This is a genomic window from Vibrio sp. 1557 (assembly GCF_033340175.1).
Taxonomy (GTDB): domain Bacteria; phylum Pseudomonadota; class Gammaproteobacteria; order Enterobacterales; family Vibrionaceae; genus Vibrio; species Vibrio alginolyticus.
The window spans coordinates 56,052-113,175 of record NZ_JAWOVZ010000003.1 but is presented as its reverse complement, the minus strand read 5'-3'; the positions used below and the strand labels follow the sequence as shown (position 1 = coordinate 113,175).

The window sequence follows — 57,124 nt, the reverse complement described above, 5'->3', positions numbered from 1 at the left end:
ACGCCGCTATTCTCAATTTTCCCGATACGATCTCGTTTGCCATGACTTGCTCATTGATCTGCTCAGCGCCTTCGAGCAGTTGCTTTACCTGCTGATAAAACCGCAAACCATCGTAGGTCAAATTAAACTGGCGCGTAGTTCGCTGAATAAGCTGCACCGACAATATGTCTTCAAGCTGTTTAAGTTGCCGACTTACATGCGCATTCGAACAATTCAGGCGCTTTGCTGCGCCAGCAATACTTCGTTCCTCACACAAAGCGACGTAAAGTGGTACGTAGCTGAGCCATTTTATTTCCATACAGTAATTCTGAATCTCTAAAATCAAACTACTGGAAATAATAGAAAGCCTCTAAACTCTGTACAACCTAAATTTGAAAGGATGAGTTATGAGTGTTTTCGACACGTGGTTAAAAGGTCAAGTCATTAAAGATCACATCACTAATCCCAATATCATCGTTGGCGATTACAGCTATTACTCGGGCTTCTATCATCAAAAAAGCTTCGAAGAGCAAGCGGTACGCTACTTGTTGGGTGACCCCGTCACACTTCAAGAATGGCAAAGTAGAGAACCCGATAGCATCGACAAATTAATCATTGGCAAGTTTTGTTCCATCGCTTCTGGAGCCACCTTTATGATGGCAGGAAACCAAGGTCATCGCATTGACTGGATTTCGGCCTTCCCCTTCTCTCCTGAAGAATTTGGAGAAGGCGTGCAAGACGGTTTCGAGCGTGCCGGAGACACGGTGGTGGGGAACGATGTTTGGATTGGCAGCGAGGCGATGATCATGCCCGGAGTAAACATCGGCGATGGAACCGTCATCGGAGCACGCGCAGTAGTGACGAAAGACGTCCAACCTTATTCGGTGGTGGTTGGAAACAACCAAGTCGTACGTCAACGATTCAGCGATAAAGAGATTGAAACTCTACTCAATATCCAGTGGTGGAACTGGCCAATAGAACACATTAAACAAGCAATGAAAGTAATGTGTAGCAGCCAAGTCGGTGCGCTTGCGGACTACTATCAAGAGCACATTGTCGATTTGTAGATAAACAAAAGCCCACACATCTTGTTGCGACGTGTGGGCTCAGTGAGTAAGAAAGCTTAAACCGCAGCGACGTCCTCTTCTTCCAAGTTCGCCGAGACTTTAATTTCGTATTGATTGAAACGGAACGAACAACCGCCATGAGTACGCTTTGTCGTTACTTGCTCGTCTCCAAACTGCACCGTCACGCGAGTGAAGACACGCTCTTTGGCTTCGACAATATTTTCTTCTAACGCGACTTCAAAGTCATGTTCCGTTTGTTCTAGCTTTTGCTTTATCGCTTCAAGCTGCTCGTTGTTTTGTGTTTTCATCACATCAATCTGAGCTTGTTCTTCGTCGGTACGTTCGGCTTTAGGACGTTTCTTAAATTCGAGCTCTTTACGAATCACATCCATCGTGCCTTCTTGAGCGCGTTTGTATTGATCTTTGAGCTCTGCTAATCGCTCCTTAAATGCAGAATAGCGCGCGAACGCTTCTACCTTAGTGGCGGTGTCGCCTTCTACGCCCAATTGTAAGCACACCACTTTGCCACCGACTTTTGCATCTCCGCCGCTGAGCGTGCCGTTCCTACCGTTCGCATCCAGCACCGTCAGATTGCGCCGACAAACAATATCGTTATTCATGCTGTGCACCGCCAATTCAATATCTTCTCCGGCTTGCAAATCACAATATTGGGCGTAGCTTGCGCGAATCGAACCTTTGGCTTTGACGTGACAACTCTTTGGCTGGCCATCACTCACGGTGTGGCCAATGATCCCTTTACCAACTTGAATGTCGTCTTGCGCTTGTACGTCAGCCGATTCAATGAAGCCTCCTACAGTAATAGAGCCCGTCGCTTTAACAATCATTCCGGATTCAATGTTGCCACCGATAATCACATTCCCTTTAAATTTCACGTGACCTGTATTCACGCCAACGCTATTGAGGCAAAGTGCGTTATCAACTTCGATGGTTTTGTCTTTAATCAGAGGCGTACCGGATACCGATGCGATCAATAGGTTTGGGTCGTGCTTGCATATCTCGGTGCCCTTGCCAGGCTTCATTGGGCTGTCTTTTCCGGCTTGTGGAGGAATCACTCGCCCTTGAACAGTAAAACCAGGCGTGCCTTTGGTCGCAGGCGTGCGGCGCATCACCTCATCGCCTACGCCAACCGCGATAGTTTCACCGAGATTACGTAAATCAATTTTGTCGCTAGCAGATTGGCCGTCTTTGGGTTTGAGGATGCGTTTGGTGATGTCTTTAACAAGAGGAGTAAAAAGAGCGTCTTTGCCTTTGATAGGTTGCTTACCAACCGCTACAGGTTGAGAAAAAGTGTCGCCAGGTTCGAGCTGAGTGCTGACAACCAACACTTTCTTCAAAGCCAGTTTGTTGATGCCTTTCGAAACTCGCGCTTGAGCAAGAGCTTGAACAATCTCGGGGCCACGTAAACCTCGGCCTCCGTACGCACCGACAACGTTCATACTGGCGAGCATGTCATTATTCGACAATTCGACCTCAACTTGTGCGTTGCGTTTTTCCGCAATGACGATGCCTTCGTAAGCTTCGGCTTTACGTTCTTTGGCGCAGTTAATGAATCTCACGACTTCCCCCTCAACAACAAACATCCTTTCAGCGCTCATTGCGACGAGCTGCTCGTTTAATTCATTTTGATTTAGCTCACCACCGAGGTCCACTTCTCCCGGAAGACGGGCTATCACCTTGGTCTTATCTTCAGATAACTCAAGACACAGCTTCCACATACCCTTACCACTTTGCTTCCCATCAACACTTTCAGTCTAACCAAATCCGTTTTCTGAACAAACCTCGCATTTCTTATTATAGGGCTCACGTCACTAAAGAACGTAATCCATCAATAACGGTTAAACAGCATATTAAGAGAAAACTCGATTTAACCTAAAGCTCAATCAAAATACACGCTGAAACAAAAAGGAGCTGGATTTACAGTGTAAAATCAGCTCCCAATAATTTCATTTACAGTGTAAATTTCCCTTTATTGTTTACAGTGTAAATCGCTCCAAATGTGTCTTACTTCGTCCCTTAACTGCTGCTCAACTTGCCTTCTTCCAGGTAAACCAAATTGCTGAGCACATTCAGTCCAACTAAGGTTAAGAAAAAGCTTACTAATCATCAAGTCGGAAGCAGAGTTCAAACCTAAATTAAGTAACCACTGTTGAAGCCACACAGACACAGACTCATAACTGTTACCACCATCAGCATAACATTCAATTAGTAATAACTTAGCGGGATGAAGTGGACTCATTCCCAAAGGTTGCGGCAATAGAGCTCGAAAAATAGGGGCTTCTAATTTTGGATAGACGTCAGCCACATTGTTAGACAACATTTCTTCAAATAGCGCCTGAGATTGGTCGACCCAAGCCGTCTGCTGGGAATCACAAGGTTTGACCATCAAGACTGAATAACAACCGCTAGCAGCATCGCGCATTGACCCTAAGCGAATTGTACGGAAGTTCGATTGTCGCCAGAAATAGAGCAACTCTTCCGTCGCACCAAAACTCGTGGATAAGTAGGCAATGTGTTTAGCAGCCATTTGCTCAAGTTGCTGCAGAATTTTTTGACCAATGCCTTTGCCTTGCAATGCTGGATGAACCGCAATTCTCATGACTCGCAGCGTCGATAGATTCGCGACATTCGGGAATCCTAGGTGGTTTGCAATCGTAATGGGGGCTAAGTGTCCTTTAGGACGACGCTTACCAAGCTGGATTTCTTCAATCAATTCATCGTCAAGGCCCCCCTCTTCGACCGCTAATATCACCCCCACAACCGCATTATCTTGCTTAGCAAAATAGAGCTGACTGTTGTCGTCTTGCAAAAGGTGAATCAAATCATTCGGCGAGGTCTGATAATGAGCATTCACCAAAAGAGCGAAGCACTCACGCAGCAAACTAGGCTGCGATATCAAATTGTTCTTATCGGCTTTAGAAAGGGAAATTGAGTCGACCTGTTTAAGTTGATGGTGCGTTAACTCCGCATCCAACAAAAACGCGTCATAGAGCCATGATTCAAGCGCATCATTCATGCTCCAGCGGATGGGCTGTGTCATGTGCCATGTTTTCATTCCCGAACGCTGTTTCTGAAGCCAATCAACAAATTTAATCGTAAAGCCCCGGCCACAACCTTCATAACCATGAACAGTCGTAGAAAAAACGAGTCGATGATAATGTTCGGTAATGCTTTTGAGCATAGGAACTGGAATTGCAGCCGCTTCATCGACAAGTAACAAATCACATTCAGGTCTGCTCGATAGAAGTTCGTCAGGAGCAATGAATTGAATGGCTCCCTGCCCTGATTCTAATCTGTCCTTCCTAATACGCTTCGCATTAGGAAGTAGCCGCAAAGCATGTTGGTAAACAGGCTCAACGGCTTTTATAGATGGTGCCGTAATTAAGATTCTAAGCGGCTTCTGCTGTAATAAGTTCGCACACGCAATGCCGAGGGCACTTGTTTTTCCACGTCCACGATCAGCGGTCAAAATTAATGGTCGCTTTCGATGTCCTGTCACCACCTTTTCAATTAGAGAAATGGCATGCTCTTGTTCCGTGTAGTGGCTTTCTTTTTCTGCTTGCTTGATGTCTGGAGCCGTTGGCAATGGTTTGTCTTGCTCAATAACAACGAGCTTCTCCCATTGTTTGTGCATCCATTGCTGAGCAAAATTCGCATTTTGTCGCAGCTCAGTAATGACAATAAGAAAACCGCCGCCAACCAATGAGCCAAGCGCGGCGGTAAAACTATTGGCGTCAAAGCCATTTCGAGCATCAAACAATAGAACGTCACACTCTCTGCCTAGCAACATGTGCCCTTGTTTAGACGAAACACTGGATACGTTTTTCAAACCAAAATCACCAACAGAAAACCAACGTTGATGGCGCTGCGTTTTATGGAACTCTGACATCAACGCATTTTGCCAAGAAGCCTCGCCTTGAATGACAACACCAATCCTTTGGAAAGATTGGTGAGCTTGATGTTGAAGTGATGAAAGGAAATCAGATTGTGTCTGCATTTTGTCTATCCAACGTTGAACTGACGTAATGGTATCACATCTTTAATTTGACGCTTCTCAGATATAAAAAAACCGCCCGGAGGCGGTTGATTCAATCATCATTTGTTATTGCAGTTTGGTTTGTACAAACGCAAGAATCTCTTCCATTAAGCTGTCGTCAACTTTCTTCAAGTTCAACGCCAGGCTGCTACCTTTTCGGCTATAGCTTGCTCGACCTTTTACTAAGTCGACTTTTTCCGTCTTCTTACCAGGTTTTGCTGGTGCAAGTTCAGTAATCCAATTTTCGATGCTTTCCGTGACTTCTTTTGTCAGACGAGCAACGCCTTGAGCTGTGCTTCGCTGCCATAAAAACCCTTCGCTAGAGCGACATTTATCTAACAGCTCTTGCTGTTGCTCTGGCGTTAGCGTTGAAAACTGTTTGTGCAGTTTCACGATTGTTGGACGACCGAGATCGCCAACATTCGGATACGCTTGAAGCAGTTCTAACGGTAATGCTGCGGCTTTTAAAGCGCCACTTACCAACGCTTCACTGCACTGGAACATTTTTGCCAATGCTTTCTGATCCTCAGCTTCACCACTATCAAGCTTAGCTTGCATCTCTTTACCTTTTTCGTATAAAGAGAGCGGCTTGTGAGCATTTGCCACATCAGACAAAAACTTAGCATGGTCAGTATTGATGTTGTCAGCAACATAAACCAAAAAATCTTGTTCAGCGAGGATACAAGACATGCGACGACGGCTACCATCTAAAACTTCGATCTTGCCATCTTCAGTTCTACGACCCACAGCTGGATATTGTTGGCCACGCTCTTTGAGTGTGACCAAAACATCAGATAAAGCATGTTCGTTTAAGAACGATTGCTCACGAGCGTTATCAACAAATACTGTTGTTTCTGTCGCAACTTTATTTGCGGGAATACGCACAAGTTCAAACTGAACAATATTTTCACCTGCAACTGCTAGTTCAATCGTTTGAGCTTTCTCTTTTGCCGCAGTTTGCGCCTCTTGCGGAGTCACAACACGACGCTTATTCGTTTTGCCAAATAATTTCGCGTTTAATTCAGACGTTTTCAAAGCCATTTACTTATTACCCCTGATTCAATGACGGCCAATTAGAGTGCAGCACACGCTCTAATTCCAGTGCGCTTTTATGAACAGCGTCTTGCGCGGTGGCTAGTGTCTTCTTACCGCCTTCAAAATCGCTTACTGTCAGATCAAATACTGTGCTGTAGGTATCGGCACAGGTTTCAAACGCACGGCTACGAGGAATAGTAGCCATCATAACTTGGTCACCTAGAAGATAGTTCATTTCAGTTAAAACAGAAACTTGCTTCTTATTGTCGTCCTCAAACATGGTTGGCATCAAGCGAACAAACTCAAGACCATTCCAGTCCTCCGGGAACATTTCATATACCGTAGGCAAATGCTGGAAGAAGTTTACTGTTGAAGCCCAGTCCAGACGCTTAGCCGCACAAGGAATTAGCAAGGCATTTGATGCATACATAGCATTCCATACTAATGGGTCAACGTGTGGACCGGTATCAATCATAATGATATCGAAGTCATCAGCAATTTTATCAATCAGTTGCTCTTTCAGCAGACGGACGATATCGAGTGATGGGTCTTCAGATAGCGTTTGCCATGCTTCCGCATTAAACATCGCGTCTTCTGGAAACGCTGAAATCGACTTTAAGTTCGGATATTGCGTTGGCAGCAATACGTTTTTACGTAAAAATTCACTGTCAATTTCCACACCATCAGGCACGTTACCCAACATAATGTCTACCGCAGAATAGATATTATCATGCTCTGCCATGCTGATTTGCGGGTTGAGGAATAAACGTAGCGAGCCTTGTGGGTCTAAGTCGATTAAACAAATACGGTATCGTTTATCCAAATTTAGCGCTAAACATGCCGCTAAATGAACCGCGGTCATTGATTTACCTGTACCGCCCTTTTGGTTCTGCACATTAATAATCCAAGGTTTGTTACCTGAATTCTTTTTACGCTCATGAAATTTAGGCACTTCAGCCGCATCCATGAGCATGTGTGCTTCTTCTAACGTAATTGAATAATGATTCGCGTTGTTTTTAGTAAATTGATGCCCAGCGGCTTCCATTTTACCAATCGCGTCGTCGAGCTTACGGCGAGTTAGACCAGAACGGGTTTCCATCATCGCTTTCGACATTGGTGGGAAGTAGTTATCGCTTCGCTCTTCTAAAACAATTTCAATACGGTCAGCTTGAACCTGCTGAGTCAGCTCCGCTAACTCAAGAAGGTTTTCAATCGTTTTTTCTCTTTTCATGCCAAATTCCGTTGGAAGGATTTATAATTGCAATTGTACAGCAGTAAAGACCAAAAACAACAAAAAGGTGCACGAACATTTTGAATTACCATCACATAAAAAAACACCCAAATCGACGCTTTTATGATTTATGGTCAAAAAGATAACTATTTTTAATCAAATAATCTTCTCATAATGGACACCTAAACTTAAAAATAAAAAAGTGTTACAGCGTCACTCATTTACAATGTAAATCAATTTTCTACCGGAACGATTATAATCTTAAGCTAAATTACGGATTATGTTAGACCAACCTAATTTAAACGAAAAATAGTAAGTAATATCGGAACAATAAAGACCTGAACACCTTGATCATGTCTCCGAACAAAATAGGGCAGTTCCAGCGAAACATCTATGGAAGTATGATCAAGGTATACTTATGATCATGCTTCCGTGTTAATAAACAAATCCGAAAGCATGATCATGGCAAAATTGAGCAGAGTACGGTGTAAACACGCAAATAAAATAAGATCCATTAATCGGAAATATGATCAAGCCTTAGAATCTCTCGGAAGCATGAGTTTTCTTCTCTGATTTACGGTTGAGTGCAGACAGAATGGGGGATTGAGCAGAAATTGACGTTATAGAAGCCGGAACAATGAAATTGCTCAAGTTGCTATGATAAATCACGCTCTTATGATCATGCTTCCTGTAAATAAGCAGAGACTAGGATTTACTTCTAAATATGAGCGACTTGAATATATTTTAATCAGATGAGTGATATCTCATCAATATGGGCGCCAGAACGATAGATATATTGGCTCTTGATCATCGATCCGAGTATAAATAACATCACCAATGCACAATATAATCATCGTGAAGATCATTATTAAATACTGCATCTGTGGATAACCTGTAAAAACATCATGATCATCGTTTCAAGACTCTTTTGATCATCTTTTCATAACCTTAATGATCATGCTTACGAATAAATATGATCATGCTTTCAGGTTATTGTTGATCATACTTTCAGACTTCTTATGATCATAGTTCCGAAATACATGGAAATAATAGTCTTATAGAACAAAAGCTTAGCGAGAAATTCCAAGCCAGATCATTAGATCATATAATCAATTAAGATCAGATTAATCAAAAAGATCAGTTATTTAAAAAACAATCTTTTTTCTTTATTTATGATCTGTTTTTCTTTATTCTTCGGAACCATAGCACAACTACGGCTAGTGTGATCTGGATCTAAAATGACGGCTGATGAAAAAATTCTGATTAAAGCACCGAGAAGCCACAAAGATGGCCATCTTTTTGAGGTACATGAATCCTCTGCGGATTGGGTAGAGCAGTACCAACATTTCAAAGGGGTGACCAAAAGCATCTTAGAGTTGCTTAATCTGATCTCATTACGAGGCTTCAGCAGCAAGGATGGTTTGGTTTCAACCACAGAGATTGTGGAAGCAACAGATGGGCAACTCACACGCGCAGCCCTGCAACAACGTTTGCGCGCGGCAGTAAATATTGGTTTATTTACTCAAACTCCAGTGCGTTTTGAAGAGGGACTTGCTGGTAAAACGATGCTACATAAATTTGTGAATCCCAATCAGCTTATATCTGTGTTGGGAGCAACAAGTCTTGTTACCGACAAAGTTCGCCAGAACGAGAAACAAAAACGTTCGAAAGCATTGGCTCAGACTCAAGTAAACAAACGTTTGTTGAATGAGCACGGGTTAAACACACCTCCCACGATGAAAGATGAAGCCGATCAATTTGTTGTATCTCCAACAAATTGGGCTGGGATCATTGACCAAGCACTTGCGCCACCAAGAACTCGAAAAAGTTATCAGAAATCCATGGTGTCGATCTCTGGCACAAAAGCCGTTATCGAGACGCGATCATCCAAAAATATCATGACTGTGGATGATCTCATGACCCTGTTCGCTCTCTTCACGTTAACGGTTCAGTATCATGATCATCACAAAGATCAGTATCAGCTTGATGCGGCTCACGTACCAAACAAAACGCCGCTATACATCACTGATATTTTGTCGCTCAGAGGCAAAAAAGACAGTGGTCCAGCTCGTGATTCCATTCGCGATAGCATTGATCGCATTGAATTCACTGATTTTCAGCTCCATGAACTTACTGGACGTTGGCTAAGTGAAAACATGCCAGAGGGCTTCAAAAGTGATCGTTTTCGTTTTCTTGCTCGAACCATCACGGCCTCTGAAGAGGCACCTGTGGAGGGAAGCGATGGTGAAATTCGTATCAAGCCAAACTTATATATTTTAGTTTGGGAACCTTCGTTTTATGAAGAGCTGTTAACGCGCGATTATTTCTTCTTGTTTCCGCCAGAGATCTTGAAACAACATACTTTAGTGTTTCAACTTTACTCTTTCTTCCGTAGTCGCATGGTTCGTCGTCACACGGATTGCATGCTACTGAGTGAGTTAAACCAGAAACTTGCACGTAACATTGAATGGCGACGTTTCTCCATGGATCTGATCCGAGAACTAAAGCGTTTGTCTGATGGAAAAGGGAATGATGATCTATTCGTCGTTAATTTGTGGGGTTATCACCTGACGATCGAAACCATGATCGAAAATGACAAAGTGATGGACTACCAGATCGACATCAAATGTGATGTCGAAGAGGTCTTACGTTATTCACGAGCGCGAACGACCAACGCAGGAAAGCGTAACATGGCGCCTACGCTGCCAAACCCACTTCGTAATGAGATGGTAACCCGACAACAGCTTGAGGAGCTCTCAGGCATCATAGACGGCGAATTTGAGCCCATTCAACGCAAAGCACCGTCTCCAAGAGGAAATTTAGGGCGACGCGTGAAGCAAAGAAAACATTTGGTAGAGATCAATGCTGATGAGATCACCATTACTCTATCTAAATATACCTCACCAGAGGCTCTAGAACGCAGTATAACGGCTTTGTCTGCGATGACAGGGCACTCGTATGCCTCAATCAAAGAAGAGTGCTCAGATTACATAGAGAAGCTCGATTGGCTAAGGGTAGGGGATGAGCCGATTCCTTATGAGACATTAAGTAAAACCGTCGAGCTGTTTAACACCCAGAACGATGTTAAGCATCTTACCATCGAGCGCTTGATTGCGGGGTTAGCGGTGCGTCGGAAAGTTTGTCGTCAAATCTTCGATGGTCACATGGATGAAATGGTATTTCGTGCCTTGGATGAAATGGCGATTTAAAAGTGTCGCTTGATGTGTATCAAGCTATAGGTGTGATGTATCGGTTTGAAATGTAACAATGTCTTTCGATGATAAAAAACAGACTTAACTCTTACAAACCACTGACATTAGAAGCCAAGCCTAATACTACTATTTATCCCGAATAGACAACCTTTTGTCCTTTCTGATGATTAATAGATTGGCTCATATTGTTACATTCATTCTGAATAGACTTCGCGAGTTTCTCCTCAGGAAACTCGCTTTTTTTTGCCTAAAATTCCGCTAATTAAGCCTTGATCATTTTTCCGGACTAATGAGGTAAACCTTGATCATGCTTCTTGAGTTCATTCCAATGTAATGAACGCATCAACGCAACATGTGATTCGATTAAGCTATGGGCTTGTTCCTGCCACTTGTTTTGATCACACTGCTGATTACAAAACTCTAACGCCACAACGGTGAGATGCTGAAGTCGTCTCAAACACCAATCTTTGATCAGAATATCAGTCGAGACTTGGCATGCTGCTTGTTCAAGCTTTGCACTCGTATAAAGCAAGGTTTGATATGCTTTCTGAGGGTCTTGGTAGCTTGCATGTTGAAACACGCGTAAACATCCATCCAACCAGCAAGCAATCGCTTTACTTTGAAGAGCACTCAATTCGGGTCCAAACACGTCATCAGGCACCTGATATAAGATCGTTTCCAATTTTTCTACTTGATCATGTTTCCGCTGTTCGTACCACGTTGCGATTTGATCTTGCCAAGTACTCAAATCCATTACGCTGCCTCGGTCCATTGTTTTACATAGTGATTTGGCCCTATTTGATCAAATTCGTCGACAATTATGCTGCTACGTTGACGAATTTCATCGGCATCTATCGAATAGTTTGGTTCATTTTTCACTAAGTTACCAAAAGGTAAGTCAGGATCAGGAACGGCAGAAATCAACAGCTTAGTATAAGGATGCTGCGGATTCTTAAGTATTGAATGAGTGTCGCCCCATTCAACGATTTGCCCTTTGTACATTACTGCGGTTTCTTCCGCGATGTAGTGCGCAGTCGCCAGATCATGAGTGATGTATAAAAAACCAATTCCCAGTTCTTGCTTCATTCGTTGCATTAAATTCAACACTCCCAAGCGAATAGAAACATCCAGCATAGACGTAGGCTCATCCGCAAGAATGATTTGCGAACCTACCGCTAAAGCCCTTGCTAAGTTTACTCGCTGACGTTGCCCACCACTGAGTTCGTGAGGGAACTTATTCAATGTCTCTTCAGGTAGTTCCACCAGCTTTAGAAGCTCTTCCAAGCGGGCTGGGATGTCGCGCTCGTTTTTGACTTGTTTATGAATTTTTAAAGGACGTGTTAGGTGATGGCGAATGGTATGAGTTGGATTGAGAGAGCCAAACGGATCTTGAAACACCATTTGTACTTTACTGCGATATTCTTGTAGAGCCGATCGTGACGTGATCTCATTTATGTCAGTGCCATTGAAAAGGATCTCGCCTTGCGTTGCAGGGTAGACTTTGGTTATTAAGCGAGCGCAAGTACTCTTACCGCAGCCTGATTCTCCAACCAAAGCCAAGGTTTTTCCTGCGTACAGATCAAAAGTCACTCCTTGAAGCGCACGAAAGGTTTCCTCTTTCGCTAAACCACCGCCCACTTTGAATTCTTTAATCACATTTTTCATTTGGATGATAGGCTGGCTCATGGTTACGCTCCTTGTAACTCTGGTTGTTTGTGGACGTCATGGATGTTTGGGAAAGAAGCCCATAGCTTTTGCGTGTAGGGGTGTTGAGGATGATTGCGTATATCGTATGCTCGATTGACTTCGACGATTTCTCCGTGACGCATGATTGCAATTCGATCACATAGTTGGCTCATGAGTGCCAGGTCATGAGTGATAAAGAGGACTGAAAAACCGAACTCATCTCTAAGCTGATAAATTTGCTGTAAAATTTCTCTCTGTACCACTACATCTAATGCTGTTGTGGGTTCATCCATAATGATCAGTTTTGGATTTAGAGACAAAGCAATGGCTATCACCAACCGCTGACGCATTCCTCCTGAAAATTGATGAGGATATTCTGCTAAGCGTTCTCGAGGAATATTGACCAAGTCCAACAACTTTTCTGCTCTATCTTTTGCTTGAGCGTTAGTGAGGCCTTGATGGTGTCGTAACACATCTGCAAATTGCTCTTGTATCGTTAAGACAGGGTTGAGTGAGTTCATCGCGCTCTGGAACACCATGGCGATTTCACTCCACCTTAGAGCGGTCAGCTCAGAGTCTGAGATACTAAGGATATCCTTGCCATCAAACCATATTTTACCGCCAGAAATGAACGCTGGCGGCTTATGAAGACGATTTATTGAGAATGCGATTGTGCTTTTACCACATCCAGATTCACCGGCAAGACCAAATACTTCGCCTTTGCCGATATCAAAGCTGACGGACTTTACCGCATTAAAATCACCATTATCAGTGATGTAATCGACGCACAAATCTCGGATCTGGATGACCGGGTCATTGTGGTATGCATGACTTAAGTTAATACCATCCATATAAACACCTAACCAATCTAAAAGATAATTATTATCATTATCAGATGTGGCGGTTTTTAGAAAGTATCAAACCATGAATCAGTGAAGTGACTCGAAAGTTAGATGAAACAGGAAGTGGTGTAATTCGTCGTTGATAAAGCTAAAGAAGAGCAGAATTGAGAGCTAGATCAGCACACTTTTCGTAGGGGGAATTACTCAAATTTAATCGTAAATTTGTCCCTTGGCAAAACTTAAATGATGAATCTATTAAGGAGTTAACGAAAGGGCGGGAGGGGTCACATTTCCCTACAGTTTTTCTTACCACCTTGTTCCGGTTTTGCTATAGATTACGCATCGAAAACATGGTGTGTTCGGAGGAAATATGTCCATTAATTCTATCGACCATGACGAGATGACCAACATCGCTCACAAATGGGAATTACCTGATGAGGAAACCGTTGTGAAGCCAGAGAAAACAGTGAAATCAGCAGAAGCCAGAAGACGCATTGAAGCGTTACGTGAGATCCGTGAAAGTGGGTTGACCATTGAAGAAGCAAGGGAGCTTGGCTTGATACACTGATCGCCTCAGGTTGGTTTAGCAACCAATAGGGTAGTCGACGGACTGCCCTTTTTATTTTTTCACTCTATTATTCTCTTATTCAAACCCTCCATTTATCTGTCTTGCGCCTCAAAAGCACGAGTTTCACACTCACGTCCCGTCCCGAAGAAGTTTGACAATCTGACCTTGTGTTACTAGATATATCAGTAGCGATATGCTTTTTGTTGATTATCGCAACCACAAAGCAAGGAGCGCAAGTATGGTTGATCAAATCCTTTTTTATGAGCCCGATGAGCCCCACGGTTTTCTCTCAAATTTTTGCCATGCCCCAGTCAATATATCCTCCCAAACTTGGCCCACCAGTGAACATTATTACCAAGCCCAAAAGTTTCTCGATGCTCAGTTGCAAAGTAAAATTCAGCACGCAAGCACCCCTGACGAAGCGTTTGCTTTAAGCCGCAAATACGAACACTTTGTCAGAAGCGATTGGGACGATATAAAGTTGGCTGTTATGGCTTTCATCGTTAGGGAAAAGTTTCTACAAAATCCACCATTAGCGCAGCAATTAATGAGAACGGGTAACGCTTGCCTAACAGAGCATTCTCATAAAGATGCCTTTTGGGGAGACGGGGGAGATGGTAAAGGAGAAAATCATCTAGGAGAGATTCTGATGAATGTGCGGGCAGAGCTGAGACATGTTGAGCCTTACAATCTCGTGAAGTTTATCGATAAAGCCAAATTGCCCACCCAGTGGGGCACATTTATGATGTACGGCTTTATTGAAGCCGCGACAAATAAAGAGCATCTTGCTCTGGTCTATGGCGAGCCAACAAAAAGTGCAGCTCCACTTATTCGGTTGCATTCGGAGTGTCTTACCGGAGATGCTCTATTTAGCACGCGTTGTGACTGTGGTTTTCAGCTTAATAGAGCGCTACAAAACATCGTCAAAGAGGGATGTGGCGTGCTGCTTTATTTACGTCAAGAAGGGCGTGGAATCGGCTTGATTAATAAAATTCGTGCCTATCACTTACAAGATGATGGCGCAGATACCGTGGAAGCAAATGAACGTTTAGGTTTTGCCGCTGATATGCGTGATTACGCGTTCTGTAAAGGAATGCTAGAGCATTTGGGGATTGACGCTGTGCGTCTAATGACGAATAACCCACGCAAGCTCGCCGCCTTAAAAGCGGTTGATATTAACGTCATTGAACGAGTGCCATTACAAGAAGGGAATAACCCAAGTAATCAACATTACCTGCAAACCAAGGCGAGTAAATTGGGGCATATGTTTGATCCTAAGTTTGTTAACCACACTAAGTAAGTTCTACAGATTTCTCAGAAACAAAAACGCCAACGTATCATCGTTGGCGTTTTTGTTAATGAGTTGATTCATTGATACTTTTGAATGATTTCATCAATTTCCCCTGAGGTTTTTAATTCAACGAGTCGTGTATTGATGTAATTTTGAGTTTCTGGTTGCATTTGAGGTGAAAAAGCTAGGTAGATTGAGTAGTCAGGAATAACCGAGCTGAAAGGCTGTATCTGAAAATTCTCTAACGGCAAATTGAGTCGCTTTAAGTTGTAAAGGACTCGGGATTCCATCTCGACAAAAGCTGTATCTCCAGGGGTTCGGCTTATCACTCGGTATGCGGCGTTGTAGTCTTTCACACGCATTTCATTGACACTGCCATTTTCAAAGAACGGTGTTAAATTTGGATAATCAAACCCCAGCAGTAATACAATAGAACGACCATGCATCGTATCCATATTTTTGAATTCTAAAGGCTTCTCGCTACTCGACACCAGTACATGTTTTACAGTGTAAATGGGCTCCTCAGATAAATTTTCCGATTGCACCTTGCCCCAGTTCGGGCTGCCATAAGTTAACCAGTTTGGCTCAGCGCCTTCTTCCAATATGGAAATCATACGTTTAAATGGATAAGTATGATAATTCACTTGGTAATCCGACTCCGCGAAGATAGCGCTGACGATATCGGTCACAATTCCGGAGTGCATTTGTCCCTGTTGTTCAATTTGAAATGGTCGAGCTTGTTCAGCAATGACGTAATAGTTCACTTGATTTGCGGTCACATGAGAACTTACAACAATTAAGCTAAAAGCCAATCTAAGTAGAAGTCTTTTCATCGTATCCTCGATTATTATTTGTGCGTAGCTATATTTAGAGTAGCGCAAGTTTATCGGAGCGGTTTCATATGGATGAAAAAGAGCGATCTCAACGTCGTTTTAGTATCGGCAACCAACTTATGTTGGCGGTATTAACGTTGAGTTTAATCTTTACGGTCATCATTTCTACAGTGAGCTTATATCGAGTTTTTCACGAAGATTTAGCCCATTTAGATGTTGAATTAAAGCAGGTTGAGTCTAGCTATTTATCGAGTTTTTCTGCGAGTTTGTGGGTAGAGGATAGGGAGCTGTTGCTGACACAAGCTCAAGGTGCAATGCGTATGCCCTCGGTGGACTACTTACGTATTGCTAGTGAAGACGAAGTTATCATTGAATTAGGTTCGGCGCTTTCTGAGGATGTTGTCGAGAGAAGCTGGCCGATGCAGTATCGGGTCGGCGATAAAACGTATGATCTCGCGATATTAACGGTTCAATCGGATCTTAGCGCGATATATGAAGATCTTTGGCAGCAGTTCTTTTTTCTACTTACGACAGAAGCGATCAAAATTCTTGTCCTCATCATTGGTGTTCTTTGGGTGGCGTTTCGCTTGTTGGTCAATCCGTTACAATTGCTGTCTGGTGCGGTGAGCGATTTTCGTGGCGGTACAGTGCCGAGTAAAGTGACTCTCCCTAAACGATGGTGCTTTGATGAAGTGAGTGTTTTGGCAGAGAAATACAACCGAAGTGTTGAGAAAGTGAAAGAGCACCAGACTGAGTTAGAGGCTGAACGCGATAGGGCAGAAGTCGCTAATCGTAAGAAAAGTGAGTTTCTTGCCACTATGAGTCATGAGATCCGCACACCGATGAATGGCATTATTGGTGTGTCGTCGTTGCTCAATGACACCGACCTCGATCCCCAGCAAAAAGAGTTTGTAGAGATCATTGACAGTTCTTCTCACTCACTAATGACGATCATCGACGACATTTTGGACTTCTCTAAAGTTGAAGCTGGCAAAGTAGAGCTAGAATACACGAGCTATGATCTTCGCGAGCTACTTGACGATGTCATCAGTTTACATAGTGTCAAAGCCAAGCAGAAAAACTTACAGCTGCTCAGCGATATTGATCCTCACTTGCCAACGGAAGTGCAAGGTGATGCCACACGATTGAAACAAGTTCTGAACAATTTGTTGAGCAACGCGATTAAATTTACCGAGCGCGGCCATGTGAAGCTTCTTGTAGCGTTATCTCGACTTGATGGAGAGACCGCTCATATCCGGTTTCGAGTTGTGGATTCTGGTATTGGTATTGCGAAAGAGCACCAACAAGCAATCTTCGAACGCTTCCAACAAGCTGATGGTAGTACCACTAGAAAGTATGGTGGGACAGGGCTTGGTTTGGCGATAGCTGCACAGTTGGTTAACTTGATGGGAGGGGAAATACAACTAACAAGTGAGCTTGGGCTGGGAAGCTGTTTTGAATTTTCGATTCCTGTTGCTGTAATAAATGCGCAATCGACCTATACCGACCAACTTAATGTATTAGATTTCCGGAAAGCGGAAGACAACGAAATCAGCCCTCAAGATAATGATAAACCTTGGGTATTGGTTGTTGAAGATACCATCGTCAATCAGAAGGTAGTTCGCATCATGTTAGAAAAACTGGGTGTGCGAGTGAGTGCCGCCAACCATGGCGAAGAAGCATTGCAGCTGTGTGATCAGCAGCCTTTCGATTTGATTTTTATGGACTGCCAAATGCCTGTGATGGATGGGTTTATTGCTACGGAGCGAATTCGAAAAATGGGAGAGTGGGGGAAACACGTTCCAATTATTGCGCTAAGTGCCAATGTCATTAAAGAGGATCAGCAACATTGCTTCGATGTTGGGATGAACGAGTTCGTGGCTAAACCCGTTACCAAGACTCGATTACAACAAATATTCGAACAGCATTTACCAAAAGCACTGAAAATCAGCGCTGTGCCTAAATAGTTAACTTGAAATCGATCAAGTTAAGTGCGTTTCTATTCTGTAATTGTAACTCTGTGTGATATAGTGCCCGGCTAGTATTTAAAGTACCTTGAGGCTGTGAATGTCGTTTAATCTATCCCTATTGCCGCCTGACGAAAAAAACAAAATCGAACTGGATAAGCAGGCGTCGTTTTTGGTTTGGAAGCTCAGAGAGGCCAAATCTGGTCCTGAAGCAATAGAAGAACAGTTGTCCAAGATTAACGATGCTGATGAAAAGGCGTTTTTCCAGCAATCGGTCGAAAAGTACAAACGAGTAATGGGTGTCGCTTAACGCGAACCGTGGCAATGGTTCAATCCAATGTGACGAATGAGGTAACCTCCCTATTCCTTTGCTAAGCGAAATTGAAAAGGTTTCGCTTTTTGCTAAAATCCTTCGCATTAAATTTGAATTTAGAGAGACATCCCGATGGGAAGAAGTTTTGAAGTGCGCAAAGCCTCTATGGCGAAAACTGCAGGCGCGAAAATTAAAGTTTATTCCAAATACGGTAAAGAAATTTACATGTGCGCGAAAAACGGTGGTGGTGATCCAGACATGAACTTGTCTTTGAAACACCTGATCGCAAAAGCGAAAAAAGACCAAGTTCCTGCGCACGTTATCGATAAAGCGATCGACAAAGCGAACGGTGGCGGTGGTGAAGACTACACTCCAGCACGTTACGAAGGCTTCGGTCCTGGCGGTACTAGCGTTATCGTTGACTGTCTAACAGACAACGGCAACCGTACTTTCCAAGATGTACGCCAATGCTTTGTGAAAGTCGGTGCGAAAATTGGTGTTGAGGGCTCGGTTTCTCACATGTTCGACCACCAAGCGGTATTCCAGTTCAAAGGCGACGATGATGAAATCATCCTAGAAACGCTAATGATGGAAGACGTAGACGTTACTGACGTTGAGCTAGAAGACGGTGTTATCACTGTATTCGCACCTCACACAGAATTCTTCAAAACAAAAACTGCGCTTAACGGTGCATTCCCAGATCTAACGATCGATGTTGAAGAAATCACATTCGTTCCGCAAACTCATACGCCTGTATCGGGTGAAGATGCTGAGAAGTTCCAGAAATTCCTAGATCTTCTAGATGACTGTGATGATGTTCAGCAGGTCTACCACAACGCAGAGCTGTAATTAACTCGCTCATATCGTTGTAAAAAGGCTTCCTCAGGGAAGCCTTTTTTTGATCGCTTTTTCTCAAGCAGAGCTATGCGTTACGATATTTGGAATAACACAGCGACATGATTACACCAAAACAGATACCTTGAGTTAGCATCGCCGTGCCGCCATAGCTAAAGAAGGGAAGTGGGCTACCCATTACTGGCAACAAGCCACTCACCATGCCCGTATTGATAAAAGCATACAGAAAAAAGCTCATCGCTAATGCGCCACTTACCAGCCGACTAAAAAAGTGGTCAGACTGACATGCAAGCAACATAACGCGTGCAGTAATAAACAAGTACAATGCGAGTAAGACTAAACTGCCAACAAAGCCCCATTCTTCCGCATAGGTCGAAAAAATAAAGTCCGTATGACTTTCTGGAATAAAGCCAAGTGTTCCTTGCGTAGCATTCATCCAACCTTTGCCTTTCATACCGCCTGAGCCAATCGCAATCAAAGATTGGATGATTTGGTAGCCCGAACCCAGTGGATCGGACTCAGGGTGCAAGAACTGTGTTACACGGATCTTTTGATAGGTTTCCATAACGAAGAACCATAAAATAGGTGCTAACGTTAAAATGCTCGCAATAAACCCGCAGATTATTTTCCAGCTCATGCCAGCCAAAAACAAAACGAACAATGCATAAATGATGGTAAAAACTGCACCGTCTAAATCCGGTTGTAGCGCGATTAACCCGGCAGGAATCATTGCAATAAGTAAGCAAAACGCAATTTTCCGACTGTCTGGTCGACCTCCTTCAATATGCAGCATCCAGGCGATCATGATTGGAATGGAAAGTTTGATTAGCTCAGACGGTTGAAAGCGGAAGAAGCCGATATCGAGCCAACGTTGAGAGCCATTGGTGCTATCACCAAATAAAGCGACAGCAAGTAGCAGAGCAACCGCAATAATGTAGAGATATGGAGCTGAGCGCTGATAGCTGGACGCTGGAATCGAGGACATGACCAAGATACAAACTAATGTCAGTCCGCAGCGCGCCAAATGTTTGAAGAGCATCGCCTCATTAAAGCTACTGGCACTCCAGAGAGTGAGCGAACTTAACAGCATGATCGCCATGAGCAGTGGTAAATCAACTCTTGGGAAATAACGCTTATTCATTTTCAACGACCTAATAACGCACCTATTTTGAGTGCGAAAACAACTAAAACTCGAAGAGTTCAAACTATTCCGATGCTAAGAATCTCGATTTCGAAACAACAGACACCATGCAAAGGTGTGTAAGAAAGGAGAGTGCGCACTGTCTGTTATGGGTAGTTGTGGGATGGATAAATACACTAGCCTCAGATTTTAAGCCAGTGTTTTTATTGTGACTGCCGTAAAAATGTAGCGTTACGAATGAACGGAATTGTATTTTCTGTTTAAGTGAATGTCATTCATCCTCTCTCAATACCATTCACTCCGCATAATTGCCATTGGTCGCATGCAAAAGCAGCGTGCGACCTTCTCCCTTAATCTGAAACCATCAAATCACGTTCCACTAAGGACAGTACATGATGGTTTCTCAATCTCGCTCAATCAAAGCTCTTAAACTGGCAAGTACGTTTATCGCCGCATTTGCACTTAGCAGCAATCTGGCTCTGGCTAACCCAAGCGAGCGCACACTCAGTCAATTCAACCAAGCGGCGCAGGGTGACTCTGGCTTAGTTGATACTGTTTATGGCGAACTATCCAAACAACTCGAAGAGCAGGGCGCAACGCCGGTGACCTTGGTTTACTTGGGCAGTGCTGAGACGTTGCAAGGTCGTGAGGCGTTTATGCCTTGGAACAAGATGAAGTTCACCGAGCGCGGTCTTGCCACAATCCAAAAAGGTTTGGATCTAATGGCGAATCAGCCAGTTCCACTGCAAGAGCAACAGCGCTTACAAGGCTTGCCGGAATACCAATTAGCCACTGCCATGGCAGCCACTACGTTTACCTCTCTGCCAGACATGTTCAATCACTTTGAGCGTGGCTACGAGCTGTACCTTTCATTGCTCGATGAGCCGAGTTTTAGCCAACAACCTTTCGCGGCTACTTCGTGGATTTATCGCTACGCCATTGAAGCAGCACTACGCGCTGAAGATGTCCAACAAGCCAAAACATGGTTAGCGCAAATGGAGAAGTTGGGTGACAGCAATTTAGAAACGCAAACCGCGAAAGCGCTGCTAGCGAAATAGTAGGGAGGCGTCATGATCGTTTTTAATCAACTTAGCCGCGATTACGCCCTTGGCAGCCAAACCGTGTGTGCATTGCGAGACGTGTCTGGTGAAGTATTTGCCGGCGAAATGGTGGCATTGTGTGGACCGTCGGGCTCAGGCAAAAGCACCTTACTTAACGTGCTTGGCATGCTGGATACTCAATACCAAGGTCAGGTGACATTTGCAGGCAGCCCATACCCAACCGGACAAATGCAGGCGGCGAAAATACGCCGAGAAAAGCTTGGTTTTGTGTTCCAAAAATTCAATCTTGTCCCCGTGATGACGGCACTAGAGAACGTGGCGTATCCGCTACACCTCAACGGTTTTTCAAAAGCAGAACAAACCGAGCTCGCCACACAAATGCTAGAACACGTTGGCTTGGGTGAGTTTATTCATCACATGCCCGATAACCTATCTGGCGGTCAGCAGCAACGCGTGGCAATTGCTCGTGCGTTAGTGCACAAACCAGCGTTGGTGATTGCTGATGAGCCAACCGCAAGTCTTGATAGCCAAACTGCCAACAAGGTCATCGACATTATGAAAGGGCTCGGACACGAGCTAGGCACCACTTTTGTCGTCGCTACACACGACCCTCGTATGGCATCCCGCTGCGATCGCACCATTGAATTGGTGGACGGCAAAATTACCCAAACGCACGCAAGTGTGGAGGAGGTTTCATGGGCAAGCTAATTCCAGTTTCAGTTCGCCTTGCTTGGTTGAACTTGCAACGCAATCGCCGTCGCAGTTTATTGTCGATGCTGATCATTGCCATTGCCGTGTTTGCGTTAACCAGTGCGGGTGGTTTTGGTCTGTATACCTACGACAGTTTAAAAGAGTCGACAGCACGTGACACGGGGCATCTGACGTTAACCACGCCGGGTTACTTCGCTAAAGAAGAAGAGATGCCACTGAGTAACGGTTTAACTCACGCCGACGACATCACCAAGCAATTGATTGGGTTGAATGAAGTGCGAGGTGTGCAGCCACGAGTTGAGTTCAGTGGTTTGATTTCCAACGGCAACAAGTCATCGATCTTTATCGGCATTGGCGTGAACGAGCGCGAATTCGATATGAAAGGACCGTTTTTGGATGTGCGTGAAGGGCAGACGCTGTCAAACATTCATGCATCGCGTTATGACCCTGCAGAGCCAGAAGTGATGCTTGGCGTTGATTTGGCGAACAATCTAAGCGTGCACGTTGGCGATTGGATTACCTTGCTGGCGACCACTACCGACGGCGCATTGAACGCGTATGACTTCAAAGTTCGTGGCATCTACTCAACAGGCGTGCCTGAGCTTGATAAACGCCAACTGTACGTACACATCAACAGCGCACAATCGCTGCTCGGTTCAGACAAAGTCAGTGCGTTATCTGTCTTCCTGTTCGATACCAGTTTAACGAGCCAAGTCGAGCAACAAGTGGCTTCGGTTCTGAGTAAGCAAAAGCAGAACTTTAGTGACCAAGATATTGAAATTACGCCTTGGCAAGAACGTGCGTTCTTCTATCTCAAAGTGAAAGATTTGTACGACCGTATCTTCGGCATCATGGGCGCAGTAATGGCACTGGTGGTATTTGTCGCGCTGTTTAACACCATGACCATTTCGGTAACGGAACGCACCCGTGAAATTGGCACCTTGTCAGCACTTGGTAGCTACCCTCGCGAAATTATTGCTGGGTTCTTGCGCGAAGCAGGCTTACTTGCGGTGATTGGCAGCTTAATCGGCGCTTTGTTTACGGCACTAGTCACCATTTTACTGATGGTCGTGGATGTGCAAATGCCGCCACCGCCAGGACGCACAGAAGGTTACCCATTGACGATTTACTTCTCTTGGGAGCTGGTAGCTGTCGCAGGATTCGCAGTATTGATGATTTGTTTGGTTGCGGCGTTTTTCTCGGCGCGCAAAGGGGTGAACAAGCCAATTACGGAGGCACTGATTTATGTTTAATTTCAAATCACTATTACCAATTGCACTGCTGACGGTAAGCGGCGTTGCAAGCATGAATGTCAGTGCAAATGAAACAGCGCTAGATGCACAGCAAGTTGCGCAATTGATTGAAAAAGCCGACAGCTACCGCTTGCAAGATGATTCCTCCAAAGTGGTGTCACTGGTGCGCTTATATCAAGACCAAGAGTTAGATAAAACCCGCCTTTACCATGTGTACACGCGTCCAAATCGTGAATCGTTGGTGGTATTCAAATCGGCGGTTGAAGCAGGGCAAAAGATGTTGATGATGGGCGACAACTATTGGCTACAAATGCCGAAGAGCCGCCGTCCGGTTCGAATTACGCCAATGCAAAAGCTGCTTGGTGAAGCGTCTATCGGTGACATATCAACGCTGACGTGGAGCCAAGATTATCTAGGTGAATGGAAAGCGACAGAAACTGTTTCGGTGAACGGAGAAAGTGTCGCGGCTTATCACCTTGCGTTAACCGCGAAAACCAAAGGGGCGAGCTATCAGAAGATCGACTTGTGGTTGTCTGAGCAAGATGCGTTTCCAATCAAAGCCGATCTCTACTTGCGCTCTGGCAAACTCGCCAAGCAAGCGCAATACGGACGTGCAAGCGACAACGGTGAAGACTACGTCAGTGAGATGACCTTGCTTGATAGCATTCAGCCGAGCAAAAAGACCGTTATCGAGTATCAAGAGATCGTGCCTTGGCAGCTGGACAACAAGTTCTACAACCCAAGCTATTTGCCGAAAGCCAATACGACTCAGCTTTAGCCTGAACTCCTTAAATAGAACCATGAAAACGAGCAAGGAAGTCACATGAAATCGCACCAGCCTAACCTTAACAAAAGCACCAGTTTGTTGATTGCTGCCTCATTGTGTGTGGGCGCAGCAGCCCCAGTTTTTGCCAATGATGAGCTGAGTTTTGAGTGGGATTGGGCTGTCAGTTACGAAACTGCCAAGCAGCATGACAGCGCATTTATGCAGGCGCAGGGCAGTTCTCGTGATTCACTTAATGCACTGTTGGATGTGCAGGTGAATTATCAGAACTTCAGTGGCTTGTTCGCTCTGTACAGCCAAGGTTTGTACCTCAATCAACAAGGAGAGAGTGACTGGTGGAGTGAAGCAGATAATCAATTGCTGATTCGAGAGCTGGCTTGGCTAGGGGAGTGGCAAGTCGGTGATACCACTCTTGATGTGAGTTTGGGTAAGTTGCGTGTGGATTGGGGCGTGGGTTATGGCTACCGACCTTTGGATCTGTTTAAGCCTTATCGACAAAATCCTGTTGGCTTAGTTGCAGAAGAAGGTGCGGGTGTGTTTTCACTTTCACACTACGATATGGCAGGCGAGTGGACGGTGATTGCGACGGATTCAAGCTGGGGGCAACAAGACCAAAGTGCACTTGATCAAGCCGCAGAGCAGCAAGGTATTGGTATTCGTCGTTATGCGTTGGTGGGTGATACCGAGTATCAACTTATTGGTTATTACGATGATGTGCGCCGAGGTTTACTTGGAGCCAGTGCCATTGCGGTGTGGGATGAATCCATCGCCATGCACGGTTCCATGCTGTGGCAAAAGCAAAGTGTTGGCTATCAGTTTCAGCAGGGTGATCTTTACCAACCTGTTTCGGTTGAGGAGCAGGGCAGCACATTCCAAGCTTTAGTTGGGGTGAACTGGGCAAACCAAGCCGGACACAACGTGATTGCTGAATATTGGTATGACAGCCGTGCATGGTCGAAAGGCGAATGGCAACAAGCAATAGAGCGTGGTGAATTACTCTCTCAGATCCCTGATCCTAACAACTCTCTGTTGGCTAGCAGCGCTCTACTTGCGACAAGCTACGCCCAAGGGTTTCAGCACGCCAATATCGTTCAGCATAACGTAATGCTGCACTGGAGTTGGGATGTGGAAGCGTGGGCTGCATGGAGCGGTAAAGCGGATATGGGCTGGCTAAGTGATGTAACCCCCACGTTGGATGTGATGCTGTCGCCACAAGATGGTGGTGTGATTGTCACGCAGTGGCTTAACTACCAATGGATTGATACTGGCGATCAAAGTGTAGAAGTGGAAGTTGCCGCACGCTTTTTAACCGGAGACGGCCAATCTGCTTACGCACAAATCAATGATAAGCATATGATTGTATTTAACATCAAAGGGAAATTCTAAATGAGTTCAGCAAAATCAGTGGTGAAAAGTGGATGGCCGCGTAGCTTATTAGTGACCACGGCATTTTGTCTCTTTATCGCAGCAATGACGCTCTCGGTTTGGGGCGGTCCATTTTACATTCATGTAGCGGTTAGCTTTGGATTTGGCTATTCGGCTATCTTCTTCTCATGGTTGATTGACCGTTTGTTTCCAACCATCCCGCGTATGATAGAAGTGGTGTGTTCGCTTGTTGCCTGTTTATTGTTTGGGGTGATTAATGCGCAATTTTGGCTCGGAGAGTATTTTGGTATCTCCGATATGATCCCTGTTGGCTTAATGGGATTACTGTTTAGCGGTATGTGTTATTTCTATTTTTACTCGCGTGAGAAAGAGGCGGTTGCTCAACGAGAGTTGGAAGCCATCAAGCGCGAGAAAGCAGAGCAAGATCGTGCGCTGTTGCTGAGTCAGCTTAAGCAGATGCAAAGCCAGATTGAACCGCATTTCTTATTCAATACCTTGGCAAATATCAGTGCGCTCATGTCGCAAGATGTCGATAAAGCCAAGCTAATGCTAGAACAGTTAACCGCGCTGCTGCGTGCGACGCTCAAAAGCTCACGCGAAGAACACACCACCATAGACAATGAAACGGCGTTACTTGAGGCTTACTTAGGCATCCAACAAACTCGTTTGGGTGATCGACTCAGTTACAAGATTGAGGTGGAAGAAGGGCTAGGCAGAACCGAATTACCGCCGATGATGCTCCAACCTTTAATCGAAAACGCCATCATCCATGGTATTGAGCCGAAGCGAGAAGGCGGCGAAATCAGTTTGCTCATCAAGCGTGAACGACAGAACTTGAAGATTGAAGTCAGAGACACGGGTGTTGGCTTGAATCATGTTAGTGGGCACATGGGCTCTGGCGTCGGTTTAAGTAACCTCAAGCAGCGAGTTGAAGCTTTGTTCGCAGGGCAAGGAGAGGTTTCTATCAGTGAGTCTGCTCAGGGTGGTGTTTGTGTTCGCCTGAGTTGGCCAATGGAATCGTAATCAAGGAAGAAAGGAATGAATACAGGGTTTACTGCCATTATTGCTGATGATGAACCGCTATTGAGGCATCATCTTGATAAAAGCCTAGCTGAAGTGTGGCCAGAGCTAGAGGTGATAGCCAAAGTCGCCGATGGTGAACAAGCGTTGCAAGCCATTGAGCAAAGCCAACCTGATATTGCGTTTCTCGATATTCGTATGCCAGTTTTGGATGGCATGACATTGGCGCAAAAACTCAATCAACTCGCCAATCCACCTTTGATTGTGTTTGTTACTGCGTACGATGATTACGCCATCAAAGCCTTTGAACAAAATGCCGCCGATTATTTGCTTAAGCCTATCTCGGATGAGCGCCTCCTGACGACGTGTGAAAGAGTGAAAGCACGCCTTGCTAAGCGAGAGCAACAAAGCAGTAATGTGCAGATGAGCAGCCTGTTAGAACAGTTGCAGCAATTATCCGCGCCACAAACGCCGCAATATCTTCAGTGGATCAAAGCGACGCAAGGGGAAGATATTCATCTGATTGCTACGTCTGATGTATTGTATTTCAAAGCGGAAGAAAAATACGTTTCTGTGTATGCCCAACAAGGACAAGGCAAAGTGCAGGAGTATTTGATTCGCACCTCGTTGAAAGAGTTGATAGGGCAGCTTAACCCAGAACAGTTCTGGCAAGTACACCGTTCAAGCGTTGTGCAAGTGTGCAAAATTAGCAAAGTAAACAAAGACTTTGCTGGAAGAATGTTTGTTCACGTTGGAGAAACTAAGCTCGCTGTGAGCCGTGCATCTCAAAGTTTGTTCAAAGGGATGTAATCGCTAGAACTGCTCACTCTTTACACTGTAAACTCGCTGCTCATTTGTTTCAGCAACAAAAACAAAAAGCGCCTAAGTCATCTGACATTAGGCGCTTTCTTCGTTTTATAGCGACGATTTCTCTGCAGAGGCGAATGGGCTTATTCGCTGATCGTCACTTTCTCGATAATGATTGGATCGCATGGCACATCATCGTGACCAAGTTTAGAGGTCGTTTTCACTTTCGCGATGCGGTTTACGACATCCATACCCGCGGTCACTTTACCAAACACTGCGTAGCCCCAGCCTAGGTTGGTGGTTGCGGTGTGGTCTAGGAAATCATTGTCTTCCAAGTTAATGAAGAACTGTGCCGTTGCAGAGTGCGGAGCATCGGTACGCGCCATTGCGATAGTACCAACAAGGTTTTTTAGACCACGGTTTGCTTCGTTCGCGATAGGGGCGCATGTTGGCTTTTCTGCCATGTCTTCGGTATGACCGCCACCTTGGATCATAAAGCCGTCGATAACGCGGTGGAAAATGGTGCCGTCGTAGAAGCCATCTTCACAGTATTTTTTGAAGTTCTTTGAGCTAACTGGCGCTCGTTCTAGGTTCAATTCAATTTCGATGTCACCGAAATTGGTGGTCATAATAATCATCTTGTTTGCCCTTGTGGGTGCTAAGTTGGCGGCATTATAGCTAAGTCGCATTATGATAGCAGAAATAAAAACAGCGACGTTTTGGCGTCGCTGTTTGCATGTTGAGTGTTTGAGGAAAGCTCTAGACCGTAAAGCGACCGACCAAGTCGTACAGCTCGTTAGCTTTGTGGTTAAGGTTGCCACTGCCTGCGCGGTTTTGATTCGCAAGGTGCGCCGATTGGCTGCTTTGTTGAGAGATGACTTCTATGCGTTGTGAAATCTCTTGCCCAACTTGGCTTTGTTCTTCGGTTGCCGTTGCGATCAGCGTGTTCATGTCCATGATGTTAGCAATCGCGGCTTGGATTTCTTGCAGTGCGGCAGAGGCTGCCCGTGCTTCTTCAACAGTTGCTTCACCACGAGCTTGGCTTGAACCCATGGCTTTCACTGCCGCATCCGAGCCAGACTTCAACTGCTCGATCATTTGGTGAATTTCGCCTGTGCTGTCTTGAGTGCGACTTGCCAGTTTACGGACCTCATCGGCAACGACTGCGAAGCCGCGACCTTGTTCGCCTGCACGGGCTGCTTCAATGGCTGCGTTCAGTGCCAATAGGTTAGTTTGCTCGGCTATATCCTGAATCACTTCCAGAGAAGAAGAAATGTTTTTTACGTCGCTCTCTAAACGAGAAATCACCGTGCTGGCTTCTGACACCTCTAGCGCGAGTGCTTCGACAGAGTTCGCTGCCGAATCAACAATGTGTTTTGCTTGTTGTGAGTTTTCATCGGCGTCTCTGGCTGATTGCGCTGCTTGGTTAGCGTTGTTTGAAATCTCGTGCGCCGTTGCTGTCATCTCGGTCATTGCCGCTGCGACTTGTTCGGTCTCTTCACGTTGACCAGAAGCCAACTCGTCCACTTGCGATGCACGCTGTGACATCTCGTTGGTCTCTGAAACCACTTCTTGTCCGACATGGCTAACACTCTTGATGATGCCTTGCAGGCTTTCAACGAAGATATTGAAGTTGCGGCTCAGCTGCGTGAACTCCGGCACGCTCGATTCTTCCATGCGCGCGGTTAAATCTGCATCGCCTTGTGCGAAAGAGTGAATTGAAGCATCAAACTGCTCAATAGGTTTCATGATGCTGCGGTTAACAAATACGGCAAAGACTGCAACTATCGCTGTTATCGAGGCACAAAACAGGGCTATTGCCGTCAGTGTGGTGTTGAGATCTTCGTGTGCGGCTTTTTCCATGTCTGCCACAATGGCGTCGATATCGTCCGTGTAGAAACCCGTTCCCAACATCAAGTCCCATTCAGGAATAAAGACTGAGTAGCTCAGTTTCGGTAGTGCTTCACTCTGACCGAGTTTCGGGAAGTAATAAGTCGTGAACTCGCCAGTTTTGGCATTTTTTAACAAATCCTGAATCAGGTAATTGCCTTTCTTGTCCTGCAAGTTATAGAAGTTTTCCCCGATGCCTTTGGTGTTTTTACCCACCACGACGCGAACGCCTTTTGAATCATAACCAAAGATGTAGCCGGATTGACCAAACTCTAGTTGTTTCAAGATAGGCAGAGCCTCTTCCAGTGGGGCATTTTGTGCGAGTAGCGGCTCGACAGCGGAACGCGCCATTTGTACGTAGCTTTTGAGTTCGGCTTTTTTCATCTCCATCATTCGACTTCGAGTTTGCTCAATCTCGTGCTCGTTGTAGGCCGTGGTTTGTACGTAGGTGAACCACATCATGCCTATTGCCATAGTTAGAATTGGAATTATTGAAAGGATATATAGTCGTTTTCTGATCGTCAGATTCATAGAGACGTCCTTCTCTCGGCGCAGCGTTACAAGTGACAAGCTGAATAAGCTTGCCTGATAAAAGTGTTAATACTTATTGTTGTAATGTTTAGAGATTAACCGAGTTAATCAATCAGAAGTACTGGAAATTTGTAAATCTAGACGAAGGTCGTAGCATTTTTAAGCGGGATCACAATTAACGTGAACACGACCCACTATTGCAACGAGAAGTCCCTGTTAACCAATATGAGACGCGATACCTATTCTTTGCGAATTTGAGGTAAAGCCAGTCAGCAACAGGTTTAACGAGGCGCCAACGCAGTGGAGCGTAGAGCCAACCGCGACCAACTAATTGCCACGCACGATGAGTCACGTCCAACCCAAGCAGAAGTTCCCCCTTTTCGTTGAGGGCGTGCAAAATGGTGTTGGCTTGTTCAGGATCGATCTGCGGATAATCTGCGAATACATCACTATAGATATCGACGGTTTTGATGTGCTGCTTGGAATCGCGTTGTTTTAGCGCCTTCATCTCTTTGGCACAAAGCGGGCAGGTTCCGTCATAAAATATGGTGAGTTTTGTCATTGCGGTTTTCTTGTTTGAGATTTTCTAATCGCTTTTACGTGGCGAATTTTCTTTTGGTTCATTGTTTTGCAAGTAATGCAGCCAATTGTCGCGAATGTTGCCGTAATTGAATTGGCAGAACTCTTTGCGATCACGCAGGTAGTCTTTTTCTACTTCATCGAGTAAGGCTTTGTATTGCTCAGGATCACTACCGTACACCAAACATAACGTTGAAAAGTAACGCTGCAAATCAAAGCTGTGTTCGTCAATGTACTCGCCAAAATCGTAGTAGTCCGGTCTGTCGTCGGATTCGAATGCGAACATGTCGGCGGCGCTAATGGCCATATCTGCGCCATCTTCTAGGAAGTCAATCATTAAAATGGTGGCAAAATTATCGACCGCATCTTCTTCTTTTCCGAGAACAGGGATGCTTTGATCTTCGATGTAAGCATGCCCAGCTTCATGAAGTAAAGTGTGCAATAACGTATCTAGCGCCCCTGTTTTTGGGGATTTTCCGAAGCGTTCTTCATACTGATTATTGGAGAAGTAATTGAGCGACTCCAAATAAAAAGTGTAAGGAACGTATATTGTGTGTGTATCAGGATCATACATTGGACCATCTTCTCCGCCGTAAACCAGCGTGAGAGCTTTATCAAATGGAAAGTAGACCTGAGATAGCTCAACAAAGATGGTGTTTACATCGCTGCTTTGAATCGATTGTTGGGCGATTTTTTCATGAGTTGTCTCTACGGGAGAATATTGAATACGAATGCTTTCAGCTGCTGTAGCTGATGAGACGACGCTGAGTAATAGCGCAGGGCAAAGCGAATGAATGTTCATGTGGGACTCTTGTTATTGAATAACTTGTATAAAAAATTATACATGTTTTTGTCTGATGCATAGTTGGGGTTGTACTCATTAGCCAAAGTCGGGGCATCGGTCTCGAAAAGCAATCATGATAACATCGCATATTTCGGCGGCTTGGTTCTCTAGGGCGTTTATCAAGACCTCTTGGATAAGAACGGCGGTGAAGTTATTGGCTATGCATCGTTTTCTAAGAAGCTTACTGAGTAACTGTGCTTCGATCTTTATCTGTGAAAATGATAATAGGCAGTTAATCATTGCAAGGTTTAACCATGGGGTTGGTGAATGTCACTGAATTGAAGAAAATTATCAGCGATATGTTATAATCCTGCTCCGTTGTGACGAAAACGTTTGTTGCAGCCTGAGAGTTTCCTTGGATTCGGCTCGTTTATACACCATGAGCCAGAGTTGAAAAGCTACGACAGGAACAGGCAAACCCAATTGTTTTGAACGCGCTCTCGGCGTTTAACGGTTACAACGGGAAGGAACTTTGTTTGATAGTAATTGACACATTCTGTTTAAGTAAGGGAGCCCGAAGTGGTTCAGAAAGTGTCACCCAGAATTTACTCACAACACCCCAAGCGATAACGCACAGGTATTGCGAGGGGCCATTTGAAGGAGCTGTATCAGCTCCTTTCACATTTAAGGGCTTGCTAACAGCGTAAAAACTGACACATCGCTTAAGGAGCGCCCCTTAAACTAGCCTAAGGCGCATCTACACCAACTTTTTGAGTATTTTCGAAACAATAAAGCGAGAAAATTTGCTATTGAACGAAGGTTAAACTAACACTCATTCATTACGGAGAATGAAGAGAACAATAATAAGAGGCGATATGAATCATTTAATATCTGTAGGTGCACTGGAGTCCTTCTTGGTCGCAATTAGTGTGCTTTTCCTGGGGCATTTTATTAATGCTAAGCTACCGATTTTAAAGAAATTCAACATACCTGAGCCGATTGTAGGTGGTCTTATTGTAGCCTGCATGATTACTGCTCTTCATTTCAACGGCATCGATTTAGAGTTCGACTTGCCATTACAAAATACGTTTATGTTAATGTTTTTTGCGACAGTTGGTTTGGCCGCAAATTACACTCAGTTGATGAAAGGAGGTGCGAAGGTTTTTATCTTCTTAGCTGTCGCATCGTTTTACATCATCATACAAAACGGCGTTGGCGTTTCACTTGCGGCGGCGCTCGGTTTAGATCCTTTGATGGGGTTAATTGCTGGCTCGATTACTCTGTCTGGTGGTCATGGTACAGGTGCTGCGTGGTCACAAACCTTTCAAGACGTGTATGGATTGGATAACGTCTTAGAAATTGCAATGGCATCAGCGACTTTTGGTTTGATCATCGGCGGTATCATTGGTAGCCCTGTAGCGCAGCGTCTGGTGGAAAAGAACAGCATAGAGTCTGAGTATGGTCGTGGTGGTCGAGATGCCAAAACTCACGAGAAATTCCCGGAGTTGGTGACTTACAATGAATACGAAGAAGATAAAGTAACGGCGAAAAAAGTGGTGGAGAAACTCTTCTTCTTACTGATTTGTGTTACTGGGGCCAAGTATGTCGAGCAATGGGTAAGCACGTATGAAATCTCATGGCTGATGATTCCAGACTTCGTATATGCGCTATTCATTGGTGTGATCATTACGAATTTCTTGGAAGTGACCAAAATTCGTAAGTTAGATGCCGAAACGGTCGATATGTTAGGTACGGTATCGCTATCTCTATTCCTAGCGATGGCTCTGATGAGCTTGAAGTTATGGAATATCTTTGATCTAGCGATTCCATTCTTGGTTATTTTAGCTGTGCAGTCTGTCGTCTTAGCTATCTTTACGTACTATGTTACGTTCAAAGTGATGGGAAGCAACTACGATGCTGCGGTTATTGCAGGGGGGCACTGCGGTTTTGGCTTGGGTGCAACCCCAACAGCCGTAATGAACATGGGTTCAATCGTTAACCGATTTGGCCCGTCGCCACAAGCATTTATGGTGGTGCCAATTGTGGGCGCTTTCTTTATCGACATCGTCAACTTAATTATCTTGCAAGGCTACATTTCATTCCTTGGTTAAAGTTAAGTGGATGAGCTCCTAGAGGCGAAATAAAACGGTCACAACACTGGTTGTGACCGTTTTTTTATGACTTGGTTTGGTCGTTTATTGAACGAAGCATTATTGGATAGTTCGGCTGAACTTGAGGCTAGCTGTCCAACCAAGAATACCAATGAAGGCGTAAATGCCAACGTTTAACCAACCTGCTTGAGGAATGGCATTGAATGGGTTTGGTGTAATAATGGCGTGCAGCGGAAGGTAAAGCACTTCGGAGAAAAACTGATCTAGCCCGTAGAAACCAAAAAGTGCGATAGGCATCCAACGCAGCGCATAAATGGCGATAAACAAAATGACCAGTGGTGAGTTCACTTTTTGTGAAATAGCCATCGCAGTTAATGCCAGCGGTAACAGCAGAATACCGGCGAACAACATTCTGATTAAAAACTCTCCCCAATGCAGCAGCACGTAACCTAACGAGGCTTGGCGGTACAATAAAGCCAATTGGTGATCAGTAGAGATGTTCAGCAACCACAACATTAAATTTGCAGCGAGTACGAGCACCGAGCAGACGAGCGGAATCACCAATAAGCCAAATCCTAGCTTCACTAAATGGGTTTTTATGTCACTGACAGGCATACTGCGCCAAAACATAATGCTGCCTTCCGCCCGTTCTTTGCGTAGCGTTCTTGGGAAGTACTGAACGGCTAACAAGATAGACAGCAGCCCTGCTCCTCCGGTAATCAACATATTGACATCATCACCAAGCTCTTTGTGAATGTCACTGACATCGCCACCAAAGCTCATTTGGAAAAACATATTGTGTTGTAGAGTGTCGTTACTCATTAAGCTCACAAAGAGAATAACTCCACACGCCAACACAAACAGTGGAATACGTAAAACAAGAGGGTTTTCTAACCACTCTTTTTGCAACATCGCGACAACTGAACGCATTACGCTGCCTCCTTCTGCAATGCTAAAAATAGATCCGCTAACTTCACCCCATGGATGGAACCCATTGTTTCTGCTTGTTGGGCATACTGGGCTTTGAGTAACCATTTCGTTGAACCGAGGCCTTTTTGTGACGAGAGTGGGTTCATCGCTTCAATTTGTGTGCGGTGCTCGTCGTTGGCTTCAAGAATGAAATAGTCTTCACTGATACTGTCCATCGAGGTTTGCAGAACGGGGCGACCATGCTTAAGAATCAGAACATCTGTCAGCAAGTGCTCAATCTCTGATACTTCATGACTGGCGATGATCAACACGCGCTCGCCGTCGTGAAACCATTCCAATAAGTGACGATAAAACGTCTCGCGATACACGAGATCTAACCCGAGTGTCGGTTCATCCAATATGAGGATTTGGGTGTTGGTCGCGATCACAATCGCGAGGTGCAATTGCACCTTCATCCCTTTGGATAAAGATTTGATGCGCGCACGAGGTTTGATGTCCGTTTGACGAAGCAGTGTATCTGCTTGGGCGCGATTGAACCCTGGATGCACGCCTTCGGTATAGTGAAGCAGTTGAGCAACGGTCATCCAATCTGGCAGAACGTTGACATCCGAGATGTAGGATAAGCTCTGCATTATCTTGTCGCGTTGCATAATGGGTTCAAATCCGTTGATACGAATAGTGCCCTGATATTCATGTGCGCCGAGTAGCGCATTAATAAGCGTTGATTTACCTGCGCCATTATGGCCGAGTAAGCCAAGTACTTGTCCTGCATGTAGGTCGAAACTCACTTCATGCAGTGCTTCTCCTTGTTGCTGATATTGCTTGGAGACGTTGTTTACACTGACTAATGCGCTCATTGGTCACCTTTCAAGTGTGGTTTTAGTTGTTGAATGAATTCGTCGAGTGACATATCCAGACGCTGTATTGTGTCGGCTATCTGCGGAATTTGTTGCTGAAGAAAACGTGCCTTCTCGTCTGCGAGTAATTTGAGCTTTGCTCCTGAAGCGACAAACATACCTTGACCGCGTTTTTTCTCCACTAGCCCGTCATCAACAAGCAATTGATAGCCTTTCATAACGGTGAGGTGGTTAATTTTCATATCTGCAGAGATGCTACGGACGGAGGGCAGAGCATCGCCTTCTTGCCAGACACCTTGCAGTATTTGCTGCGTGATCTGGTCTGCCAACTGTCGAAATATCGGTTGGCGATCATGCCAATTAGTCATGAGTGAATCTCTTGGTTGAGATGGTGTTATATATATGTATAACACCTAGTGCGTTAGAGAGAAAGTAATAATTTAAAACCTAGTGTATCCGCCTGTCTCATTCGCTCTAAATATCCACCTATGTGGTCGTTGTTTTGAGGTTTTGTTTTATATGGAAATTAATTGCTTCTCATAAGTTGAGAAGTGTTGTTTTTCTCTTCCCATCAATACACTTATCGCCTGTTCTAAATGAATATTCTCACTGAATGATAATTAGCATAATTTTAGGTCTGCCTATTTCTTACTTGATGAGAATCAATGGTCAAAGAGGCCTAGAAAACAAAAGTTTCGAGAGGCAATCTGACTGGCTTAGGCACCTATCTCACGTTGAGCGCGTGCTCAATGAATGAGAAAGAGTAGAGTAAAGAGGTCTCATGAATCAGGTAATATCTATCGGCCCACAGGAGTCGTTCCTCGTCGCAATTTGCGTGTTGTTTTTAGGGCAGTTCATCAATACCAAGTTACCAACCTTAAAAAAATTTAATATTCCAGAGCCAATTGTTGGTGGTCTAGTGGTCGCTTGCGTAATCACGACGATGCACTTAAACGGTGTGGATGTTTCCTTTGATTTACCACTGCAAAACGTCTTTATGCTGATGTTTTTTGCAACCGTTGGCTTAGCGGCAAATTACACCCAACTGATTAAAGGCGGTGCGAAGGTTTTCATCTTCCTAGTTGTGGCATCGGTCTACATTCTTATCCAAAATGCGGTCGGCGTGTCCTTAGCAACAGCGTTGGGGTTAGATCCACTCATGGGGTTGATCGCCGGATCCATTACGCTTTCTGGCGGACATGGAACTGGAGCTGCGTGGTCGCAAACTTTTCAAGAAATGTATGGTTTGCATAATGTTCTAGAGGTGGCAATGGCTTCTGCTACATTTGGCTTGGTGATGGGCGGGATTATTGGCAGCCCTGTTGCACAAAAGCTACTAAACAAACACAACTTGGAATCGGAATACGGACGCACCAATCAAAGTCATCAGAGTTTCCCTGAACTGGTGACGTACAACGAACATGAGGAAGATCGTGTCACAGCGAAAAGAGTCGTTGAAAGCTTGTCCATCATTTTACTTTGCGTGACAGGCGCGAAGTATCTGGAGAGTTGGGTAAGCAGTTTTGACATCAAGTGGCTAATGATTCCCGATTTTGTGTATGCGCTGTTTATTGGTGTTGTTATCACTAACATCATGGAAGTGACGAAGGCGCGCAAGGTTGATTTAGAAACCGTTGATATTCTTGGCACAGTTGCACTATCTCTATTTCTTGCCATGGCCTTGATGAGTTTGAAATTGTGGAATATTTTCGATCTTGCGATCCCATTCCTTATTATTCTTGCTATTCAGTCGGCAGTGTTGGCGATGTTCACTTACTACGTAACATTCCGCATGATGGGAGGCAACTACGATGCGGCGGTGATCGCTAGCGGACACTGCGGTTTTGGGTTAGGTGCTACACCGACTGCAGTCATGAATATGGGCTCCATCGTGAGTCGATATGGTCCATCACCACAAGCATTTATGGTGGTTCCAATTGTCGGTGCATTCTTCATCGACATTGTGAATTTAGTGATTTTGCAAGGATGCATCGCTTTTATTAAATAACATTCGCTTTTTTACCGAAATAACAAAGCCAGCACCTATACGCTGGCTTTGCTATTTGTAACACGAAATCTTGTTTGCCTGACTTCAAGCCGTGAAATCAATACGTTACTATGACGACATAGTGTTCAATTTTGCAGCAGCATGAGGTACCCACATGTCTGAAAAAATATCGACGTCGGCATTAGCGAAAATGCGCAAGGTAGAAGCTAAGCTGCTGTTTGCCGATCTCAAACGTGCAGGCTACATCGTTCGCCAAGATGAAAAGTGGATTTTGACCGAAGAAGGGGCAAAGTTTGGCGGTGAGTATGTGGATCACCCTAAATTTGGCCAGTTCATCGTCTGGCCGACCAACTTACATATTGAGCTGACTCCCAGCTCAGGGAAAACATTGAGCGCGACACAACTGGGTGAAAAGCTGAAATTGAATGCGAAGCGCATGAACCAGCTTTTGAGTGAACTGGGTTGGTTGACCAAATCCGAAGAGGGGTGGAGTGTCACAGAAGCTGGTGTGCGCGCTGGTGGGCAGCAAAGAACCGATAAAGAAACACAAAATACCTTTGTCGTATGGCACGATGTGGTGCTGCGTAACAAGCGTCTTAAGCAGTCTGTCATTGAGTTTTTAGGGCAAGACGCGGAGTCACATTCTACGGATAAATCGTACTCAAGCTTTCGCCAAAAATTTGAAGCCAAGCACCGAACATTAGATGGGCATTACGTGCGCTCTAAGGGGGAGTTGCTCATCGACAACTGGCTGTACTTGGCTGGTGTTGTGCACGCTTATGAGCGTCAGTTGCCGATTGACCAAGATGTCACTAGCGATTTTTACTTGCCAGGTGGCAAAGTCTATTTGCAATTTTGGGGAAGTGACGATGGGGAGATGGCTCAGGCCGACCGTGAGACCATTCGTACTGTTTATGAGCAGCATCATTTCAATCTTATCGAAGTCGAACCGAGTGAACTAGACAAGTTGGATGAAGTGCTTCCTAAGCGTCTTCGTCAGTTTGGTATTAAAGCTTATTGACGACTTAAGCCCGCTGTTCAGATAAGAAAAAACCCGTGTTCAACACGGGTTTTGTATTTTTAGTGTGTTTCTAGGCTGCCATCCTATGGGTTATAGGCTGCCATCCTATGGGTTAAAAGCCTTTGATGTTTTCTGCTTCTAGCTCAGAGAAGTACTTCACTGTCTTCACTTTCAGTTCTTGTTGAGCTGGTTCGTCGCATACGATCACCGCTTTAGGGTGAAGTTGAAGAGCAGAAACTGTCCATAGGTGGTTTACACAACCTTCCACGGCTGCTTCAAGTGCCTGAGCTTTGTTATGGCCAGTGACCAAGATCATCACTTCTTCTGAGTCTAGAAGCGTACCAACACCGATAGTCAGCGCGTATTTAGGCACTTGGTTGATATCGCCGTCAAAGAAGCGAGAGTTCGCAATGCGAGTGTCTTCAGTGAGGGTCTTGATGCGAGTACGAGAAGAAAGAGATGACGCTGGCTCGTTGAACGCGATGTGACCGTCGTTACCCACGCCGCCCATGAACAGGTTGATCTTGCCGTAAGACTTAATTTTGTCTTCGTAACGCTTACATTCTGCGTCGTGATCGTCTGTGTTACCGTTCAGTAGGTTGATATTTTCTTCTTGAATATCAATGTGATTAAAGAAGTTGTTGTACATGAACGAGCGGTAAGATTCTGGGTGATCCGCAGGGATGCCAATGTACTCATCCATGTTAAAAGTCACGACGTTTTTGAAGCTGACTTCGCCGGCTTGGTAAAGCTCGATTAGGGCTTTGTAGGTTGCTAGAGGAGTGCCACCAGTTGGTAGACCCAGAACGAATGGACGCTCAGCGGTAGGTTTAAAGTCGTTGATACGCTTAGCGATATGCGCAGCTGCCCACTTACCTACTTGTGCTGCTCGAGTTAACGGGATAAGTCTCATTTTGTGCCCCTAGTTATTGGAATTGACGATGTACTGAAATATTAATTCGCATTATAAAATAAGTGGTGGCGAACTGCTATTGTTTTAGGTCAAAATTTTGCTTTTTCTTTAACCAATGTTGGTTTTGTCGACGATTTTTATATCTAAATGCTTTTATAAGACGATTTTTTACAAAGAAATTGCATTATGAAACTGACGAATCAATAGATAAAATTTATGATCTAAATTAAGTTCTGCCTTCGCACTTAACCTTGTTTTTTAACAACCTACAGAGTGCGAAATCGCACACGAACTTCAAATATTATGGGTTAGATATGGCATGGCGCTCATTCTTTAACCATAATTGAAATGTGTAAACCAGTGAGGAATTCGGTATGAAAAATGAGTTAGATCCGAGCAAAGTACTACAGGCTTACGAATGTGTGATGAACAACGGTACACCAACCGAATTTGGTAAAATGTATGAAGGTGTAGAAGCGTTTTCTGACTACGATGGGTACAACGTTTTCTTGAGAGGAAATGGTGTTGAGCTAAAAATTGGCTTCCACAACACCTATCACTTGGAATATGACCAAGAGCATTTGAAAGAGAGCTTTCTGAAAAAGATTGCGACGCTCGCCAAGTAAACGGTCATCACCCAAATATTAAAAAAGCCCTTGGGAGAATGCCCCCTTGGGCTTTAGGAGAAGAAATGAGCTTGTCTTGCTCGCTCAGTAAAGTCAAACGAGCTTTCGCCTACTGCTAGAAAAAGGCGAGAACTAGGTAGGTTATTGGTTATTAATCGTCTTCAACCAAACTCTCTTCAATGTATTCTTCTGTGGCGTCAGGCTTGTTACGACCATTTAGCGTATGGAAGCGCTTGCGACCACGAGCAAGTTGGGTGTACTTTAGCCATGTACGCTCAAGTTTTGTTTTTGCTTTGCCCGGGTTTTCTAACACCTTGATGAAGTGTTTCTCTTCGCTGTTTTCAGGTGTTAATTCGCCTGACTCTAAGCCAAGCATTGTATCCCCATAAATTGTTAGGATTTCCTCTTCTGAAAGAGTAAAATCGCCAGACTTTGCAAAGCCGCGTGGGAATTTTACGTTATCGTAAAAACGTTTTTTGCCATGACGGAATTCAGTGTCAGACATGTCAACAGCCTCTGTAACCGTTATTGATGAATGTAGTGAACTTACGGCGAAAATTAGGCTTAAATCTAACAAAAGAAAAACAAAACTTTTTTGTCGTCATGATTTTAATTAGTTGTTAATCTGGTTTTATATTAACCAGGAGATGGTTTATGGATGTAAAAGTCTTTCGAACATTTTTAGAGCTGGCAAGAGTTCGTCACTTCGGACGTGCTGCTGAGAACCTTTATATTACCCAAGCCGCTGTGAGCGCACGTATCAAACAATTGGAAAGTTACTTCGATACGCAATTGTTTATTCGTGATCGAAATAACATAAAGTTGACCTCTGCAGGTGAGCGCTTAATCAGCTATGCCGAGGTAATGGTCACTACATTGCAACAAGCGAAGCTAGAATTATCGCTTGAAGATGGCAAAGCGCTGCAACTAACGTTAGGTGGCACGCCAAACATTTGGGACGCTTATTTACAGAATTGTTTAAGTGTCGTCACAGATTCGTTTGGTGGTTATGGCTTCATGGCAGAAGTGATGGGACGTGAGATGCTCAGTCGTAGCTTGCTAGAGCGCACGTTAGATATGGCATTTGCGTTCGATCAGATCAAAGCTGATGAGCTTAACTGTAAAAAAGTGGCAGATGTTGTTCTCGTTCTGGTATCAACTGAGAAAGATTCTTTAGACACCGTTTTCGAAAACAAATATGTGTACGTTGACTGGGGGACGCGTTTCTCCTCAGAGCATTCTGAGCGTCACCCTAAGATTCCGGCTCCATATTTACGCACTTCAACAGCGCGTATCGCATTGGACTTTATTTTAGAGAAGGGTGGAGCCGCGTACTTACCAATCTCTCTCGTGGAGCCATTTATCGCTAATGGGCAGCTTCACAAGGTGTCTGGAGTAGAAGATTGGTGTCGCCCTATCTATTTGAGCTATCGTAAAGCTAGCTCGTCTGTAGACGCGATTAAGCAAGTGGAAGAAATTGTCAAAGAGATCGATCCACTGACCGCTTACAGTTTTCAGCAAATTGGTTCTGGCACTTCCGACGAATAGCGTTGAATGAAAAGTCAGAAAAACGAAAAAGCCGCCTTGAGAAATCAAGGCGGCTTTGTTTTTATCTCGATGAATCGATAGTTATGGTAAGTCAAACAACAGGGCTGTTGTGCTTTCGTTTGATGTATTGCGCAAAACAACCTTACTCTGGTGTTCAACCTTCGCGCCGTCGCCAGCCGTCAAAGTGGTATTGTCGACACTAAGGCTCCCAGTCACTTGATGGATGAATAGATTTCGGCCCGACTCAATCTCAAAGTTTAGTTCGCTACTTGGTTCAAGAATTAACTGATGCAAAGTCGCATCTTGCTTAATAAGTAGCGTGCCGTTTTCTCCAGTTGGAGTTGCGATAGTCGTTAACCCAGGATTGCGACCAAAATCTTTTTGCTGATAACCTGGTTTGGTTCCAAATGTGTTCGGTTGAATCCAAATCTGTAGAAACCGCAGCGTATCTTGGTTCGATGCATTGTACTCACTGTGGTAAATCCCTTTCCCTGCCGACATGAGTTGGAATTCACCTGCAGGTAGTGTTTTGACGTTACCTTCACTGTCTTTGTGTGCGATAACACCTTCCAACACATAGCTGATGATCTCCATATCACGGTGGCCATGTGTATCAAAACCCGCGCCAGGCTTGACTACATCGTCATTAATGACTCTCAGCTCAGAAAAGCCCATATGTTGAGGATCGTAGTAGCTACCAAAAGAAAACGTATGTTTGCTATCAAGCCAGCCAAAGTTTGCTCGACCTCGGTCTGCTGCATGTCTTACCGTAATCATAAGGCCTCCTTAAGAGAGCTTTTTGTTTAAAAAGTTATCTAACGCTGCTTTACCTGCGCCAGAGAACGCCAGAGAAACGCTCGCTGCCAGTAATGCCAAGCCAAACTCGTAACCGTTGTTTGCCATGAACAGGCCATTCTCAAAGTGGACAGAGAATATCGCTACCACCATCGTGAACGCCAAAGCAACCGCTGCTGGTCGAGTTAGCAGACCAAGTAAAATGAACAAGCCGCCAAAGAACTCTGCGCTGCCCGCAAGTAACGCCATGAGTACGCCAGGACCTAAACCGATAGATGCCATCCACTGACCTGTGCCTTCTAGGCCGTAGCCACCAAACCAGCCAAATAGTTTTTGTGCGCCGTGCGCCATAAAGATAATGCCGATTGGAACGCGAAGTGATAGTGCGCTGTAACCTGCGTTTGATGTGGTAATTTTCTGTAATAGTGCTTTCATGATTCTGTCCTCTGACTCTTTTCAATGAGTGGGAAGCGTGTGCTCCCGTGCTGTTGAGAACAGTTTAGGTAGAGGCGAGCATAAAAATAACGGGAGGATTTTGATAAACTCGTTCTAAAAAATTGAATGATTGGTTTTTATTTATTTAAATCAATGTCTTGATTTTTATATTCGGGTGTTTATTTGCCGATTATTGTCTGTTTTAAATCAAGGTCTGTCATTATTTTCGATAAACATTTTTGCTGTTAAACAAAAAAAAGAGCACATGTACTGTGCTCTATTGCTTTCGCTTTTAACAAGGGAGAAAGGTGTGTTAAAGAAAACCGTCAGAGGTTCATTAAGCTCTCTAATGACTCCTCTACATTGTTGTAGTGATAAGTTCGAATATTACGTCCATCCGTCGCATTAATCTGAATTTCTGAGATCTCGTTATCTGAGTCTCTTTCGATAATTCCAATAGAATGATCTACGGATTTACTGGTAATAACCTTTTGGTTTCTTAATACAATTACGCAAGTATGTAAGTCCATGCCAATTCCCTTTAGCCGACGTTGTTGTGATGTTCTGGATCTAACTTTAGTGTACAAAAGCGCTAATGCCAATAAATCTCAATATTGAGTTCCGAAAGTGGCTAATTGTGGGCGCTTAAGCAAGCTACAATAACACTATATTGAACGATGCCTATGAACAATAAATGACAAAAGGCATGAGCAAGGAAAGCACTATGTTTATTCACCCCTATACCTCACTGACCTTCGAGCAGTGTCACAAGGCGCGAGTCGCGCGAGACAGTCGTTTTGATGGGCGATTTTATGTGGCGGTAAAAACAACGGGAATCTTTTGTCGTCCGATTTGCCCGGCAAATTTGCCTAAAGAAGAAAATGTTGAGTATTTCGCTGATAAGACGCAAGCCCTTCAAGCAGGGTACCGTCCGTGTTTACGCTGTCGACCTGACAGCGCGCCTGGATCTTGGGCATGGAAAGGTGTCGAGACGACCTTTCAACGAGCGATTTCGTTAATTGATAGAGGGGAGTTGCATCACCATTCGGTGTCTGAGTTGGCTGAGCGTGTTGGGATTTCTGACCGTTACTTACGTATGTTGTTTGAGCAGTATCTAGGTATGTCACCCAAGCAGTATGCGCAATATCAGCAACTAATGTTCGCCAAACAGTTGCTTCACTCCAGCTCTATGTCGGTCACCGACGTGGGGTTTGCGTCAGGTTTTAACAGTACGCGCCGCTTTAACGATGCTTTTCAAAAGTTTCTCAAACTAACGCCTTCTCAAGTACGCCGTAAAGAGTTTGATGGTGCGGGTTGCAATCGAATTGCCTTACCTTATCGAGGTGAGTTGAATTGGTCGCACATGTTGGACTTCTATCGTTTACGAGCGGTTGAGGGGGTCGAGCAGGTGAGGGATGAGAGTTATCAGCGCAACGTTTTTTTGGATAACAGCAAAGCCTGGTTTAAAGCGACAAAAGGTGAAGGATACTTAGAACTGGCGTTTGAAATTGAAGACGTAACGAAGCTGCAAAACTTGGTGTCTGACATTCGTCGTATGTTCGATCTTGACGCTGATATTTGTACTGTTGAGCAGCATTTGGAGTATGTTGCGCCTGGGCTCGTGTCGAGTAAAGGTATTCGTATTCCTGGTGTATGGAGTGCATGGGAAGCAGGGGTTAGAGCGATTTTAGGCCAGCAAGTGTCGGTTAAAGCTGCGATTGGTCAACTTAACTTATTGGTGGCCACACTTAGTGGAGAGTCAGAAAAACGTTTTTTCCCGACTCCCAGTGATATTGCGAACGCCGACGTGAGCTTTTTGCGCATGCCGCAAAGCCGTAAAGAGACGCTAGTGCGCTTCGCCCAGTTTATGCAGGACAACTCAGAAGCTGACCCCCAACAGTGGCTAGCTTTGAAAGGCATTGGACCTTGGACCGTCAGTTATGCTCAACTGCGAGGGCAATCTCAACCCGATTGCTTTCTAGATAAAGACTTAGTGGTGAAAAAGGCGATGCAGCGTTACCCATCACTGAATACGCACACTGCGGCCCCTTGGGGAAGCTACGCGACGTTTCACTTATGGAATCAATCATGAAAACATTTTATACCGAAATGCCGAGTCCACTAGGAACGGTGACTATCCAATCGAACGCTGAGGGCTTACTTGGCATTTGGTTTGAAACATGCACCACTAAGCCGAGTGAGCTGGGGGTGCGAGACGAGCAGCATCCGGTCTTGCGCCAAGCTGTCACCCAACTGGATGAATACTTTGCTGGTCTGCGCAACGAATTCGACTTGCCCCTTGCAGCGACAGGCACTGATTTTCAAAATCAAGTTTGGCAGGCACTAACGACCATTCCATATGGGGAAACGTGGAGCTATCAAGATCTCGCGAATGCGATAGGTAACCCTAAAGCTGTGCGTGCTGTTGGGTTAGCAAACGGGAAGAATCCGATTTCTATCGTGGTACCTTGTCATCGCGTTATTGGCAAAAGCGGAAAACTGACTGGGTATGCAGGTGGAGTGGAGCGCAAGCAACGTTTGCTCGCGCTGGAGCAAGGTACACCGCTTTAAGTGAGGCGATTCTCATATTGGGATTAAGCGTGCTACACAGGGGTAACGATAGTATAGAGTTTCATATTCGTTATACGAATAGAAAAAGGACAATAAGGACATGCCTTTCAAAACGGATTTTGATGCCTTCATGAGTGAGTGTTGGCAGCATCACGAGGAAAATCCCGAACAAGTTTATGCTCAGCTAGAAACGGCTCTGAGCGAGGTGGAAGACGTTACCCAAATCGAGCGAATATTCGCATTGATGCTGCATACCGCTATTGGGCATCTCCAGTGCCCAGAACAGTTTCTTACTTGTTTAGAGCACTTTGATGAACGCAAGGTTGCTGAGAGTTTGGCATTTCAACGCAGTATTGCCGTTGCGCGCTATTTCGTAGATGGCACTGACAATATGGAATTATTGGAAGAGCAAGAACAACGCCGAGTTTACGCTTTGATTTCGAATGAACTTTCTGCACTTGCTCAGCTTGAACTGGCGAGTCAATGGTTGGTGAAAGCAGCGTTAGGAATGACGCCGAACGATGCAGAAGGGCCATTAGCGCGCGCTATAGCGATCACTGCAAACAACTTAGCATGTCAGTACGAAGCGCTGGCTGAGCGCACGTCCATGGAAAAATCGAAGATGTTAGAAGCAGCAACACTCGCGCTAGACTATTGGAAAGTGGCTGGGGTTTGGATGCAAGAAGAGCGCGCAGAGTATCGCTTAGCGATGAGCTTGCTTAAAGCGGATAAACCGCAAGAAGCCAAAGTGCATGCTGAGCGCTGTGAAGATATTTGTCAGCAACATGGTAGCGACGCGCTTGAGCTGTTCCACGCACATGACTTGCTGATGCAAGTACACTTCCATCTTAGCCAGAAATATAAAGCTAAATTGGATGAAGAGATGCAGCAGCACTGCAAAACGAGCTCGTTGACGTGATCTTCGCGTTGAATGAAAAAAGCCCCGAGCGACTGGCTGGGGGCTTTAGGGTTGTTGACTATGCAGCGATGATTATGCTGCTTGCGCTTTTGCTTGGTATCGTCCTGGTTTATGGTTCATCGCCAAAATCAAGTTCGTAGCGATGGCACCTAGAACAGATAGAGCGATAAGGTGCACATCTACAATCAACAGTGACATCACCACGATGGCACAATCTAACGCCATTTGAACTTTACCCGCTCGAACTCCAAAACGTTCCTGAAGGTACAACGCTAGAATGTTAAAGCCACCCAAACTCATTTTGTGACGGAAAATTACCAACATACCGATTCCAATCAGCCCACCACCCAAAAGTGCCGCATAGAAAGGTTCGATTCGTGAAATCTCAATCACATGATGCAGATGATCGACCGCAAAAGAGACAATCGAAACCGCAATAAAGGTATTGATAGTGAAGCGCCAACCCATGCGCATCACAGATAAAATATAAAAAGGGAGGTTAAGCGCGAAAAATATCTGACCAAAACTGAAGTCACTCACTTTGGTTAGGAAGATCGCCAAACCAGCCGTACCGCCAGTGAGCAATCCTACTTTGCTAAAAAATATCACCCCAAGTGACACCAACGCACTGCCGAGCGTCAGAGCCAAGAGGTTCTCTCTTAGGCTATGATCTTTGTCCATAAATTAATTTCCTTGGTTTAAAAACCGCGCCGGAGATAACACGTCTCACGGACGCGATAGACAGTCGCCAAAATAGCAACTAACAAATCGGCCAATAAAATGTCGCGAAAAGTGATGGATGTCGAGTTTTTGGACGAGATTATGATGATATTAACCTGTTTAACATAATGTACACAGATAGAAAAACAACAAGGAAAAGTTATGATTAAGAAAGTTGGCAACACCCAAATCAGCACATTACATCGACTGAGTTGTCACTGTGGAAAAGTTGAGCTGGAACTGGCGTTACCCAATGGTATTGAGAAGCCGAGACGGTGTGACTGTTCTATGTGTCGACGTCGTGGCGCGATTGTCGCGTCTGTACCTTTGAACGGTATTCGTATTGTGCAAGGCGAAGAAGTCTTGAAGCAGTATCAATTTAATACACACACTGCGAAGCACTTTTTCTGTGGCGAGTGCGGTATTTATACGCACCATCAGCGTCGTTCTGACCCGAGTGAGTATGGCTATAATGTCGGCTGCTTAGAGGGCGTCAACCCATATGAGTTGGGAGCGATTGAAGTGATGGATGGCGTTAACCATCCATCCGACCGTTAGGTTACATTGCAAGTTAAGTGACTAATTCTAGGTGTTTTTAAGTAAATAAACCGCTATTCATCCACAAGTGTACCGCAATACTGGCGGCATAACCCAAGGCGATGACGGGAGCCCACTTTAGGTGGCCAAAGAAGGTGTATTGTCCACGCGCGGCTCCCATTAAAGCGACGCCTGCCGCGGAGCCAATGGAAAGCAAACTGCCCCCGACACCTGCGGTTAATGTGACGAGTAGCCAGTTGCCCATCGACATGCTTGGTTCCATGGTCAGTACAGCAAACATAACCGGAATGTTATCGACAATTGCAGATAGGACACCAACCATTACGTTTGCCCAGACTGGGTTCCATTGCGTGTACATGACGTTTGAAACCAGTTCGAGGTAGCCAAGTAAACTTAAACCGCCAACACACATCACAACACCGTAGAAGAACAACAAGGTGTCCCATTCGGCTCGAGACACACGATGAAACACATCAAACGGAACCACTGAGCCTAAGCGCTTCAATGCCTGATCATCGCCATTGGCAATTGCCATAGCTGCTTTTTTTGCGAGTGAGTGTTTAAGAGTTTGACGCAAAAAATATCCGAAAAACTGTAAGTAGGCCAAGCCCATCATCATGCCCATAACGGGTGGGAAGTGCAGCAAGGCGTGGAAAGAGACTGCGGTGGCAATCGTCAGAATGAACAACGCGACAATACGCCTTGCCCCGCGTTTTAGCTCAACGTGTTGGTGAATCGTATTCGGTTTTGTGTTTGGAACAAACAGTGACATCAAAAACGCGGGAACCAAGTAGTTCACCAATGACGGTACAAACAACGGAATGAACTCAGCAAAGCTGACATGACCAGCTTGCCACACCATCAGGGTTGTAATATCCCCAAATGGGCTGAATGCACCGCCAGCGTTGGCTGCGATAACAATGTTGATACAAGCAAGATTGACGAACTTAGGATTATCACCAGAGACTTTCATCACTACAGCGCACATCAAAAGGGCCGTAGTTAAGTTATCGGCAATCGGTGAAATGACAAAAGCGAGAAACCCCGTCAGCCAGAACAACTTTTTGAATCCAAAACCTTTACCAACCATCCACGCCTGTAAGGCATCGAAGAGTTTGCGTTCTTCCATTGCGTTGATGTAAGTCATCGCCACGAGCAAAAACAGCAGCAACTCGGCGTATTCCAACAAGTTGTGTTCTAGTGCGGATTTGGCGATTTCAGGCTGGTTGTGCTGAGCAAAGGTGTAGCCAATCAGAATCCAAATTAATCCTGCAGCGAGCAGCACTGGCTTGGATTTTCTCATTTTCAGATACTCTTCCAACATAACCAGTATGTAAGCGATCGAAAAGATAATCAGAGCCGCGTAACCGACACCAGAATTAACAAGGTTCAGTTCATTGGTTGATGCAGCAAAGGTGGCGCTAGAGAACAACAAACAGCAGAAAGCCACAATTGGATAGATTGGCATAGACATTTCTCCTTTGTCTGGTTGGAGAAATATTAGCCACAAATGAATGAGTTAGTTGTGAGAGAGCTCGAATTAACAGTAGGAGTTAGGAAATGATAGTGTGCGCCACTATTTTCTGAGTGACGCAATGCTTGCTGCGCCGAATAAAACCGCAGCGGCATATAAACCGTAAGTTAACCAGTGACTAATCTCTAAAAAAGGAACGAGTCCTTGACCTGCCCACATACAGCCTCCGTTTAATGAGCAATGTTGTAATAGTCGAGCCAATTTAAAGGAAATGAACAATGTTTTTTGTGAGTGAAAGCAAATTCTGAAGGATTAGAAAGTCAAAAATTGGTCAGTGAGAGAGAAATCTCATTTTTAACTGGCTAGCTCTAATCCTTTTGAGTTAAAGCTAGCTATATCTAGAGCTGAATGCATTTAGCGTAGGAGCCATTTTTTCAACGGTGAAGCGTCGATTGCTTTCACAAGCAGTATGGTTGCAACAATCGTTGCAGGATAAATAAACACATCTTTTGCGAGGTGTTGCAGCCCGATAAATCCAGCGACATTCATCATGACAATTATGATAAGCAGATGGCTAACATATATCCCTAACACGCTAGGAGATAGTTTGAAGATCCAAGGCATGTCGCCAAAATGAGGGTGAGCCAAAAGCCACATAAAGACACCTACAGCCCAGATAACGGTACCGAATAGGAAGTCGTGCGAGTTGAAAGCGATGTCATGTTGCATCAGCCAGTAAGCTTCACCAAAATGCAGTGCCATGCCAAGAATAATGCATCGAACCGTATTGTTTCGCGACCACCGCCACTGCGCTTCTCGTGCGAAATAACCCAGAACAACTAGCAACGTGCTGAAAAAAGGCCCATTACGAGTAAAGAAAGGCGCTGGCAGGTCGGTAATGGTCGCGTAACTGCCAGCAAAGACCCCGTATATGTATAGCAATACTGCAGTTGGCAGTATCATTTGCGCCATATTGATATGCACGAGAAAGGCAATTAACGCTACGGCAATGACCAGAGCCGGAATAAACCACAGATGAACGAGTCCGCCTTCGATGAGTGAATTGATCGGGGTTGACATTAAGTACCCCCAATAACCTTGCCTTTCGGCGAGATACCCTGCCTCAGCGACCGTCTGCCATTGGAATGGCATCAGTAAACTGATCATGCTCCAAATGAGCCAAACCTTCATTAACGGTTTGGCGTAGTTCTTAAGAGTATCGATAGGTGAGTGACTCAACTTCGGCTGGATTAGATAACCCGAGATGAGAAAGAACAGCGGAACAGCAAAACGAGCCAGTTGGTTGAGCATATAGCCAACCCATGGTATCCCATTCCACTGCCAGTAAGTCAGTGCCATCTGGCAATGCAAACCCACAATCGCAAGCATCGCAATGATACGTGCAAACTCTAAGCTGGCTATTTTTTGTTTCTTTGCCATTACATTGTTTACCTAAATAAAAAACTTAGGTGAAAATAGCAGGTTGTTACTGAAGTAATACGTGAAAAAGTCAACAGACTTGCGCTTACATTGAAGCTGTTTTGAAAATTAAGACTTACTTCAAACTTCTTAATTATTAACCTATTAACGCAATTAATACCTGATTCGTGAGTCGAAAATAGCACTGAATAATGGTTAGACCAGTTAACTCGAGATTGCAAAAAAGAACGATCGTGCTAAAAATAAGACTATGCAAAAAGGAAAAGTGACAAAAGAGTTTATTCTGCAGCGGGCTTTTGAGATCGCCAGCGAAGACGGATTAGAAAGTCTTACGATTGGAGAGTTAGCCAAGCAATGCGGTATGTCGAAAAGTGGTCTGTTTGCCCACTTTAATTCGAAGTTGAATTTACAGCTATCGGTGCTTGATCACGCCAATAAAGTGTTCGCTGATCGGGTTATTGAGCCTGCTCGAGAACTCGGGGATGGCAATATCGAGCGTAAAATTCGAGGGTTGCTCGACTCTTGGATGACTTGGAATCACGCATTCCAAGGAAGTTGTATGTTTCTTGACGCTTGGAATGATACGGCAGATAAAGATTGCCCGCTTCAGGCCGGACTGCGTAAATCCATAGACACTTGGCTGAGTTATTTGGAGATCCAAATAGCGAAAGGCAAAGAGAAGCAAGAATTTGCAGCAGACTTAGATACACGCCAAGCAACGTTTGATTTGTACGGTCTCTATTTGAGTGCGCATGTTTTTTACTCAATTAAAGGTGAGCAAGAAAGCTTGCGTCTGTTTTGGCAAGGGATCGACAACTTGTTTTCTCGCTGGAAAGACTAATATCGGTTAATCGCTTCCCAGATTCGTAGACATAAAATCACAAGAGCGGCTGAGTTCGCTCTTTCTTATCAGCATAAAAAGCACGACCGTTCTATTTTGTGCAAAGCTGATAGTTAAGGACATGATTATGAGTGAAAAAATTTACTTTAATACATCGCAACGTTTCAGTATTAAGCGCAGTTTGGTGAACATTAGTACTCGGTTACACCATACACTGGCCCCGTCACATGCAAAGAAGACCGCGCGCAAGCTTCTTCTGACACCTGCTCGTACGCAACCTAAAAATATTGAACCTCAAGGGCTTATCAAAGGTGAAATTAAAGGGCATGCAGGCATCATCAAAACCTATACTTTGGGCTCTGGACCTATTTGGGTGCTAACTCATGGTTGGTCTGGAACGGCAAGTCAGTTTTATCCACTGATGGAACATATTGCGTCGAAAGGGTTTACTGCTTTGGCGTACGATCATCCGGCACATGGTGAGAGTGAGGGGCAGTATGGGCACATTCCGGGGTTTGTCAGAGGATTAGAAGATGTGTTGGATACGGTCGAGGATATTGTTGGCCTAGTTGGGCACAGCATGGGCACCGCTTCTGCTCTTGAGTGTAGGCACAGTAAATTAGAAAACAAGCCTTTGCTGCTTATTGCTCCGGTATTAAATTACGTAGAGAACTTATTCGGTAGCATTGCACGTTCCGGTTACTCGATGAAGCTTTTTAATGCTGTGGTTTCAGAAGTTGAAGACCAATTTGGTTATCCGTTACAGTCCATTGATCCGATGAAGCGTTTGTCTGAGCGTCCGTCTCACACCATTATTATTCATGATGAGCAAGACAAGTTCACCAAATACAGTGTCTCGGCAAAAGCGGCTGAAGAGATTAAAAACGTTGAGTTAGTGACAACACAAGGTCAGGGGCATGGTCGAGTGATGAAGTGTGAGCAAGTCTTCAGTAGTTTTGACCGTTTGCTCGATAGTGCTTGGTAACCCTTACTTTTACTGATTGACTCGCTCCGTTTTGCGCTAATTCGATTTGAAAGTAACACCTCAGATTTTTTCGTCTCTGGTGTTGCTCTTCTCGTTAAGAGGTTAAATCCAAAAAGGACAGCCGAAGCTGTCCTTTGTTTATTTAGCAGAAAGTCTGCAAGGCTGAAATTAGTTACAGTTAGCTACGCCAACTTCTTTCCAAACGCCCCATTCGCCAGATTGGCTAGGATCGTCACCCTGAGTCCACCATTTCGCTTCCCACGTTTTACCTGCGTGAGTCACTTGGTTACCACCTGTGTACACTGCGCTCGCATCCCATGCGTTGTCACAAGTACCAGGGTTCGGATCGGTTGCGTGCTGTGCAACAACCACTGTCGCGCTTGCCGATGAAGACGCTTTACCGTCGCTCACACTTACAGTGAAGCTTAAGCTTGTGTCTTGCGGGTATTCCGCAGCAGTGAACGTGACTTTAGAGCCTTCAACCGTTGCATTCAGACCTTGAGGTAGAGTCCAGTTGAATGTCAGGGTATCGTTGTCTGCATCGCTAGACGCAGATGCATCTACAACCACAACGTCACCAGCGTTTGCTGTTGCTGGAGCAACAACTTGCGCTACTGGCGCGTTGTTCACTGGGTCAACCACACCTGCTGGCTTCACAGTTACTACAACAAGGTCAGATGCCGTTGCACCTTCATTGTCAGACACCGTCAGCTTGAAAGTTAATTGCTCTTCAACAGTAACTTCTGCTGCATCAAAGCTTGCTTTCGCTGAGTTTGCACCTGTTAGTACCACTGCCGTGCCAGATACTTGTTCCCAAGCGTAGCTTGCGATGGTGCCGTCAGAGTCGTTTGACAGGCTGCCATCTAGAACCACACTTGCAGGACCTGTTACCGATTGATCTGCGCCAGCGGCTGCGGTTGGTTTACGGTTTGGTTGAGGTACCACACCACCAGCCATACCTTCGTGCATCGCGTTTAAAATGTCGCCGTTATCCGCGTCAATTTCCCAAGAGAATAGACCAGCAAGACCAAGAGACTTCGCGTAGCTACCTTTTGCTAGCACTGAACGGTGGTCATCAAATGTGATCAACTCGCCCGTAGTACGGTTCCATACCCATGGTGCTTCTGCTTGTGCATCGTAGCCGTATTCGAAGCCGTTAATGCCAGTGTTGTTTGCACCTAACATGAATGACTTAATGCCTTTGTAGTCAATTACGCCATCTTCCCAAACACCTTGTGCTGTGCTGCCCTTCAGTTTACCTGTAGCAGTACCTGTCATTGGGTCGTTTGGATCTGTGAGTGTATCTGGAGTTACGCCTTCCCAGCCACGACCGTACATTGCTGTACCAAGTACTAGCTTGTTCGCAGGAACGCCTTGAGCAAGAAGAAGTTGGATGCCGTTATCTGCTGTGTAAGCAGGACCTTTGTACGGTTCGCCGTTCTCATCAACGCCACTACCGTCACACTGACCAGGACGCATGAATGAACCACAGTAAAGCGCAGTCTGGTGACCAGGAACGTTGTTCCAGCCGCCGTAGAAGTCGTAAGTCATTGCGAAGATGTAATCCATGTACTGAACCGCATCTGCGTAGTCTACGTCTTCAATCTTGTCGTAACCGACACCGATAGCGGACGTTAGCTCGTAAGTACGGCCTGTCTCAGCTTCTAATTCATCAAGCATTACGCGCAGTTCACGCATCAGTGCGATGTATGCTGGGCCATCGTTTACAGGGTCGCCCTTATCGGCTGCTGCACCGCCGCCGCCAGGGAATTCCCAGTCGATATCAACACCATCGTAGAATTTCCAAGTTTTCAGGAACTTCTTAACTGATGCGACGAATGTGTCTCGGTTTTTCTTGTCCACGAAATCGAAGAATGGGTCAGACAGTGTCCAACCACCGATCGATGGGATGATTTTTAGATCAGGGTTACGTTGTTTCAATGCCATTAGCATTGCGTAGTTACCCTTGATAGGCGTGCTGTATTCATGACCAGCTTGTGGGAAGCTCTTCTGATAAGCAGCCCAAGGGTCATGGATAACGACTTCATAATCAGGCACACCTGTACAAGCAGTTTGTAGCGCGTTGAAACTGTTGCCGCCAACAGACTTCACAGACTCATTTGGGCCACAAATTGGGATAAAACCGTAAAGGATGTGAGTCAAGTTGTCGACCGGCATATTATCGACTGTGTAGTCACGGCCATAGATGCCCCATTCAACAAAATACGTACCCATCACGACGCTTGGATCGGTATTGTAGGTTTTGTTGTTTGGATCAACATTCATCGTTAGTGGCTTCAGGTGAGAACCATCGGTATCTGCAATTGTGATTTCAGCTGGTGCGCTTTTCGCACAACCTGTCGCATCACATGCTTCGATTTCCATTTGGTATAAGCCACCTTGGCCGTATTCAAACGAAGCTGTTGTTTGGCTACCAGTGATAGGGCCGCTTGCTACTTTTACACCATCAAAATAGACGTTGTAAGTGTCACCAGGTGTGCCACTCCACTGGTTAAATTTAACAGTGATCTTCGCTTGCTCATGGTATTTCACCATGTCGTAGTAGCCTGACGTGGTTTCCATCGCGAGTTCAATTTTAGAAAACTGAAGGTTGTTGGAACCGTACATATCGATACTTGGTGCGGTTGGAGCCGCAACTGCAGCACCTGATAGCGCTAAAGCAACTCCAGCTGCACATAGGTTAAATCGAATCATAACTTCTCTCTCAATCCTTGGATTCATGTTCTACCTAGAACATAGGCTGCTCTTGCACCAGATAAGATGATTGGATTTACTCCACGTGCAAAAGCATCACACTCAGCATTTCAGAGAGTTTTTTTTCGTCAAAAAAAATTAAGACGGTTTTCGAGGCACTTGAGAGAACTTAACTAAAACTCGCACTCTGTTACACAGAAAGTGTCAGACTGAGTCAATAATTTATAAAATCTCAGCAGAAACTAAAATTATTGTTTACTCAGTAACGAGTTAGTTAAATGCGATGAAGGCCTTATTTTGTTGTTTATTAAGGTTTTGTTTCATTGATATAGAAAGAGAATTGAAAGGAAAAATAGCCGTGAAGACGTACTAGTCACGGCTGAAGTGTTCACTCAACGCGGCACGACGTTTAGAGGCTGCGCCGGTTTCTGAGCCCTGAACGGTATGCTCAAATCCTTTACGAATGAATCGCTGATCTGGAATAAGAGGTTCAATACGGCGTATTTGAGGTGAAAGATGAGAGCCTGAGATCTGATACGCTGTCTTTCCTAATCCGGTATTCAACGTGATGACCTTGCCATCGAATTCAAATTCCGTCGTAATGAGTCGATGGTTTCGGTATACCCCATCTTCAGTGAAAACGAGACGTTCTGTTTGGTAGGGTGGCGCGCCAATCTCAATCCATTCGCCGTACACCTTTTCCGGATCAATGTGGTCTTGATAGGAAAGGTGGATTTGATAGCCAAAAAACGTCAACAGACCCATCCCGAAGCAGACAAATGTACTCTTGAGGATTTTGGATTGGTGGCGAGCCAAAAATGAAAGTTTTGGTTCTTGTCGTGCTTTTCGCCTTCGGCGAGTCGAGTCCGTCATAGATCTAATTTTCTCCACTTTTTTAACATGGTGGAAACCTTCCTTTTTAAAAACAAACAATCCCGCCATTGAGACGACGAAACTATGATCTAATGTCCACTTTTACATTCAGATACACATCTTATTGATGGTTTTGTTGTTTGCTCACATTCATTACTTCGCAGTTTTTCTTGATCGGTTTAGGTCGCCTGATTAATCCTCGTGAAAAGAGGTTCTCGCTCAGTAGCAAAGGATGTGCGTTATTACGTTGAGTTTAATGGCTTTCAAAGCTTGAGTAACGGAAAGAAACAAGGTAAAAAAGAGCGGACTTTTGATAAGGAAACCAATAATGAATATTAAGGAAAATAGCTATTTTGCTGGTAGTGTAAAATCACTGGGCTTTAACCAGAAAGATCAGGATGTTAGCGTTGGTGTGATGCTTCCTGGTGAGTACACGTTTGGTACTCAAGCACCAGAGCGTATGACGGTTGTAAAAGGTGCGCTTGTGGTCAAGCGTGTTGGCGAGAGCGATTGGACGACTTATCAAAGTGGTGAGTTTTTTGAAGTGGAAGGTAATTCTTCATTTGAGCTTCAAGTGAAAGAAGCGACTGCGTATTTATGTGAGTACTTCTAGCGTTCATTTGTTGCTCGTCATAAAACCACCTTCGGGTGGTTTTTTCGTCTATGTGCTTCACTTATAACGCATCTTTTTGGTTATTTGGGTATATACTTAATAAAAATGTACCCATCGACCAGGGAGGAAGTGATGGCAGTACAACGCAAGCATTCTGATCTCCCTCCTCGTTACGAGGACAAAGATCTCACCAATGAGCAAAGACAGCGCTTTACCGAAGTTGCCAATGCCGCTCATAAGAGACGTGAATTTTATCGACGTGCTCTAGGAAAGAGCTTAATGGGCAAAATGAAGGGCCGTGCGTTTAAAGATCACCCCACTCGTCAGCAAGACAAGCCGAACAGAACGTTGCAAGTAGTGTGGTTAATCGTATTCCTCGTTGTGGGGCTTTGGGTGATGCATGTGTTCGCTTAGTCATTAGCAAGCTTCTGGTACCGCTGGTGCATCAGATGTTGACTGTTCTTCCGTATTGCAGTGCTCATAAAAGGCGTACTGGTTTTTACCAGTATGTTTAGCTGCGTACATTGCTTTATCTGCACATCGAGTCAATTCAGACAAATCCTTTGCATCTTGCTTATAGATAGCAGCACCTACACTCATTGTTAACTCGTTAATCATATCGTAGCTTCGGTAACCTGTCGGAAACAGATTCACGATCCGTTTTAGGATGCTGTCGAGGTCATCTTTACTTTTTACATCGTAAAGCATGATTACAAATTCATCGCCCGCAAATCGAGCGATGGAGTAGTCGTGTTTATCGGTTTTTCTGTCTTTGTTGCGAATGTTATTTTTTAATCGAGTTGCGAAGGCTTGAAGTACTTGGTCACCAATATCGTGCCCGTAGGTGTCGTTGATGTGCTTGAAGTTATCGATATCGAGAAAGACCAATGCGGTGATGCTGTCATCAGATGAGTGCTTGATTTCATCGAGCTTTGCGCGCGCCCAAGTTTCAAAGCTCCAGCGATTGGCAAGCCCAGTGAGCTGGTCAAAATATGCTAACTCCTCAATCCCCTCACGATACAGTGTTTGAATGTAATTGAGGACTTTCGTGTAGTAATACGAGAACGTGTGACACACAAACGCGGTCGCTATCAGGGTCAGCATCAATCTCCGCTCTATGATTTCTGTGGCTGTTGGCAGTCGATCTAAAAAAGCGACCCCAAAAAAGATCAGTAAAATGTAGGTGCCACTGAACAGCAGACCGACCTTAAACTCATTAATTAATACCAGAGTGGCGACAATAGGATATAGCCATAGCATCTTGCCTGACGGAGCGTCGTTATACAGAAGT

Annotated in this window: 55 protein-coding genes (2 of these 55 only partly in view); 27 read left to right on the top strand and 28 right to left on the bottom strand. The window is 44.8% G+C overall.

The features are described 5' to 3' along the window. Nucleotides 1-298, bottom strand: partial view of a LysR family transcriptional regulator gene (locus R7070_RS06265; RefSeq protein WP_256900191.1) — the start only. 614 nt of this gene lie to the left of the window's left edge; the window shows 298 of its 912 coding nt (coding positions 1-298); it begins with the start codon at nt 296-298; its stop codon lies off the left edge, out of view. 88 nt (nt 299-386) lie between these two features. Between R7070_RS06265 and catC the strand changes: the two genes are divergently transcribed. After that, nucleotides 387-1,046, top strand: coding sequence for a type C chloramphenicol O-acetyltransferase (gene catC, locus R7070_RS06260; protein ID WP_029805164.1), 660 nt, complete (start codon nt 387-389; stop codon nt 1,044-1,046). A 56-nt stretch (nt 1,047-1,102) separates the two neighbouring features. Here the strand turns inward: catC and R7070_RS06255 are convergent, their stop codons facing one another. The 4 genes from R7070_RS06255 to R7070_RS06240 form a co-directional block, all read right to left on the bottom strand. Next, on the bottom strand, nt 1,103-2,782 hold the full coding sequence (locus R7070_RS06255) for a DUF342 domain-containing protein (RefSeq protein WP_256900190.1): 1,680 nt from the start codon (nt 2,780-2,782) through the stop codon (nt 1,103-1,105). Between the two features lie 251 nt (nt 2,783-3,033). After that, complete coding sequence (locus tag R7070_RS06250) at nt 3,034-5,061, bottom strand: tRNA(Met) cytidine acetyltransferase TmcA (protein WP_256900189.1); 2,028 nt, start codon at nt 5,059-5,061, stop codon at nt 3,034-3,036. Between the two features lie 105 nt (nt 5,062-5,166). Continuing rightward, complete coding sequence (locus tag R7070_RS06245; protein WP_005374504.1) at nt 5,167-6,141, bottom strand: ParB/RepB/Spo0J family partition protein; 975 nt, start codon at nt 6,139-6,141, stop codon at nt 5,167-5,169. 7 nt (nt 6,142-6,148) lie between these two features. Next, nucleotides 6,149-7,366, bottom strand: a complete 1,218-nt coding sequence (locus R7070_RS06240) for an AAA family ATPase (protein ID WP_005374503.1) — start codon at nt 7,364-7,366, stop codon at nt 6,149-6,151. Between the two features lie 1,238 nt (nt 7,367-8,604). Here R7070_RS06240 and R7070_RS06235 point away from each other — a divergent pair. Beyond that, nucleotides 8,605-10,575: a replication initiator protein RctB domain-containing protein gene (locus tag R7070_RS06235; protein WP_017635223.1), complete on the top strand. Its 1,971-nt coding sequence runs from the start codon at nt 8,605-8,607 to the stop codon at nt 10,573-10,575. Between the two features lie 289 nt (nt 10,576-10,864). Here the strand turns inward: R7070_RS06235 and R7070_RS06230 are convergent, their stop codons facing one another. The 3 genes from R7070_RS06230 to R7070_RS06220 are packed head-to-tail and all read right to left on the bottom strand — an operon-like array spanning nt 10,865 to nt 13,115. Further along, nucleotides 10,865-11,332 carry a transcriptional regulator gene (locus R7070_RS06230; RefSeq protein ID WP_181881331.1) on the bottom strand — a complete coding sequence of 156 codons (468 nt, stop codon included), beginning with the start codon at nt 11,330-11,332 and terminating at the stop codon, nt 10,865-10,867. Continuing rightward, nucleotides 11,332-12,264, bottom strand: a complete 933-nt coding sequence (locus R7070_RS06225) for an ATP-binding cassette domain-containing protein (RefSeq protein ID WP_053350124.1) — start codon at nt 12,262-12,264, stop codon at nt 11,332-11,334. The genes R7070_RS06230 and R7070_RS06225 overlap by 1 nt, the downstream gene beginning before the upstream one ends. A 2-nt stretch (nt 12,265-12,266) precedes the next feature. Then, the gene (locus R7070_RS06220; RefSeq protein WP_005374497.1) at nt 12,267-13,115 is read right to left on the bottom strand and encodes an ABC transporter ATP-binding protein; all 849 of its coding nucleotides are present in this window, start codon (nt 13,113-13,115) and stop codon (nt 12,267-12,269) included. A 361-nt stretch (nt 13,116-13,476) separates the two neighbouring features. On the opposite strand from R7070_RS06220, the gene R7070_RS06215 reads away from it, so the two are divergent. Both R7070_RS06215 and ribA read left to right on the top strand, forming a co-directional pair. Further along, nucleotides 13,477-13,674, top strand: a complete 198-nt coding sequence (locus tag R7070_RS06215) for a PA3496 family putative envelope integrity protein (RefSeq protein ID WP_005374493.1) — start codon at nt 13,477-13,479, stop codon at nt 13,672-13,674. 238 nt (nt 13,675-13,912) lie between these two features. Beyond that, complete coding sequence (gene ribA / locus R7070_RS06210) at nt 13,913-14,974, top strand: GTP cyclohydrolase II (protein WP_017635221.1); 1,062 nt, start codon at nt 13,913-13,915, stop codon at nt 14,972-14,974. Nucleotides 14,975-15,042: 68 nt separating this feature from the next. On the opposite strand, the gene R7070_RS06205 is transcribed toward ribA, so the two are convergent. Continuing rightward, nucleotides 15,043-15,798: a substrate-binding periplasmic protein gene (locus R7070_RS06205; RefSeq protein WP_005383196.1), complete on the bottom strand. Its 756-nt coding sequence runs from the start codon at nt 15,796-15,798 to the stop codon at nt 15,043-15,045. A gap of 68 nt (nt 15,799-15,866) precedes the next feature. On the opposite strand from R7070_RS06205, the gene R7070_RS06200 reads away from it, so the two are divergent. The 3 genes from R7070_RS06200 (at nt 15,867) to R7070_RS06190 (ending at nt 18,927) form a co-directional block, all read left to right on the top strand. Continuing rightward, nucleotides 15,867-17,765 (top strand): ATP-binding protein, encoded by a 1,899-nt coding sequence (locus tag R7070_RS06200; RefSeq protein ID WP_256900188.1) that lies wholly within the window; start codon nt 15,867-15,869, stop codon nt 17,763-17,765. A 100-nt stretch (nt 17,766-17,865) separates the two neighbouring features. Continuing rightward, nucleotides 17,866-18,075 carry a DUF3283 family protein gene (locus R7070_RS06195; protein WP_005374484.1) on the top strand — a complete coding sequence of 70 codons (210 nt, stop codon included), beginning with the start codon at nt 17,866-17,868 and terminating at the stop codon, nt 18,073-18,075. A gap of 135 nt (nt 18,076-18,210) precedes the next feature. Continuing rightward, nucleotides 18,211-18,927 (top strand): YebC/PmpR family DNA-binding transcriptional regulator, encoded by a 717-nt coding sequence (locus tag R7070_RS06190; RefSeq protein ID WP_005374482.1) that lies wholly within the window; start codon nt 18,211-18,213, stop codon nt 18,925-18,927. Nucleotides 18,928-19,000: 73 nt separating this feature from the next. Here the strand turns inward: R7070_RS06190 and rodA are convergent, their stop codons facing one another. Further along, nucleotides 19,001-20,074: a rod shape-determining protein RodA gene (gene rodA, locus R7070_RS06185; protein ID WP_256900187.1), complete on the bottom strand. Its 1,074-nt coding sequence runs from the start codon at nt 20,072-20,074 to the stop codon at nt 19,001-19,003. 392 nt (nt 20,075-20,466) lie between these two features. Between rodA and R7070_RS06180 the strand changes: the two genes are divergently transcribed. Genes R7070_RS06180 through R7070_RS06150 form a run of 7 tightly spaced genes read left to right on the top strand, consistent with a single transcriptional unit; the run spans nt 20,467 to nt 27,099 of the window. After that, nucleotides 20,467-21,132 (top strand): hypothetical protein, encoded by a 666-nt coding sequence (locus tag R7070_RS06180; protein ID WP_053303974.1) that lies wholly within the window; start codon nt 20,467-20,469, stop codon nt 21,130-21,132. A 12-nt stretch (nt 21,133-21,144) separates the two neighbouring features. Continuing rightward, nucleotides 21,145-21,843, top strand: coding sequence for an ABC transporter ATP-binding protein (locus R7070_RS06175; RefSeq protein ID WP_053303975.1), 699 nt, complete (start codon nt 21,145-21,147; stop codon nt 21,841-21,843). After that, a complete protein-coding gene (locus tag R7070_RS06170) occupies nt 21,831-23,099 on the top strand; it encodes an ABC transporter permease (protein WP_256900186.1) in 1,269 nt (422 codons plus the stop codon). Before R7070_RS06175 ends, R7070_RS06170 begins: the two co-directional genes overlap by 13 nt. After that, complete coding sequence (locus R7070_RS06165; protein ID WP_256900185.1) at nt 23,092-23,877, top strand: outer membrane lipoprotein-sorting protein; 786 nt, start codon at nt 23,092-23,094, stop codon at nt 23,875-23,877. The genes R7070_RS06170 and R7070_RS06165 overlap by 8 nt, the downstream gene beginning before the upstream one ends. 45 nt (nt 23,878-23,922) lie before the next feature. Next, complete coding sequence (locus tag R7070_RS06160; RefSeq protein WP_256900184.1) at nt 23,923-25,269, top strand: hypothetical protein; 1,347 nt, start codon at nt 23,923-23,925, stop codon at nt 25,267-25,269. Beyond that, nucleotides 25,270-26,292 (top strand): sensor histidine kinase, encoded by a 1,023-nt coding sequence (locus R7070_RS06155; protein ID WP_256900183.1) that lies wholly within the window; start codon nt 25,270-25,272, stop codon nt 26,290-26,292. It begins immediately after the preceding gene. Nucleotides 26,293-26,307: 15 nt separating this feature from the next. Beyond that, nucleotides 26,308-27,099: a LytR/AlgR family response regulator transcription factor gene (locus tag R7070_RS06150; protein ID WP_047102486.1), complete on the top strand. Its 792-nt coding sequence runs from the start codon at nt 26,308-26,310 to the stop codon at nt 27,097-27,099. Between the two features lie 140 nt (nt 27,100-27,239). On the opposite strand, the gene R7070_RS06145 is transcribed toward R7070_RS06150, so the two are convergent. The 4 genes from R7070_RS06145 to R7070_RS06130 all read right to left on the bottom strand — a co-directional run bounded on the left by R7070_RS06145 (nt 27,240) and on the right by R7070_RS06130 (nt 30,898). Beyond that, nucleotides 27,240-27,734: a peptidylprolyl isomerase gene (locus R7070_RS06145; RefSeq protein WP_238975634.1), complete on the bottom strand. Its 495-nt coding sequence runs from the start codon at nt 27,732-27,734 to the stop codon at nt 27,240-27,242. A gap of 121 nt (nt 27,735-27,855) precedes the next feature. Beyond that, nucleotides 27,856-29,517, bottom strand: coding sequence for a methyl-accepting chemotaxis protein (locus R7070_RS06140; protein ID WP_025768726.1), 1,662 nt, complete (start codon nt 29,515-29,517; stop codon nt 27,856-27,858). 175 nt (nt 29,518-29,692) lie between these two features. Beyond that, nucleotides 29,693-30,079 carry a thiol-disulfide oxidoreductase DCC family protein gene (locus R7070_RS06135; RefSeq protein WP_169650236.1) on the bottom strand — a complete coding sequence of 129 codons (387 nt, stop codon included), beginning with the start codon at nt 30,077-30,079 and terminating at the stop codon, nt 29,693-29,695. 24 nt (nt 30,080-30,103) lie between these two features. Then, nucleotides 30,104-30,898, bottom strand: coding sequence for a DUF4344 domain-containing metallopeptidase (locus R7070_RS06130; protein ID WP_005374451.1), 795 nt, complete (start codon nt 30,896-30,898; stop codon nt 30,104-30,106). 857 nt (nt 30,899-31,755) lie between these two features. Here R7070_RS06130 and gltS (R7070_RS06125) point away from each other — a divergent pair. Beyond that, nucleotides 31,756-32,991, top strand: a complete 1,236-nt coding sequence (gene gltS, locus R7070_RS06125) for a sodium/glutamate symporter (protein WP_005374448.1) — start codon at nt 31,756-31,758, stop codon at nt 32,989-32,991. A 99-nt stretch (nt 32,992-33,090) separates the two neighbouring features. Here gltS (R7070_RS06125) and R7070_RS06120 read toward each other — a convergent pair whose 3' ends face one another. From R7070_RS06120 to R7070_RS06110, 3 genes are read right to left on the bottom strand one after another with little or no spacing between them, the layout of a single operon-like run. Continuing rightward, nucleotides 33,091-33,921: a hypothetical protein gene (locus R7070_RS06120; protein WP_054576512.1), complete on the bottom strand. Its 831-nt coding sequence runs from the start codon at nt 33,919-33,921 to the stop codon at nt 33,091-33,093. Further along, entirely contained in the window at nt 33,921-34,778 is an 858-nt protein-coding gene (locus R7070_RS06115; protein WP_005374445.1) for an ABC transporter ATP-binding protein, read from the bottom strand. Before R7070_RS06115 ends, R7070_RS06120 begins: the two co-directional genes overlap by 1 nt. Beyond that, complete coding sequence (locus R7070_RS06110; RefSeq protein ID WP_005374444.1) at nt 34,775-35,146, bottom strand: GntR family transcriptional regulator; 372 nt, start codon at nt 35,144-35,146, stop codon at nt 34,775-34,777. Before R7070_RS06110 ends, R7070_RS06115 begins: the two co-directional genes overlap by 4 nt. A gap of 413 nt (nt 35,147-35,559) precedes the next feature. Between R7070_RS06110 and gltS (R7070_RS06105) the strand changes: the two genes are divergently transcribed. Next, the gene (gltS, locus tag R7070_RS06105) at nt 35,560-36,786 is read left to right on the top strand and encodes a sodium/glutamate symporter (protein WP_025768732.1); all 1,227 of its coding nucleotides are present in this window, start codon (nt 35,560-35,562) and stop codon (nt 36,784-36,786) included. 154 nt (nt 36,787-36,940) lie between these two features. Further along, nucleotides 36,941-37,807: a hypothetical protein gene (locus R7070_RS06100; protein ID WP_005374442.1), complete on the top strand. Its 867-nt coding sequence runs from the start codon at nt 36,941-36,943 to the stop codon at nt 37,805-37,807. A 112-nt stretch (nt 37,808-37,919) separates the two neighbouring features. On the opposite strand, the gene nagB is transcribed toward R7070_RS06100, so the two are convergent. Then, on the bottom strand, nt 37,920-38,720 hold the full coding sequence (nagB, locus tag R7070_RS06095) for a glucosamine-6-phosphate deaminase (protein WP_005374441.1): 801 nt from the start codon (nt 38,718-38,720) through the stop codon (nt 37,920-37,922). A gap of 374 nt (nt 38,721-39,094) precedes the next feature. Here nagB and R7070_RS06090 point away from each other — a divergent pair, with 374 nt between their 5' ends. Next, entirely contained in the window at nt 39,095-39,346 is a 252-nt protein-coding gene (locus R7070_RS06090) for a DUF3081 domain-containing protein (RefSeq protein WP_005374440.1), read from the top strand. 151 nt (nt 39,347-39,497) lie between these two features. Here R7070_RS06090 and R7070_RS06085 read toward each other — a convergent pair whose 3' ends face one another. After that, complete coding sequence (locus R7070_RS06085; RefSeq protein ID WP_005374439.1) at nt 39,498-39,851, bottom strand: DUF413 domain-containing protein; 354 nt, start codon at nt 39,849-39,851, stop codon at nt 39,498-39,500. A gap of 149 nt (nt 39,852-40,000) precedes the next feature. On the opposite strand from R7070_RS06085, the gene R7070_RS06080 reads away from it, so the two are divergent. Then, nucleotides 40,001-40,894: a LysR family transcriptional regulator gene (locus tag R7070_RS06080; protein WP_005374436.1), complete on the top strand. Its 894-nt coding sequence runs from the start codon at nt 40,001-40,003 to the stop codon at nt 40,892-40,894. An 81-nt stretch (nt 40,895-40,975) separates the two neighbouring features. On the opposite strand, the gene R7070_RS06075 is transcribed toward R7070_RS06080, so the two are convergent. From R7070_RS06075 to R7070_RS06065, 3 genes are all read right to left on the bottom strand, one after another. After that, nucleotides 40,976-41,671 carry a pirin family protein gene (locus R7070_RS06075; protein ID WP_017821043.1) on the bottom strand — a complete coding sequence of 232 codons (696 nt, stop codon included), beginning with the start codon at nt 41,669-41,671 and terminating at the stop codon, nt 40,976-40,978. 9 nt (nt 41,672-41,680) lie between these two features. Beyond that, complete coding sequence (locus tag R7070_RS06070; protein WP_005374434.1) at nt 41,681-42,124, bottom strand: DoxX family protein; 444 nt, start codon at nt 42,122-42,124, stop codon at nt 41,681-41,683. Between the two features lie 326 nt (nt 42,125-42,450). After that, nucleotides 42,451-42,654, bottom strand: coding sequence for a hypothetical protein (locus R7070_RS06065; RefSeq protein ID WP_017633816.1), 204 nt, complete (start codon nt 42,652-42,654; stop codon nt 42,451-42,453). A gap of 194 nt (nt 42,655-42,848) precedes the next feature. On the opposite strand from R7070_RS06065, the gene R7070_RS06060 reads away from it, so the two are divergent. The 3 genes from R7070_RS06060 (at nt 42,849) to R7070_RS06050 (ending at nt 45,614) form a co-directional block, all read left to right on the top strand. Next, nucleotides 42,849-44,216 (top strand): AlkA N-terminal domain-containing protein, encoded by a 1,368-nt coding sequence (locus R7070_RS06060; RefSeq protein WP_136976769.1) that lies wholly within the window; start codon nt 42,849-42,851, stop codon nt 44,214-44,216. Then, the gene (locus R7070_RS06055) at nt 44,213-44,695 is read left to right on the top strand and encodes a methylated-DNA--[protein]-cysteine S-methyltransferase (protein WP_005374431.1); all 483 of its coding nucleotides are present in this window, start codon (nt 44,213-44,215) and stop codon (nt 44,693-44,695) included. Before R7070_RS06060 ends, R7070_RS06055 begins: the two co-directional genes overlap by 4 nt. A gap of 100 nt (nt 44,696-44,795) precedes the next feature. After that, a complete protein-coding gene (locus R7070_RS06050; protein ID WP_256900182.1) occupies nt 44,796-45,614 on the top strand; it encodes a hypothetical protein in 819 nt (272 codons plus the stop codon). A 72-nt stretch (nt 45,615-45,686) separates the two neighbouring features. Here the strand turns inward: R7070_RS06050 and R7070_RS06045 are convergent, their stop codons facing one another. Beyond that, complete coding sequence (locus R7070_RS06045; RefSeq protein WP_033907220.1) at nt 45,687-46,295, bottom strand: YitT family protein; 609 nt, start codon at nt 46,293-46,295, stop codon at nt 45,687-45,689. Nucleotides 46,296-46,496: 201 nt separating this feature from the next. Between R7070_RS06045 and R7070_RS06040 the strand changes: the two genes are divergently transcribed. Next, the gene (locus R7070_RS06040; protein WP_033907219.1) at nt 46,497-46,892 is read left to right on the top strand and encodes a GFA family protein; all 396 of its coding nucleotides are present in this window, start codon (nt 46,497-46,499) and stop codon (nt 46,890-46,892) included. Between the two features lie 37 nt (nt 46,893-46,929). Here the strand turns inward: R7070_RS06040 and nhaD are convergent, their stop codons facing one another. Both nhaD and R7070_RS06030 read right to left on the bottom strand, forming a co-directional pair. Next, nucleotides 46,930-48,360 carry a sodium:proton antiporter NhaD gene (nhaD, locus tag R7070_RS06035; RefSeq protein ID WP_017633821.1) on the bottom strand — a complete coding sequence of 477 codons (1,431 nt, stop codon included), beginning with the start codon at nt 48,358-48,360 and terminating at the stop codon, nt 46,930-46,932. A gap of 420 nt (nt 48,361-48,780) precedes the next feature. Beyond that, nucleotides 48,781-49,806 carry an acyltransferase gene (locus tag R7070_RS06030; protein WP_104980304.1) on the bottom strand — a complete coding sequence of 342 codons (1,026 nt, stop codon included), beginning with the start codon at nt 49,804-49,806 and terminating at the stop codon, nt 48,781-48,783. Between the two features lie 250 nt (nt 49,807-50,056). On the opposite strand from R7070_RS06030, the gene R7070_RS06025 reads away from it, so the two are divergent. After that, entirely contained in the window at nt 50,057-50,647 is a 591-nt protein-coding gene (locus R7070_RS06025; RefSeq protein ID WP_086047588.1) for a TetR/AcrR family transcriptional regulator, read from the top strand. A gap of 127 nt (nt 50,648-50,774) precedes the next feature. Then, entirely contained in the window at nt 50,775-51,632 is an 858-nt protein-coding gene (locus R7070_RS06020; protein WP_017633823.1) for an alpha/beta hydrolase, read from the top strand. A 168-nt stretch (nt 51,633-51,800) separates the two neighbouring features. Here R7070_RS06020 and R7070_RS06015 read toward each other — a convergent pair whose 3' ends face one another. Together R7070_RS06015 and R7070_RS06010 are read right to left on the bottom strand one after the other, a co-directional pair. Continuing rightward, nucleotides 51,801-54,347, bottom strand: coding sequence for a glycosyl hydrolase family 18 protein (locus tag R7070_RS06015; RefSeq protein ID WP_033907217.1), 2,547 nt, complete (start codon nt 54,345-54,347; stop codon nt 51,801-51,803). Nucleotides 54,348-54,716: 369 nt separating this feature from the next. Beyond that, nucleotides 54,717-55,220, bottom strand: a complete 504-nt coding sequence (locus R7070_RS06010) for a DUF2850 domain-containing protein (RefSeq protein WP_005374408.1) — start codon at nt 55,218-55,220, stop codon at nt 54,717-54,719. Between the two features lie 328 nt (nt 55,221-55,548). Between R7070_RS06010 and R7070_RS06005 the strand changes: the two genes are divergently transcribed. Both R7070_RS06005 and R7070_RS06000 read left to right on the top strand, forming a co-directional pair. Next, nucleotides 55,549-55,833 carry a pyrimidine/purine nucleoside phosphorylase gene (locus R7070_RS06005; protein ID WP_005383244.1) on the top strand — a complete coding sequence of 95 codons (285 nt, stop codon included), beginning with the start codon at nt 55,549-55,551 and terminating at the stop codon, nt 55,831-55,833. A 132-nt stretch (nt 55,834-55,965) separates the two neighbouring features. Beyond that, nucleotides 55,966-56,247 (top strand): hypothetical protein, encoded by a 282-nt coding sequence (locus R7070_RS06000; protein ID WP_005374405.1) that lies wholly within the window; start codon nt 55,966-55,968, stop codon nt 56,245-56,247. 3 nt (nt 56,248-56,250) lie between these two features. Here R7070_RS06000 and R7070_RS05995 read toward each other — a convergent pair whose 3' ends face one another. After that, nucleotides 56,251-57,124, bottom strand: partial view of a GGDEF domain-containing protein gene (locus R7070_RS05995; RefSeq protein WP_025768745.1) — the 3' portion only. 275 nt of this gene lie beyond the right edge of the window; 874 of the gene's 1,149 nt are visible here — the last part of the coding sequence; the start codon falls outside the window, past its right edge; it ends in the stop codon at nt 56,251-56,253.

Bases quoted from the DNA above. Each gene is read 5' to 3' on its own strand.
- catC (WP_029805164.1), top strand. From the start codon at position 387: ATGAGTGTTTTCGACACGTGGTTAAAAGGTCAAGTCATTAAAGATCAC.
- R7070_RS06255 (WP_256900190.1), bottom strand. From the start codon at position 2,782: ATGTGGAAGCTGTGTCTTGAGTTATCTGAAGATAAGACCAAGGTGATA.
- R7070_RS06250 (WP_256900189.1), bottom strand. From the start codon at position 5,061: ATGCAGACACAATCTGATTTCCTTTCATCACTTCAACATCAAGCTCAC.
- R7070_RS06245 (WP_005374504.1), bottom strand. From the start codon at position 6,141: ATGGCTTTGAAAACGTCTGAATTAAACGCGAAATTATTTGGCAAAACG.
- R7070_RS06240 (WP_005374503.1), bottom strand. From the start codon at position 7,366: ATGAAAAGAGAAAAAACGATTGAAAACCTTCTTGAGTTAGCGGAGCTG.
- R7070_RS06235 (WP_017635223.1), top strand. From the start codon at position 8,605: ATGACGGCTGATGAAAAAATTCTGATTAAAGCACCGAGAAGCCACAAA.
- R7070_RS06230 (WP_181881331.1), bottom strand. From the start codon at position 11,332: ATGGATTTGAGTACTTGGCAAGATCAAATCGCAACGTGGTACGAACAG.
- R7070_RS06225 (WP_053350124.1), bottom strand. From the start codon at position 12,264: ATGAGCCAGCCTATCATCCAAATGAAAAATGTGATTAAAGAATTCAAA.
- R7070_RS06220 (WP_005374497.1), bottom strand. From the start codon at position 13,115: ATGGATGGTATTAACTTAAGTCATGCATACCACAATGACCCGGTCATC.
- R7070_RS06215 (WP_005374493.1), top strand. From the start codon at position 13,477: ATGTCCATTAATTCTATCGACCATGACGAGATGACCAACATCGCTCAC.
- ribA (WP_017635221.1), top strand. From the start codon at position 13,913: ATGGTTGATCAAATCCTTTTTTATGAGCCCGATGAGCCCCACGGTTTT.
- R7070_RS06205 (WP_005383196.1), bottom strand. From the start codon at position 15,798: ATGAAAAGACTTCTACTTAGATTGGCTTTTAGCTTAATTGTTGTAAGT.
- R7070_RS06200 (WP_256900188.1), top strand. From the start codon at position 15,867: ATGGATGAAAAAGAGCGATCTCAACGTCGTTTTAGTATCGGCAACCAA.
- R7070_RS06195 (WP_005374484.1), top strand. From the start codon at position 17,866: ATGTCGTTTAATCTATCCCTATTGCCGCCTGACGAAAAAAACAAAATC.
- R7070_RS06190 (WP_005374482.1), top strand. From the start codon at position 18,211: ATGGGAAGAAGTTTTGAAGTGCGCAAAGCCTCTATGGCGAAAACTGCA.
- rodA (WP_256900187.1), bottom strand. From the start codon at position 20,074: ATGAATAAGCGTTATTTCCCAAGAGTTGATTTACCACTGCTCATGGCG.
- R7070_RS06180 (WP_053303974.1), top strand. From the start codon at position 20,467: ATGATGGTTTCTCAATCTCGCTCAATCAAAGCTCTTAAACTGGCAAGT.
- R7070_RS06175 (WP_053303975.1), top strand. From the start codon at position 21,145: ATGATCGTTTTTAATCAACTTAGCCGCGATTACGCCCTTGGCAGCCAA.
- R7070_RS06170 (WP_256900186.1), top strand. From the start codon at position 21,831: ATGGGCAAGCTAATTCCAGTTTCAGTTCGCCTTGCTTGGTTGAACTTG.
- R7070_RS06165 (WP_256900185.1), top strand. From the start codon at position 23,092: ATGTTTAATTTCAAATCACTATTACCAATTGCACTGCTGACGGTAAGC.
- R7070_RS06160 (WP_256900184.1), top strand. From the start codon at position 23,923: ATGAAATCGCACCAGCCTAACCTTAACAAAAGCACCAGTTTGTTGATT.
- R7070_RS06155 (WP_256900183.1), top strand. From the start codon at position 25,270: ATGAGTTCAGCAAAATCAGTGGTGAAAAGTGGATGGCCGCGTAGCTTA.
- R7070_RS06150 (WP_047102486.1), top strand. From the start codon at position 26,308: ATGAATACAGGGTTTACTGCCATTATTGCTGATGATGAACCGCTATTG.
- R7070_RS06145 (WP_238975634.1), bottom strand. From the start codon at position 27,734: ATGATTATTATGACCACCAATTTCGGTGACATCGAAATTGAATTGAAC.
- R7070_RS06140 (WP_025768726.1), bottom strand. From the start codon at position 29,517: ATGAATCTGACGATCAGAAAACGACTATATATCCTTTCAATAATTCCA.
- R7070_RS06135 (WP_169650236.1), bottom strand. From the start codon at position 30,079: ATGACAAAACTCACCATATTTTATGACGGAACCTGCCCGCTTTGTGCC.
- R7070_RS06130 (WP_005374451.1), bottom strand. From the start codon at position 30,898: ATGAACATTCATTCGCTTTGCCCTGCGCTATTACTCAGCGTCGTCTCA.
- gltS (WP_005374448.1), top strand. From the start codon at position 31,756: ATGAATCATTTAATATCTGTAGGTGCACTGGAGTCCTTCTTGGTCGCA.
- R7070_RS06120 (WP_054576512.1), bottom strand. From the start codon at position 33,921: ATGCGTTCAGTTGTCGCGATGTTGCAAAAAGAGTGGTTAGAAAACCCT.
- R7070_RS06115 (WP_005374445.1), bottom strand. From the start codon at position 34,778: ATGAGCGCATTAGTCAGTGTAAACAACGTCTCCAAGCAATATCAGCAA.
- R7070_RS06110 (WP_005374444.1), bottom strand. From the start codon at position 35,146: ATGACTAATTGGCATGATCGCCAACCGATATTTCGACAGTTGGCAGAC.
- gltS (WP_025768732.1), top strand. From the start codon at position 35,560: ATGAATCAGGTAATATCTATCGGCCCACAGGAGTCGTTCCTCGTCGCA.
- R7070_RS06100 (WP_005374442.1), top strand. From the start codon at position 36,941: ATGTCTGAAAAAATATCGACGTCGGCATTAGCGAAAATGCGCAAGGTA.
- nagB (WP_005374441.1), bottom strand. From the start codon at position 38,720: ATGAGACTTATCCCGTTAACTCGAGCAGCACAAGTAGGTAAGTGGGCA.
- R7070_RS06090 (WP_005374440.1), top strand. From the start codon at position 39,095: ATGAAAAATGAGTTAGATCCGAGCAAAGTACTACAGGCTTACGAATGT.
- R7070_RS06085 (WP_005374439.1), bottom strand. From the start codon at position 39,851: ATGTCTGACACTGAATTCCGTCATGGCAAAAAACGTTTTTACGATAAC.
- R7070_RS06080 (WP_005374436.1), top strand. From the start codon at position 40,001: ATGGATGTAAAAGTCTTTCGAACATTTTTAGAGCTGGCAAGAGTTCGT.
- R7070_RS06075 (WP_017821043.1), bottom strand. From the start codon at position 41,671: ATGATTACGGTAAGACATGCAGCAGACCGAGGTCGAGCAAACTTTGGC.
- R7070_RS06070 (WP_005374434.1), bottom strand. From the start codon at position 42,124: ATGAAAGCACTATTACAGAAAATTACCACATCAAACGCAGGTTACAGC.
- R7070_RS06065 (WP_017633816.1), bottom strand. From the start codon at position 42,654: ATGGACTTACATACTTGCGTAATTGTATTAAGAAACCAAAAGGTTATT.
- R7070_RS06060 (WP_136976769.1), top strand. From the start codon at position 42,849: ATGTTTATTCACCCCTATACCTCACTGACCTTCGAGCAGTGTCACAAG.
- R7070_RS06055 (WP_005374431.1), top strand. From the start codon at position 44,213: ATGAAAACATTTTATACCGAAATGCCGAGTCCACTAGGAACGGTGACT.
- R7070_RS06050 (WP_256900182.1), top strand. From the start codon at position 44,796: ATGCCTTTCAAAACGGATTTTGATGCCTTCATGAGTGAGTGTTGGCAG.
- R7070_RS06045 (WP_033907220.1), bottom strand. From the start codon at position 46,295: ATGGACAAAGATCATAGCCTAAGAGAGAACCTCTTGGCTCTGACGCTC.
- R7070_RS06040 (WP_033907219.1), top strand. From the start codon at position 46,497: ATGATTAAGAAAGTTGGCAACACCCAAATCAGCACATTACATCGACTG.
- nhaD (WP_017633821.1), bottom strand. From the start codon at position 48,360: ATGCCAATCTATCCAATTGTGGCTTTCTGCTGTTTGTTGTTCTCTAGC.
- R7070_RS06030 (WP_104980304.1), bottom strand. From the start codon at position 49,806: ATGGCAAAGAAACAAAAAATAGCCAGCTTAGAGTTTGCACGTATCATT.
- R7070_RS06025 (WP_086047588.1), top strand. From the start codon at position 50,057: ATGCAAAAAGGAAAAGTGACAAAAGAGTTTATTCTGCAGCGGGCTTTT.
- R7070_RS06020 (WP_017633823.1), top strand. From the start codon at position 50,775: ATGAGTGAAAAAATTTACTTTAATACATCGCAACGTTTCAGTATTAAG.
- R7070_RS06015 (WP_033907217.1), bottom strand. From the start codon at position 54,347: ATGATTCGATTTAACCTATGTGCAGCTGGAGTTGCTTTAGCGCTATCA.
- R7070_RS06010 (WP_005374408.1), bottom strand. From the start codon at position 55,220: ATGACGGACTCGACTCGCCGAAGGCGAAAAGCACGACAAGAACCAAAA.
- R7070_RS06005 (WP_005383244.1), top strand. From the start codon at position 55,549: ATGAATATTAAGGAAAATAGCTATTTTGCTGGTAGTGTAAAATCACTG.
- R7070_RS06000 (WP_005374405.1), top strand. From the start codon at position 55,966: ATGGCAGTACAACGCAAGCATTCTGATCTCCCTCCTCGTTACGAGGAC.